Source organism: Methylobacterium organophilum (genome assembly GCF_022179465.1).
GTDB lineage: Bacteria > Pseudomonadota > Alphaproteobacteria > Rhizobiales > Beijerinckiaceae > Methylobacterium > Methylobacterium organophilum.
Window position 1 is genome coordinate 1 of the sequence record NZ_BPQV01000002.1, and the last position, 56210, is coordinate 56210.

At 69.9% G+C, this 56210-nt stretch carries 52 protein-coding genes (1 of these 52 running past the window's edge); 14 read left to right on the forward strand and 38 right to left on the reverse strand.

Annotation, left to right across the window (positions count from 1 at the left end; genetic code table 11):
• Positions 1-468 precede the first annotated feature (468 nt).
• From pgeF to MFF21_RS02675, 6 genes are all read right to left on the reverse strand, one after another.
• Entirely contained in the window at positions 469-1236 is a 768-nt protein-coding gene (pgeF, locus tag MFF21_RS02650; protein WP_238309660.1) for a peptidoglycan editing factor PgeF, read from the reverse strand.
• Positions 1237-1279: 43 nt separating this feature from the next.
• Positions 1280-2362, reverse strand: coding sequence for a class I SAM-dependent methyltransferase (locus tag MFF21_RS02655; RefSeq protein WP_238309661.1), 1083 nt, complete (start codon positions 2360-2362; stop codon positions 1280-1282).
• On the reverse strand, positions 2359-3249 hold the full coding sequence (gene lgt, locus MFF21_RS02660; RefSeq protein ID WP_238309662.1) for a prolipoprotein diacylglyceryl transferase: 891 nt from the start codon (positions 3247-3249) through the stop codon (positions 2359-2361). Before lgt ends, MFF21_RS02655 begins: the two co-directional genes overlap by 4 nt.
• Positions 3250-3348: 99 nt before the next feature.
• Positions 3349-4335 (reverse strand): catalase family peroxidase, encoded by a 987-nt coding sequence (locus MFF21_RS02665; RefSeq protein ID WP_238309663.1) that lies wholly within the window; start codon positions 4333-4335, stop codon positions 3349-3351.
• Positions 4336-4454: 119 nt separating this feature from the next.
• Positions 4455-5705: a DUF2336 domain-containing protein gene (locus tag MFF21_RS02670; protein ID WP_238309664.1), complete on the reverse strand. Its 1251-nt coding sequence runs from the start codon at positions 5703-5705 to the stop codon at positions 4455-4457.
• Complete coding sequence (locus tag MFF21_RS02675) at positions 5702-6541, reverse strand: response regulator (protein ID WP_238309665.1); 840 nt, start codon at positions 6539-6541, stop codon at positions 5702-5704. The genes MFF21_RS02670 and MFF21_RS02675 overlap by 4 nt, the downstream gene beginning before the upstream one ends.
• A gap of 346 nt (positions 6542-6887) precedes the next feature.
• On the opposite strand from MFF21_RS02675, the gene MFF21_RS02680 reads away from it, so the two are divergent.
• Positions 6888-7565, forward strand: a complete 678-nt coding sequence (locus MFF21_RS02680) for an MgtC/SapB family protein (protein WP_238309666.1) — start codon at positions 6888-6890, stop codon at positions 7563-7565.
• A gap of 4 nt (positions 7566-7569) precedes the next feature.
• Here the strand turns inward: MFF21_RS02680 and ilvA are convergent, their stop codons facing one another.
• The 5 genes from ilvA to MFF21_RS02705 all read right to left on the reverse strand — a co-directional run bounded on the left by ilvA (position 7570) and on the right by MFF21_RS02705 (position 12481).
• Positions 7570-9102, reverse strand: a complete 1533-nt coding sequence (gene ilvA / locus MFF21_RS02685; RefSeq protein ID WP_238309667.1) for a threonine ammonia-lyase, biosynthetic — start codon at positions 9100-9102, stop codon at positions 7570-7572.
• A gap of 112 nt (positions 9103-9214) precedes the next feature.
• Positions 9215-9742, reverse strand: coding sequence for a PilZ domain-containing protein (locus MFF21_RS02690; RefSeq protein ID WP_238309668.1), 528 nt, complete (start codon positions 9740-9742; stop codon positions 9215-9217).
• Between the two features lie 318 nt (positions 9743-10060).
• Positions 10061-10405, reverse strand: a complete 345-nt coding sequence (locus MFF21_RS02695) for a diacylglycerol kinase (protein WP_238309669.1) — start codon at positions 10403-10405, stop codon at positions 10061-10063.
• Positions 10402-11448, reverse strand: coding sequence for an AbrB family transcriptional regulator (locus MFF21_RS02700; protein ID WP_238309670.1), 1047 nt, complete (start codon positions 11446-11448; stop codon positions 10402-10404). The genes MFF21_RS02695 and MFF21_RS02700 overlap by 4 nt, the downstream gene beginning before the upstream one ends.
• Positions 11449-11527: 79 nt before the next feature.
• Positions 11528-12481, reverse strand: a complete 954-nt coding sequence (locus tag MFF21_RS02705) for a LysR substrate-binding domain-containing protein (protein WP_238309671.1) — start codon at positions 12479-12481, stop codon at positions 11528-11530.
• A 136-nt stretch (positions 12482-12617) separates the two neighbouring features.
• Between MFF21_RS02705 and MFF21_RS02710 the strand changes: the two genes are divergently transcribed.
• Positions 12618-14207 carry a catalase gene (locus MFF21_RS02710; protein WP_238309672.1) on the forward strand — a complete coding sequence of 530 codons (1590 nt, stop codon included), beginning with the start codon at positions 12618-12620 and terminating at the stop codon, positions 14205-14207.
• 162 nt (positions 14208-14369) lie between these two features.
• On the opposite strand, the gene MFF21_RS02715 is transcribed toward MFF21_RS02710, so the two are convergent.
• From MFF21_RS02715 to MFF21_RS02730, 4 genes are all read right to left on the reverse strand, one after another.
• The gene (locus MFF21_RS02715) at positions 14370-15113 is read right to left on the reverse strand and encodes a BA14K family protein (RefSeq protein ID WP_238309673.1); all 744 of its coding nucleotides are present in this window, start codon (positions 15111-15113) and stop codon (positions 14370-14372) included.
• A gap of 115 nt (positions 15114-15228) precedes the next feature.
• Positions 15229-16308: an HD-GYP domain-containing protein gene (locus MFF21_RS02720; protein ID WP_238309674.1), complete on the reverse strand. Its 1080-nt coding sequence runs from the start codon at positions 16306-16308 to the stop codon at positions 15229-15231.
• A gap of 187 nt (positions 16309-16495) precedes the next feature.
• Positions 16496-19633, reverse strand: a complete 3138-nt coding sequence (locus tag MFF21_RS02725) for an efflux RND transporter permease subunit (protein WP_238309675.1) — start codon at positions 19631-19633, stop codon at positions 16496-16498.
• Between the two features lie 11 nt (positions 19634-19644).
• Positions 19645-20856, reverse strand: a complete 1212-nt coding sequence (locus MFF21_RS02730) for an efflux RND transporter periplasmic adaptor subunit (RefSeq protein ID WP_373324900.1) — start codon at positions 20854-20856, stop codon at positions 19645-19647.
• A 227-nt stretch (positions 20857-21083) separates the two neighbouring features.
• On the opposite strand from MFF21_RS02730, the gene MFF21_RS02735 reads away from it, so the two are divergent.
• A complete protein-coding gene (locus MFF21_RS02735; protein WP_238309676.1) occupies positions 21084-21266 on the forward strand; it encodes a hypothetical protein in 183 nt (60 codons plus the stop codon).
• Between the two features lie 31 nt (positions 21267-21297).
• Here MFF21_RS02735 and speB read toward each other — a convergent pair whose 3' ends face one another.
• A complete protein-coding gene (gene speB / locus MFF21_RS02740) occupies positions 21298-22347 on the reverse strand; it encodes an agmatinase (protein WP_238309677.1) in 1050 nt (349 codons plus the stop codon).
• 115 nt (positions 22348-22462) lie between these two features.
• Here speB and MFF21_RS02745 point away from each other — a divergent pair, with 115 nt between their 5' ends.
• Complete coding sequence (locus tag MFF21_RS02745; RefSeq protein WP_238309678.1) at positions 22463-23824, forward strand: TIGR04222 domain-containing membrane protein; 1362 nt, start codon at positions 22463-22465, stop codon at positions 23822-23824.
• Between the two features lie 6 nt (positions 23825-23830).
• On the opposite strand, the gene MFF21_RS02750 is transcribed toward MFF21_RS02745, so the two are convergent.
• From MFF21_RS02750 to ubiE, 6 genes are all read right to left on the reverse strand, one after another.
• Positions 23831-24145: a hypothetical protein gene (locus tag MFF21_RS02750; RefSeq protein ID WP_238309679.1), complete on the reverse strand. Its 315-nt coding sequence runs from the start codon at positions 24143-24145 to the stop codon at positions 23831-23833.
• A gap of 81 nt (positions 24146-24226) precedes the next feature.
• Positions 24227-25465 carry a bifunctional phosphopantothenoylcysteine decarboxylase/phosphopantothenate--cysteine ligase CoaBC gene (gene coaBC / locus MFF21_RS02755; protein WP_238309680.1) on the reverse strand — a complete coding sequence of 413 codons (1239 nt, stop codon included), beginning with the start codon at positions 25463-25465 and terminating at the stop codon, positions 24227-24229.
• Positions 25466-25528: 63 nt separating this feature from the next.
• On the reverse strand, positions 25529-25807 hold the full coding sequence (locus tag MFF21_RS02760) for a type II toxin-antitoxin system RelE/ParE family toxin (RefSeq protein WP_238309681.1): 279 nt from the start codon (positions 25805-25807) through the stop codon (positions 25529-25531).
• On the reverse strand, positions 25804-26031 hold the full coding sequence (locus tag MFF21_RS02765; protein ID WP_238309682.1) for a hypothetical protein: 228 nt from the start codon (positions 26029-26031) through the stop codon (positions 25804-25806). The genes MFF21_RS02760 and MFF21_RS02765 overlap by 4 nt, the downstream gene beginning before the upstream one ends.
• 128 nt (positions 26032-26159) lie before the next feature.
• The gene (gene ubiB / locus MFF21_RS02770) at positions 26160-27722 is read right to left on the reverse strand and encodes a 2-polyprenylphenol 6-hydroxylase (protein ID WP_238309683.1); all 1563 of its coding nucleotides are present in this window, start codon (positions 27720-27722) and stop codon (positions 26160-26162) included.
• Positions 27723-27747: 25 nt separating this feature from the next.
• A complete protein-coding gene (gene ubiE, locus MFF21_RS02775) occupies positions 27748-28533 on the reverse strand; it encodes a bifunctional demethylmenaquinone methyltransferase/2-methoxy-6-polyprenyl-1,4-benzoquinol methylase UbiE (protein WP_238309684.1) in 786 nt (261 codons plus the stop codon).
• A gap of 98 nt (positions 28534-28631) precedes the next feature.
• On the opposite strand from ubiE, the gene mutM reads away from it, so the two are divergent.
• The gene (gene mutM, locus MFF21_RS02780) at positions 28632-29528 is read left to right on the forward strand and encodes a bifunctional DNA-formamidopyrimidine glycosylase/DNA-(apurinic or apyrimidinic site) lyase (RefSeq protein WP_238309685.1); all 897 of its coding nucleotides are present in this window, start codon (positions 28632-28634) and stop codon (positions 29526-29528) included.
• 25 nt (positions 29529-29553) lie between these two features.
• Here mutM and MFF21_RS02785 read toward each other — a convergent pair whose 3' ends face one another.
• From MFF21_RS02785 to MFF21_RS02795, 3 genes are read right to left on the reverse strand one after another with little or no spacing between them, the layout of a single operon-like run.
• Positions 29554-29901, reverse strand: coding sequence for a helix-turn-helix domain-containing protein (locus tag MFF21_RS02785; protein WP_238309686.1), 348 nt, complete (start codon positions 29899-29901; stop codon positions 29554-29556).
• The gene (locus MFF21_RS02790) at positions 29901-30194 is read right to left on the reverse strand and encodes a BrnT family toxin (protein ID WP_238309687.1); all 294 of its coding nucleotides are present in this window, start codon (positions 30192-30194) and stop codon (positions 29901-29903) included. The genes MFF21_RS02785 and MFF21_RS02790 overlap by 1 nt, the downstream gene beginning before the upstream one ends.
• Before the next feature lie 41 nt (positions 30195-30235).
• On the reverse strand, positions 30236-30961 hold the full coding sequence (locus MFF21_RS02795; RefSeq protein WP_238309688.1) for a glutathione S-transferase: 726 nt from the start codon (positions 30959-30961) through the stop codon (positions 30236-30238).
• A 185-nt stretch (positions 30962-31146) separates the two neighbouring features.
• Here MFF21_RS02795 and MFF21_RS02800 point away from each other — a divergent pair, with 185 nt between their 5' ends.
• Positions 31147-31584 (forward strand): DUF3429 domain-containing protein, encoded by a 438-nt coding sequence (locus tag MFF21_RS02800; RefSeq protein ID WP_238309689.1) that lies wholly within the window; start codon positions 31147-31149, stop codon positions 31582-31584.
• Positions 31585-31609: 25 nt separating this feature from the next.
• On the forward strand, positions 31610-32767 hold the full coding sequence (locus MFF21_RS02805) for an FAD-dependent oxidoreductase (RefSeq protein ID WP_238309690.1): 1158 nt from the start codon (positions 31610-31612) through the stop codon (positions 32765-32767).
• Between the two features lie 3 nt (positions 32768-32770).
• Here MFF21_RS02805 and pdeM read toward each other — a convergent pair whose 3' ends face one another.
• From pdeM to MFF21_RS02820, 3 genes are all read right to left on the reverse strand, one after another.
• Positions 32771-33484 carry a ligase-associated DNA damage response endonuclease PdeM gene (gene pdeM, locus MFF21_RS02810; RefSeq protein WP_238310170.1) on the reverse strand — a complete coding sequence of 238 codons (714 nt, stop codon included), beginning with the start codon at positions 33482-33484 and terminating at the stop codon, positions 32771-32773.
• A 41-nt stretch (positions 33485-33525) separates the two neighbouring features.
• Complete coding sequence (locus MFF21_RS02815; protein WP_238309691.1) at positions 33526-36030, reverse strand: ligase-associated DNA damage response DEXH box helicase; 2505 nt, start codon at positions 36028-36030, stop codon at positions 33526-33528.
• Positions 36031-36154: 124 nt separating this feature from the next.
• Positions 36155-37105, reverse strand: a complete 951-nt coding sequence (locus tag MFF21_RS02820) for an alpha/beta hydrolase (protein WP_238309692.1) — start codon at positions 37103-37105, stop codon at positions 36155-36157.
• Between the two features lie 266 nt (positions 37106-37371).
• On the opposite strand from MFF21_RS02820, the gene MFF21_RS02825 reads away from it, so the two are divergent.
• The gene (locus MFF21_RS02825; protein ID WP_238309693.1) at positions 37372-37722 is read left to right on the forward strand and encodes a DUF6460 domain-containing protein; all 351 of its coding nucleotides are present in this window, start codon (positions 37372-37374) and stop codon (positions 37720-37722) included.
• A 77-nt stretch (positions 37723-37799) separates the two neighbouring features.
• On the opposite strand, the gene MFF21_RS02830 is transcribed toward MFF21_RS02825, so the two are convergent.
• On the reverse strand, positions 37800-37967 hold the full coding sequence (locus tag MFF21_RS02830; protein WP_238309694.1) for a hypothetical protein: 168 nt from the start codon (positions 37965-37967) through the stop codon (positions 37800-37802).
• A 346-nt stretch (positions 37968-38313) separates the two neighbouring features.
• A complete protein-coding gene (otnI, locus tag MFF21_RS02835) occupies positions 38314-39096 on the reverse strand; it encodes a 2-oxo-tetronate isomerase (RefSeq protein ID WP_238309695.1) in 783 nt (260 codons plus the stop codon).
• 554 nt (positions 39097-39650) lie between these two features.
• Between otnI and MFF21_RS02840 the strand changes: the two genes are divergently transcribed.
• From MFF21_RS02840 to MFF21_RS02855, 4 genes are all read left to right on the forward strand, one after another.
• Positions 39651-40067: a PilZ domain-containing protein gene (locus MFF21_RS02840; RefSeq protein ID WP_238309696.1), complete on the forward strand. Its 417-nt coding sequence runs from the start codon at positions 39651-39653 to the stop codon at positions 40065-40067.
• A gap of 474 nt (positions 40068-40541) precedes the next feature.
• Positions 40542-41000 (forward strand): phage regulatory CII family protein, encoded by a 459-nt coding sequence (locus MFF21_RS02845; protein WP_238309697.1) that lies wholly within the window; start codon positions 40542-40544, stop codon positions 40998-41000.
• A gap of 353 nt (positions 41001-41353) precedes the next feature.
• Positions 41354-43084, forward strand: a complete 1731-nt coding sequence (ilvD, locus tag MFF21_RS02850) for a dihydroxy-acid dehydratase (protein ID WP_238309698.1) — start codon at positions 41354-41356, stop codon at positions 43082-43084.
• Positions 43071-43967 (forward strand): tetratricopeptide repeat protein, encoded by an 897-nt coding sequence (locus MFF21_RS02855; protein WP_238309699.1) that lies wholly within the window; start codon positions 43071-43073, stop codon positions 43965-43967. Before ilvD ends, MFF21_RS02855 begins: the two co-directional genes overlap by 14 nt.
• A 39-nt stretch (positions 43968-44006) precedes the next feature.
• Here the strand turns inward: MFF21_RS02855 and MFF21_RS02860 are convergent, their stop codons facing one another.
• Positions 44007-44192 carry a hypothetical protein gene (locus MFF21_RS02860; RefSeq protein ID WP_238309700.1) on the reverse strand — a complete coding sequence of 62 codons (186 nt, stop codon included), beginning with the start codon at positions 44190-44192 and terminating at the stop codon, positions 44007-44009.
• Between the two features lie 300 nt (positions 44193-44492).
• On the opposite strand from MFF21_RS02860, the gene MFF21_RS02865 reads away from it, so the two are divergent.
• On the forward strand, positions 44493-46175 hold the full coding sequence (locus MFF21_RS02865; RefSeq protein ID WP_238309701.1) for an omptin family outer membrane protease: 1683 nt from the start codon (positions 44493-44495) through the stop codon (positions 46173-46175).
• A gap of 61 nt (positions 46176-46236) precedes the next feature.
• Here the strand turns inward: MFF21_RS02865 and MFF21_RS02870 are convergent, their stop codons facing one another.
• Complete coding sequence (locus tag MFF21_RS02870; RefSeq protein WP_238309702.1) at positions 46237-46671, reverse strand: GlcG/HbpS family heme-binding protein; 435 nt, start codon at positions 46669-46671, stop codon at positions 46237-46239.
• Positions 46672-46899: 228 nt separating this feature from the next.
• Here MFF21_RS02870 and MFF21_RS02875 point away from each other — a divergent pair, with 228 nt between their 5' ends.
• Complete coding sequence (locus MFF21_RS02875; RefSeq protein ID WP_238309703.1) at positions 46900-48585, forward strand: methyl-accepting chemotaxis protein; 1686 nt, start codon at positions 46900-46902, stop codon at positions 48583-48585.
• Positions 48586-48743: 158 nt separating this feature from the next.
• On the opposite strand, the gene MFF21_RS02880 is transcribed toward MFF21_RS02875, so the two are convergent.
• The 6 genes from MFF21_RS02880 to MFF21_RS02905 all read right to left on the reverse strand — a co-directional run.
• Positions 48744-49718 (reverse strand): HpcH/HpaI aldolase/citrate lyase family protein, encoded by a 975-nt coding sequence (locus MFF21_RS02880; protein WP_238309704.1) that lies wholly within the window; start codon positions 49716-49718, stop codon positions 48744-48746.
• A gap of 150 nt (positions 49719-49868) precedes the next feature.
• A complete protein-coding gene (locus MFF21_RS02885) occupies positions 49869-52628 on the reverse strand; it encodes a phosphoenolpyruvate carboxylase (RefSeq protein ID WP_238309705.1) in 2760 nt (919 codons plus the stop codon).
• Between the two features lie 206 nt (positions 52629-52834).
• A complete protein-coding gene (gene sucD, locus MFF21_RS02890; RefSeq protein ID WP_238309706.1) occupies positions 52835-53725 on the reverse strand; it encodes a succinate--CoA ligase subunit alpha in 891 nt (296 codons plus the stop codon).
• 18 nt (positions 53726-53743) lie between these two features.
• On the reverse strand, positions 53744-54916 hold the full coding sequence (locus tag MFF21_RS02895) for a malate--CoA ligase subunit beta (protein ID WP_238309707.1): 1173 nt from the start codon (positions 54914-54916) through the stop codon (positions 53744-53746).
• 282 nt (positions 54917-55198) lie between these two features.
• On the reverse strand, positions 55199-55825 hold the full coding sequence (fchA, locus tag MFF21_RS02900; protein WP_238309708.1) for a methenyltetrahydrofolate cyclohydrolase: 627 nt from the start codon (positions 55823-55825) through the stop codon (positions 55199-55201).
• Positions 55826-55828: 3 nt separating this feature from the next.
• Positions 55829-56210 carry the 3' portion of an NADP-dependent methylenetetrahydromethanopterin/methylenetetrahydrofolate dehydrogenase gene (locus tag MFF21_RS02905; RefSeq protein ID WP_238309710.1) on the reverse strand. 485 nt of this gene lie beyond the right edge of the window, so the window shows 382 of its 867 coding nt (coding positions 486-867); its start codon lies beyond the right edge, outside the window; its stop codon occupies positions 55829-55831.

Genomic DNA, 56210 nt, shown 5'->3' on the forward strand with positions numbered 1-56210 from the left:
AGAAGCCCGTCCAGGTGAAGACCGGAACCGGGGTGAAGACCGGCGGGGGAGCCGCACGGCGCGGCAGGTCGGCAGCGAAGGCAGAGCCTGCGAAAGCAATGCCGGCAAGGGCGGTCGCACCGCGAAGAATAGCTTTCATCATCTGGTCCTCTGATCTGTGCGGTCGCGTCATTCCTGACGTCGTTCCCGCACGGTTCCCCGTATCTATTGCAGCAGCCTGAGAGATGCTGTTGCGAACCGATCACGCCGACCGTCGCGAAAACGGCCCCTTTGTGGCGCTGACCGGAAACCCCTCAGCAGCTTAACCGTAAAACGCCACCGAACGGTCAAGGTTCACTTGCTGTGGAGCTTTTTCTGCCTGGTTTCGTGGACAGATTGTCGCAGCTGATTGCCGCGAACGCCGAAGCGGCCCGGACACTGAACAGGCCCGGGCGGCATGGCACTGTGCGGCAGCGCACGCGGTCGAAGTCAGGGAGTCAGCGCAATCGCGGAAATCAGGCGGCCATAGTCGCTCTCGGCCCGGTGCGTGGCGCGGCGATAGCTGTAGAAGCGCTCCGCATCCGCGTAGGTGCACAGACCGAGGGAAACCGCTTCTGCCACGCCCGCCTGCTGAAGCCGCGCCAGGATGAAGCCCGGGAGGTCGAACTGGGCATGGCCGGGGCGGCCGTTGACGAAGAAGCGCTCCGATCCCGGCGCTTCCGCCCGGAAGCGCTCCACGAATTCCACACCCACTTCGTAGGAGGCCTGGGCGATCGTCGGCCCGAGCACCGCGACGATGCGCTCGCGCCGGGCGCCCAGCGCCACCATGGCGGCGACCGTCCCTTCGATGACCCCGCCGAGGGCGCCTTTCCAGCCGGCATGGGCGGCGCCGACGACCCGGCCCTCTGGATCGGCGAAGAGGATCGGGCCGCAATCGGCCGTGGCGATGCCGAGCACGATGCCGGGCACCCGGGACACTATGCCGTCGGCCTTCGGACGGCCGTCCAGGGGAAAGGGGGCCTCGACGGTCACCACGTCGGCGGAATGGACTTGGTAGAGACTGACGAGATTGGCTGCCGGAAGGCCAAGCTGCGTGCACATCCGGGCCCGGTTCTCGGCCACCCGCTCCGGCGCGTCCCGGGAGCCGATGCCGCCGTTCAGTGAGGCGTAGAGCCCCTCCGAGACGCCGCCCTGCCGGGTGAAGAAGGCGTGCCGGATGGCGGAATGGGAAGAGAGCTCGGGCGCTTCGATGAACATGGGTCGGTCTTTCTCGTCGGTGGCGCCGGGCTTGCGGGACGATTCAGGCGGCAGCGGGGAGGGCGGGCAGAGCGGCAAGCGCGGGACCACTCAGCGCGAGCACCTTGAACAGCGCCCCCATGCCCCGCCGGGACGGATCGGTCAGCCGGGCGACGGCGGCGTCGATCGCCTCCGCCTGCGCAGGCGTCGCCTTCGCCTTGAGCCGGTCCGCCCGCAGGGGCAGGCCGAGGGCGAGGAGGAAGTCGCGTTGGTCGACGGGGCCGTGCACGAGAGCGCCTTCGGCCGTCGCCGCCTGGGTGAGGGCTGTGAAGTCGACGTGGGTGGTGAGGTCCGCCTCGCCTGGGGCCGCGAGAGGATCGGCAAAGCGATGGCCCGCGAGCGCCTGGAAGCTGTCTCCGAAGCCTGGACGCGTGTGGCCGTAGTCGATGACGAGGCCGGCTCCGCCCTGCCGCGCGAGGCGGCGGCCGAGGCGGCGGGCGAGGTCGAGCCCCGCCGCCGGCACCGTCATCAGGACGCCGGTCGGGCCCGCCCGGTCGAGCCCCGGTGTCGGCTCCGGGGCGAGGCCGAAGCGCAGGGCCGTGCCGTCCTCGGACAGCCCGATCCGGCGTTCGCACCAGCCGCGCGTCGTCCGCTCGAACTGGCGCACCGGCAGGGCATCGAAGAACTCGTTGGCGAGCACGATCGCCGGGCCGTCCGGAACCGTCTCGACGGTGTCGTGCCAGGCGACGGGAAAGCCCGCGCCGTCCAGGCGCTGCCGCTGGGCCGCGCGCAGCACTGGGCTCGTCTCGACGAGATGGATCGAGAAGGCCGCCCCCGGCGCGGCGGCCCGCAGGGCCCGCAGGGCATCCGCCATCAGCGTGCCGCGCCCGGGGCCGAGCTCGACGAGGTGCAGCGGGCCGTCATGGCCCATGGCGGCCCGGGTGGCCGCGACCCAGACGCCGATCAGTTCGCCGAACATCTGGCTGATCTCGGGGGCGGTGACGAAGTCGCCGGCCCGGCCGAGGGGATCGCGGGTCCTGTAATAGCCGTGCTCCGGGTGCCCGAGGCACAGGGTCATGTAGCGGTCGAGCCCGATCGGGCCGCCGTCGCGGATCTCCTGCGCGATCAGCCGGAACAGCGGCGTCAAATCTGCCCCGCCTCGGCCTGGACCTCGCCGCGGCTCGCCCGCGGCCGGGTCACGCCCCGGGCGGCGAGCACGATGTAGGTCAGCCCGACGATCGCCATCGGCACGCAGAGCAGCATGCCCATGGTGACGCCGCCCCCGAGGGGGCCGACATCGTGGCCGAACAGGAAGCCGAGCTGCTTGTCCGGCTCGCGGAAGAACTCGCAGAACGTGCGGGCGACGGCGTAGCCGAGCACGAAGATGCCGCCGAGCAGGCCGGGCTTGCGGAAGCCGAAGCGGTTCACGGCGACCGCCATCACGATGAAGAGCAGGAAGCCCTCCGCCGCCGCCTCGAAGAGCTGGCTCGGATAGCGGGGGATGTCGCCACCGGTGGGGAAGACGATGGCGTAGGGGAAGTCCGGCGCCGCGCGGCCCCAGAGTTCCCCGTTCACGAAATTGGCGATGCGGCCGAAGAACAGGCCGATCGGTACGACCACGGCGGCGATGTCGAGCATCGTGTAGCCGTTGAGCCCGCGGGAGCGCGCGAAGAGCAGGAGCGCCAGGATCGCCCCGAGGAAGCCGCCGTGGAAGGACATGCCGCCGTTGCGGATCGCCAGGATCTCGAGCGGGTCGTGGAGATAGAGCGGCAGGTTGTAGAACAGCACGTAGCCGATGCGGCCGCCCAGCACGACGCCGAGCGCCACCCAGACCACGAGATCGTCGATATCGGCGAGCGTCGGGCGCTTGACCACGCCCCAGAGCCGGTCCGCGGAGACGAGGCGGCGGGCATAGAACCAGCCGCCGATCAGCCCCGCGATGTAGGACAGGGCGTACCACTTGATCTCGATCGGGCCGAGGGAGACCGCGACCGGGTCGATGGCCGGGAAGGGAATGGCGAGCAGCGGCGGCATCGGTCGTCGGCCTTGCGTGACGGGCGCCGGGGATTGCACCCGGCGCCGGGGGAGCGTCAACCCGGGCCGCCCCTCCCGCGCGGCCCGCGCTTCGGCGGCTTACTGGGCGCGCTTGCCGAAGGAGACAGCATAGGACTGCACCCGCGTGTCGATCAGCGGATCGTCCGAGACCTCGATCCCGTCGGCGAGCGCGTTCGGCATGAACAGCAGCGCCTTCTCCGCCTGGGCGCTGTCCGCCACGGGCTTCGTCAGCGTCAGGGTGCCGAGCTCGACGGTCTTGCGGTCCTCGGGCCAGGGCTTGGTCGCGTCGTTCGTGGCATCGCCGGCCTGCGCGAGCTGGGCGAGGACGCGGTAGCTCACGGGCTCCTTGCCGATCCGCTCGACGATCTCGCGCATCAGGAAGTCCGGCGCCTGCTTGGCGGCCTCGTCCTTGGACAGCGATTCCTCGCCGGCTACGGGCACGAAGCGGTAGCGGAAGGCCTGGCGCTTGCCGGTGGCGTCGACGAAGACGAAGGCGTTGACGCCGTTGAAGGTCTGGCGGGCCAGGCTCGACGGCGTGCCGGCTGTGCCGCCCGCGGTGCCCGCCGCGGGATGCGCCTTCACGAAGGTTTCGATCGGGGTCGGATGCGGCACGTCGGGGCCGCTCTCGGAGACGGCCTTCAGGAGATCGCGGAACTCCTCGCCGGTGCGCACGGGGAAGTATTTCAGGGCGTTGACCACCACGTCCATCTCGCCGCCCTCGGCGAGCTTGAACTTGATCGCCATGCCGTGGGGATTGGCGTTGGCCGCGCCGTCCGGGATCGCCGGCAGGCCGGTGGCGTCCGAGAAGCGGACGGTGACGGGCACGGCCGGCCCCTTGAACACGGAGGCCTTGCTCAGGCCCGCGGCCTCGGGGGCGGGGGTGAACGTCCCCTCGACCACGACGCCCTTGGCATGATTGGCCCGCAGGCCGGCATGCTGGCCCCAGAGCTTGTTCATGATCCCGACGATCTGCTCCGCCGTCGAGGCGTCCTGCGCCATCGCCGGGCCGGCGAGGGCGACGGTCGCGGCCAGGGTGAGGGCACGGGCGAAACGAATCGACGTCATGGGCGCAGGATCCACGTTGGCGCCTTCGGACCGGGCGCATCGGGCGGCCCCGCTTCTCGCAGATTTCGGTCTCATTCCAAAGAAGGGACCGCATCCTTCGCCGCCGCGGCGGCGCGACGTCACGCCGCTTGCCCGGCCTTGGCCAGACGCCGGGGCGAGAGCGCGGCTTCCACCGGTCGCGGCAGCGCCGGGGGAGAGGCCTCGCGCCCCCTGCCGTCCAGCATCTCGCCCCAGGCCGTTCCCGGGCGCAGGGCGAAGGCCGCCACGCCCATCGGGGTGAGGCGAAGCCGCAGCAGGCGACGCGCCGAGAGCGGCGACAAGGTCCGCGTCAGCTCGTAGGCCTCCGCGATCGCGGAGCGTGCCGCCTCGGGCCCGTGCCCGAAGAGCAGCAGCGATTTCACCGTCGCCCAGGGATAGCCGCAGCCGTGCAGGATCAGGGCGATCGAACGGCCGTCCACCTCGTCGTAGGCCGCCACGACGACGTCGACCGGGAGGGTGGCCTGGCAGGCGACTGCCGCAAGGGCGTCCTCGATCCGCTTCACGCTGAGCCAGCGGTTGATCATTCCGGGGCTCACCGGCGCTTTGTCGAACCGCTCGGCGATGAAGGCTTGGGAGGCCCGGAAGCGGTCGAGGCGTCCGGAGGCGGCCGTGGCCGGCTTGGCCTTCGCCCAGGTCAGCAGGGCCGTGATCTGCCGGGCGGGCAGACGATTGGTGGCGAGCGCCGCCTGCGCGCGCCGTTCCGCCAGGGCCGCGAGGGCGCCGTGATAGCCTTCGGGCAGGTCTCGTCGTCGGGTCAGGGCGAGGGCGACGGCCTCGCTCTCGCCCGCGTGGCGGAGAAACGCGCCGAAGCCGGCCGGAGAGATGGCGGCATCACGATTGCCCGCGAGGACCGTCGCGACGCCGGCACTGCCATGCTCGAGCAGCAGGTCGCTCAAGGCCGTATCGACGGGAATGCGCTCTGCGAGGGCGCGGCGATGGTCGTCGCTGCAGGAGACGGCAACCTGGCAGAGGACGTCCTCGGTCAGGCTTCTGCAGCGCCTGAGGAGGGGCTCGGATACCGCCCCGTCCACGTCCTGGGCGAGTCTGGCCGAGGTGCGCGGTGGGCCGCGCCGGAGGGGAGCGAGGCCCTCGGCGAAGGCCGTGCGTGCGGCGGTGTCGACCTCGGAGAGCAGATTGTTGAGCAGGTTGTCGTAGGCGGCCTTGCTTTCTGGCGGCAGACAGGACCAGCGCTTCACCAGGAGATCGACGGACCGCAGCACGAGCGCCGACTGAACCGATGGATCGCGGCAGGCGAGGGCCGCTTCGATTTCGCTGATGAGGGCCTCGAACCGACGGCTCGTGTAGGGATGTCCCCCGCCCGGTGGCATCATCGAGGATGCCTTTTGAGCCCGGCGGTGTTCGCGCTCCCGCTCTCGAGGACGCGCCGCTCCTCCGCGTGGAGCGCGTTGATCAGGTAGGGGCGCCAGAGACCGAAGGCTTCGTGGAGCATCTTATCGATTTCCGCGAAGCCGAAGGGCTTCTGCAGGAAGCCGGAGATGCCGAAGGTCGAGAATTGTCGGGTGAGGCCGGGGTCGATCGTGCGTCCCGACAGGATGATCTTGGCCTCTGGATGTCGGTCGTTGAGGCGGCAGGCGACTTCCAGAGCGGGAAAGTCGGGCAGATTCGTTTCCACGAAGGCGAGGTCGATCGTCGTGCTTTCGATCATGCGCAGGGCTTCGCGTCCGCCAGTCACCTCGCAGATCTCGAAGCGGAAGCGGCTGTCCGTCAGCAGCCGGCCGATGAGCGCCCGGGTCTCGCGGCCCGGATCGGCGACCAGCAGCGACAGCTTGCGGCGAAGCACCCGGCTCGCCTCCACGACGCGGCCGACATGGGACGCCCGGAGAGGCTTCAGCACGACGTCGTAGGCACCGATGCGTTTGGCGACGAAGGGCCATTGCGGCGACAGCAGATCGGTGACGAGAACGATCAGACAGTTCCCGCCCTGCGCCTCGCTCCAGGTGACGAGGTTCAGCCCGTCCATCCGGGGCAGGATCGAGTCGATGAACAGGATGTCGATCCCGCCGCCGGCCAGAACCGTCTCCAGGGCGCGCCCGTCGGCGATCTCGGTGACCTGGGCGTCGGGCGCCGCGGCGATGGCGGCTTCGCTGACGGCCAGCCGGACTTCCTCGTCGGCGTCGGCGATCACGATCTTCAGACTGGACGGCAAAACGGTGCGGCTCCTGGCGGCGGCGATCGACGACCCGCGCCCCGGGTAGGGTCTCTGGCTTCGCAAGGGTGGACGTGAAGACTTGAACATTTGGTTTGCGCCGCCCGACAGCAAAACGAGGCGCACAGCGTTTTCTGGCCTATCTCAATATTCGTTCGGTTTTCCCGACCTGATTGCATGTGCTGTGGTCGATCCATTTGTGGGTGTCGCCTCCGGCGGCAGGCTGCGAAATCCTGCCGCCGGGACCGGAGCTCGGAGGACCGCGTGCCGCGCATCGCGGCGGGGTCGGCTTTTCGACCGGGAGCGCTAGAGTTCGGGGACGACGTCAGGGTCGGAGGGAGCTGGCTTGCTCGGCAATACGGAGATGGTCGCGCGCCTGATGCTCGCGGCGGCGATGGGCAGCGTCATCGGGTTCGAGCGTGAGCGCCTGCTCTGGGCGGCAGGCCTGCGCACGCACATGCTGGTCTGCGTCGGCGCCTGCCTGATCATGCTCGTCTCCGCCTTCGGCTTCGACAGCGTGCTCGGGCAGAAGAACGTCGTGCTCGATCCCTCCCGCGTGGCGGCGCAGGTCGTCTCGGGCATCGGCTTCCTCGGGGCGGGCACGATCCTGCTGCGCGGGGAGGTGGTGAAGGGGCTCACCACCGCCGCGAGCCTCTGGGCGGTGGCGGCGATCGGGCTCGCCGTGGGGGGCGGGCTCTACGTGCCGGCCGTCGCCACGACGGTGCTGGTCGTGGCGATCCTGGCGGGCGTCAAGCCGATCGAGGAGCGCTGGCGCGACCGGATGCAGACGCGGGAGCTGCAGGTCGCCGCCAAGCGCGGGGCGCTCACCCTCGACACGCTGCACGCGATCACCGGCGAGCGGGCGGCCCGCATCCGCCAGTTCGTGGTGCGCCCCGGGGAGGATCCGGAGATCGAGGAGGTCACGATCGCCTTCAGTCGTCTCTCGCGGGCCGGCATCGCCCTGATCGCCCGGCGCCTGCGCGAGCATCCGGCGGTGGTCCGGGTGGAGGAGGCGGGCGGCTGAGCCCTCAGGCGTCGCCCTCGTCGAGGCCGCCGTCGAGGAAGAGGCGATAGGCCGGGTTCTCGGTCTCGTCGTAATACGGGTAGCCCAGGGCCTCGAGGGCGTCCTCGAAGGCGGTGCGGACCTCGGGCGGGACGTCCATCCCGGCGAGCACGCGGCCGTAATCGGCGCCGTGGTTGCGGTAGTGGAACAGGGTGATGTTCACGCGCTCGCCCAGCGCGTCGAGGAACTTCATCAGCGCCCCGGGCCGTTCCGGGAACTCGAAGCGGTAGAGCCGCTCGTTCGCGATCCCGACCGAGCGGCCGCCGACCATGTAGCGCACATGCACCTTGGCCATCTCGTTGTCGCTGAGATCGACCACGCGGTAGCCGCCCTGCTTCAGGGAGGCGACGAGGGAGTGCCGCTCCGCCTTGCCGCCGGGCAGGTTGATGCCGACGAAGATCTGCGCCTCGGCGCCCTCCGCGTAGCGGTAGTTGAACTCGGTGATGGCGCGGGGGCCGAGGGCCGCGATGAAGGCGCGGTAGGCGCCCGGCCGCTCCGGGATGGTGACGCCGAGCAGCACCTCGCGCTCCTCGCCGATCTCCGCGCGCTCGGCGATGTGGCGGAGGCGGTCGAAGTTGAGGTTGGCGCCCGAGGAGATGGCGATCAGCGTGCCGGCCCCGGGATTCGCCTCGGCATAGGCCTTGGCGCCGGCCAGGCTCAGGGCGCCCGAGGGCTCGGAGACGGCGCGGGTGTCGTCGAAGATGTCCTTCACGGCGGCGCACATGGCGTCGGTGTCGACGGTGATGACGCCGTCGAGATGCTCCCGGCAGAGCCGGAAGGTCTCCTCGCCGACCTGGCGCACCGCCACGCCGTCGGCGAACAGGCCGACGCTCGGCAGGATCACCCGCTCGTCCGCCGCGAGGGCGGCCTTGAGGCAGGCGGCGTCGTCCGGCTCGACGCCGATCACCTTGGTCTCGGGCCGCAGGAACTTGACGAAGGTGGCGATGCCGGCGGCGAGCCCGCCGCCGCCCACGGGCACGAAGATCGCCTCGATCGGGGCGGAATGGTGCTCCAGGATCTCCTTGCCGATGGTCCCCTGGCCGGCGATCACCTCCGGGTCGTCGAAGGGATGCAGGAAGGTCAGGCCCTGCGCCGCCTCGAGGCGGCGCGCCTCGGCCAGGGCCTCGTCGAAGGCGTCGCCGTGCAGGATTACCTCGGCGCCCCGCGCCCGGCAGGCATCGACCTTGATGGAGGGGGTGGTGCGCGGCATCACGATCACCGCCCGCAGGCCCAGCTCCTGCGCGCCCAGCGCCACGCCCTGCGCATGGTTGCCGGCGGAGGCGCAGATGACGCCCCGCGCCCGCTGCGCCTCGGTGAGCCCGGCCATCTTGTTGTAGGCGCCGCGCAGCTTGAACGAGAAGACCGGCTGCAGGTCCTCGCGCTTGAGCAGCACCGGGCGGCCGAGGCGCTTCGACAGCCGCGGCATCGGGTCGATGGGGGTCTCCTTCGCGACGTCGTAGACGCGGGCGGAGAGGATCTTGCGGATGTAATCGGTCACGGGGGCGTCTATCGGCTTCGCGGGCCGCCGGGGCGGCCGCGGCGAGGCGGCCGGACCGGCGCGAGCCCCGCATTTACCCCCTCCGCGGATCAGATGCGAGGGCCGCGCCGCCTCAGAGCGTGATGGCCTCCGTCACCCGGGCCGGGTCGAGGGGCGTCAGGAAGGCCGCGCCGACGCCCTCGGCGAAGCAGCGCACCACCGTGGCCTCGGTCGTGCCGATCCGGATTCGGCTCCCCACCTCCACGGCCTCGTCGAGATGCAGGGCTGCACCCGTGGCCGAGACGTTGAGCAGGCGGCCGCTGACGACGAGGCCGGATTCGAGCCGGATCTGCGTTTCCGTCTGACGGGGAACGACGCGCCAGGCTGCGCGGGTGCGCTCTTCCGGCGGGTGCTGCTGCCGGGACAGCTCCAGGAGATCCTGGGCGATCACCGCGCTGCGGTTGCGTCCTGCCGCGATGCGGACGGTGAAGGAATGCGGCCCGGTGGCTACGATCCGGCTCTCGAGCACGCCGATATGGCGGATGCTGCAGGTCAGGGTCTCGTCGACGGTCGGCACGGTCGCCGAGCGGAACCGGATGCCGTCGCGGGACACGTCGTCGGTGACCGCGTAGAAATCCGCGCGCTGACGATTCCAGCACATGGCTGGCAAAATAATTCTATATCGGACCGAGGGCGGGTTGGCGGACATCGGACCCATGGTTCTGAAGCCACGGGTTATGGCGAGGTGGCTCTTTCGATGATCTCGCTGCGATGAATAAAATTGCTGAATTCACCGCTCGCGAGAATATGATGTCGATGGTTCGCGCGATGATTGTCTTTCGATGCGAGGGCTATGTGCCGGGAGCATCGGGGATTTTCGAAACGAACGCGCCGCGGAGCCCGATCGCGCGATCCGCCCGCATGACTGCCCTGCGGAAGGCGGGGGGATCCGTCGCCTTCGTCGAGACGTGCGGCCGCTTCAGAACCGATCGATCACGGCCGCGAGCCAGATCAGGGCGGCGAGGGCCTGGCTCGCGAAGGCCCCGGCCGAGGCGAGATCCTTGACGATGCCGATCCGGTCGTGGCGCCCCGGATGCAGGTGGTCGCAGAGCTTCTCGATCGCCGTGTTGAGGAACTCCGCGCAGAGCATCAGGAGCAGGCCCGCGAGCAGCGCGACCCGCACCCACAGCGTCTGGCCGAGCAGCAGCGCCGCGGGCAGGCCGAGGACGAGCAGCAGCAATTCCAGGCGGATCGCTCGCTCGGTGCGGGCTCCGTGGACGAGGCCGCGCCAGGAATTGAGGAAGGCGAGATAGAGCGCCTTCACCGGGCGGCTTCCATGCGAGAGATCCAGCGGGCGAGGAGCGGCCCGGTGACGAGCACCACGAACAGCCGCAGGGTCTGCACGGCGAGCACGAAGGGCACGTCGGCCCGGGCGCCCACGGCGATGACCGCGACGGAATCGAGGCCGCCGGGGCTGGTGGCCAGGAAGGCGGTCAGGAAGTCGATGGGCAGCAGGAAGGTGAGCCCGTAGGCCCAGCCGCCGCAGAGCAGGATCACGGCCGCTGTCGCGACCAGGATGCCCGGCAGGGCATGGAGCGTCTGGCGGAGGGTCTCGCGGGTGAAGCGCAGGCCGACATACCAGCCGATCCCGGCATAGGCCGTCTCCAGGAGAAAGGAGGGCAAGGCCAGGGTGAGCGTGCCGGTGGCGTGCAGCAGGGCGCCGAGCAGCATTGGCCCGATCAGGGGCGCCGCGGGCAGGCGCAGGGCGCCGGCCACGCCCGCGCCGAGGGCGGCCACCGCGAGGGTCGCCGCTACGGAGACCGCATCGAGCCGCTCGCCGATCGTGGGCGTGCCGCCCTCGGCGTCGCCGGAAACGAGGCGGGTCACCAGGGCTGCGCTGAAGACGACGGCGGCGACGCGGACATATTGCATGAAGGCGACAAGGCGCGGATCGGAGCCGTAGGCCTCCGACATCGCCACCATCGCGGCGGCCCCGCCGGGGGAAGAGCCCCAGGCGGCGGTGGTGCCGGGCAGGACGCGCAGCCGCGTCAGCGCCCAGCCGACCACGCCGCCCGCGGCGACCGTGACCAGCACCACCGCCAGCATGAGGAGGCCGTCGTCGAGGATCGTGCCGACGATCTCCGCGGTGACCGCATGGGCGACGAGGCAGCCGATCAGGGCCTGGGCCGCCTGGAAGCCGAGCCGGGGGACGCGCAGCGCCGCGCCGGAGACGCCGAAGGCGATGGCCGCGATCATCGGCCCGAGCAGCGTCGCGGCCGGAAAGCGCGCCTGGTTCAGTCCGTAGGCGAGGAGGGCGGAGACGGCCAGAAGCGCCGCCCAGCGGCCGGCCTTGCGCGGATCGTACACGGGAGACGCGACTGTCGGAGGAATGCGCCCGGCTACACCGCCGTGAGGGCGCTGTCACCCTGCCTGTTCCCGCCGGGGCTCAGGCGAGGGCGGCCGATGCCTCGTCCTTGGCATCGTCGCGGCAGGGGGCGGTGGCGGGTGGGGCATGGGCGCGGAAGAAGGCGGCGAGATGCTCGAGCCCGTCCGCCCGCGGGTCGCTGGAGCGCCAGGCGAGGGCGACGGTGCGGCCGGGGCCGTCGAGGTCGAAGGCGCGGGTCACGGTCAGGCCGCTCGGGTCCGGCCCCGGCGGCACGGCGAGCGCCGGGAGCAGGGTGTAGCCGGCCCCGGCGGCCACCATCGAGCGCAGGGTCTCCAGGCTGGTGGCGTGGCGGCCCGCGGCGCTGCCGGCGCCGCAGGCGGCGATGGTCTGGTCGCGCAGGCAATTGCCCTCGTCGAGAAGCAGCAGGTCCGGCCCGGCGATGTCGGTCGCCCGCAGGGCGCCGCCATGGGCGAGGGCGTGATCGGCGGGGCAGGTCAGCAGGAAGGGCTCCACGAAGAGCGGCGACAGGGTGAGCCCGGAGGCGGCCACCGGCAGGGAGATGAGCGCGGCGTCGATGCGCCCGTCGCGCAGGCCGTCGAGGATCTCCGCGGTGCGGGCCTCGCTGAGGGCGAGGGACAGCAGCGGGAAATCCTGGCGCAGGCGCCGCAGCACCAGGGGGAAGTAGTAGGGCCCGAGCGTCTGGATCGCGGCGAGAACCAGCCGGCCGGTCAGGGGCGAGCCGCGGCCCTCCGTGGCCAGGGCGAGCAGCCTCTGGGCCTCGCCCAGCACGATGCGGGCCTGCCGCACGATCGCCTGGCCGGCGGTGGTGAGGAGCACGCGGCGGTTCGAGCGCTCGAACAAAGTCAGGCCGAGGGCCGTTTCCAGTTTGCGGACCTGGACGCTCAGGGTCGGCTGGCTGACGTTGCAGCGCTCGGCCGCCCGCCCGAAATGCCCCTCGTCGGCGACGGCGACCACGTATTCGAGATCGCGCAGGGACAGGCCGGAAAGATTCATAGGCTGCGCCTATCACAATCTTTGCGACGATGCATTTGCCAACGTGTCGGACGCCCGTCATACCTGTGAACCAGAAAGGTTCCAGGGTGCCGCGCGGTGCCCCGGCGCCCGACGCCTTCCAAGGAGAGAGTATCGCATGAGCGAGAACCGCCCGATTCTGACGACCCGCCAGGGTCATCCCGTCCGTGACAACCAGAGCCTGCGCACGGTCGGCGAGCGGGGGCCTGCGACCCTCGAGAACTACCAGTTCATCGAGAAGATCACCCATTTCGACCGTGAGCGGATCCCCGAGCGCGTGGTCCATGCCCGCGGTGCCGGCGCCCACGGCTATTTCGAGGCCTACGGCAAGATCGGCGATGAGCCGGCCTCCAAGTACACCCGCGCCCGCGTCCTCAACGAGACCGGCGTGAAGACCCCCGTCTTCGTGCGCTTCTCCACCGTGGCCGGCGCCAAGGAGAGCCCGGAGACCGAGCGCGATCCGCGCGGCTTCGCGGTGAAGCTGAAGACCGTCGACGGCAACTGGGACCTCGTGGGCAACAACCTCAAGGTCTTCTTCATCCGCGACGCGATCAAGTTCCCCGACATGATCCACGCGTTCAAGCCGGATCCGGTGACGAACCGCCAGGAGGCGTGGCGCTTCTTCGACTTCGTGGCCCAGCACCCCGAGTCGATCCACATGGTGACTTGGCTGAAGTCGCCCTGGGGCATCCCGGCCAATTACCGCGAGATGGAAGGCTCGGGCGTCAACACCTACAAGCTGGTCAACGACCAGGGCGAGGCGGTGCTCTGCAAGTTCCACTGGATCCCGAAGCAGGGCGTGCGCAACCTGACCTCGGCCCAGGCCGCCGAGATCCAGGCCAAGGACGTCGGTCACGCCACCCGCGACCTCTACGACAACATCTCCGCCGGCAACTTTCCCGAATGGGAGTTCGCGGTGCAGATCATGCCGGACGGCCCGAACGACCATCTCTCGTTCGACCCGCTGGACGACACGAAGCGCTGGCCCGAGGACCAGTTCCCGCTGCTGAAGTGCGGCCGCATGGTGCTCGACCGGGTGCCGGACAACTTCTTCGCGGAAGTCGAGCAGTCGGCCTTCGGCACGGGTGTGCTCGTCGACGGCGTCGACTTCTCGGACGACAAGATGCTGCAGGGCCGGACCCTGTCCTACTCGGACACGCAGCGCTACCGGGTCGGCCCCAACTACCTCCAGCTGCCGATCAACGCGCCGCAGCCGGGCGTGAAGGTCTATTCGAACCAGCGCGACGGCCAGATGACCTACGCCGTCGACGGCACGGGCCCGAACAAGCACATCAATTACGAGCCCTCCACCCTGGCCGAGGGTCTGCGCGAGGCGCCCAAGCGCAAGGAGTACCACCAGGCGGTTGAGGGCAATCTCGGCCGCTACCAGACCTCCCGCACCGAGGACGACTACGCCCAGGCCGGCCACCGCTACCGGACCTTCGAGGACTGGGAGCGCGAGGACCTGATCGCCAACCTCGTGGCCGACATGAAGCAGTGCCCGGAGCCGATCCAGCTGCGGATGGTCTGGCACTTCTGGCACGCCGACGAGGATTACGGCCGTCGCGTCGCCGAGGGCGCCGGGATCGATCTGGAGAAGGCCAAGGCCCTGCCGCCACTGCCGGGCCGCGCCGCCCCGCACAAGCGCCTGACGCCCGAGACCTATACCGAGGGCGGCAACGCCCCGCACAAGGTCGCCGCCGAGTAAGACGACGGGCCGTCCATGAAAAAGCCCCGCCCGACCGTCAGGTCGGGCGGGGTTTCTTTTTGGGGTCGGGGAAGGGAAGTGCCGGGCCGGCGCCTCCCCGTTCCTGCGGATCGCCGTTTCCGGCAAGGCCGGCGCGCAGCGTCCGGGCGCGAGGCCGCGACTTTACGGGCAGGAACGGCGCACGCCGCGCCGGACGATGTAGGTCTGGCTCTGCGGGTCGTAGGTCTTGAAGCGGCGGGCGCATTCCGCCACCGCGTCGTCGAAGCCGCCGGGCGCCACGCCCGTCTCGACCGTCTCCGTGCCGTAATAGCCGGCGGGCGCGTAATAGCCGTTGTCGTAGCCGTATCCGTAGCCATAGCCCGGATCGCCGTAGAGGCCGGCACCGTAGAGACCGCCCGCCGCGAGGCCGAGCCCGGCTCCTACGCCTAAGCCGAGGCCGAGACCGCCATAGCCGTAGCCCCGGCGGTGCCACCCGGCGTTCCGCCAGCGGTTGCCGCCGTACCAGCCGCGATTGCCGAGGCCGGGGCGGACCCCCGCGACGCCGTTGCCGAGGCCGGGGCGGACCCCCGCGACGCCGTTGCCGAAGCCGGGGCGGCCCGCCCCGAAGCCGGGACGACCTGCGAAGCCGCCGCCGGCCAGTCCCGCTCCGCCGCCGCGGAAGCCACCGCCCCCGACCTCGGCGCCGCCACGGAAGCCACCGCCGGCCAGTCCGGCCCCGCCGCCACGGAATCCGCCGCCCGCCAGCCCGGCGCCACCACCGCGGAGACCGCCGCCGCCGCCACTGGCTCCGATGCCGCCGATGCCGCCGGTGGGCGCGGTGATCCCGCGGCCCTGGGCCTCGGCGAGCGCCGGAACGAGCAACAGCGCGCCGGCGGCGATTGCGGAAATTGTCGCGATACGTCTCATGAACACCACCTGGATTTGAAAAGTCAGCCCTTGCTCCTCCAACGCGCAGGCGAGGACTTCCTTCCATCCAGGCATGAAATGATCGCGCGCCGCCGCGTCGCCCGTCGCGGCGCCGTCAGGTCACGGGGTTCGGGCGCTCGGCCGCCGTTCGCGCGAAGATCGGCCGGTAGGCGCGCAGCAGATCGGGATCGAGCTGCCCGGCCATGCCATCCATGAGCCGGGCGGCCTCCGCTGCCTTCATCGGCGGCCGGTAGACGCGCCGCTCGGTCAGGGCGGAATGCACGTCGCAGATCGCCACGAGGCGGACGAGGTCGCTGATTCCCGCGCCGGTGAGCGCGTCGGGATAGCCGCTGCCGTCGAGGCGCTCGTGATGCCAGCGGGCGACGTCCACGATCTCCCGCTCGAAGGTGCCGGCCGCCGCGAGCATCTCCGCCCCGAGGGCGGCGTGGCTGCGCATCACCCGCATCTCCCCTTCGTCGAGGGGGCCCGGCTTGTTCAGGATCGCCAGCGGGATCCGGGCCTTGCCCACGTCGTGCAGCAGCGCCGCCTTGGCGAGACGATGGCGATCCCGGAACGAGAAGCCGAGAAGGCCCGCGAACTCCGCCGAGAGCCCGGCCACGCTCAGGGAATGCTGGTAGACCGTGATGTCGTGGCGCCAGACGACGTCGAGCCACGCGCGGATGCCGACCTCGGAGATGGCGTCGAGCACGATCTGCGTGCCCTCGTCCGCGTCTTCGACGCTGGGCGACCGGCCCTGCGCCGCCGCCTCGAACAGCGAGGAGACGATCCCCGTCGCCGCGGCGATCCGGGCTTCGATCCGGCTCGTGCTCCGCTCGCGCCTTTGCGCGATCGCGCCCATCAGCAGCGGCACGATGCCGGAGGATGGGCTCTTGGGCGAGAGTACGTGCGTGGCGCGGAAGAACCGGGCCGTGCCGGTGTCCGAGCCGCCGTTGCCCCGGGCGAGATAGAGGCAGGGCGCGTCCTCGGAGCGGATGCGGGCCGCCAGCTGCTCGGCCCAGGCCGGGCGCTCCTCTGGATGCAGGGCGGCGTCGATGACGTAGGCGAGGGGTGCGGCGGCGGGCAGCCGCGTGCCGATCTCGATCACGTGGCAGGGCAGGACGACGGCGATGCCGCGCGCCATGCGTTCCGCCCGTTCACGGCGGTCCGAAACGACGAGGACGAAGCGATCCTTCATGGGCCTACGGCGGCGCGAAGGCACCGGGCACGCCGTTCGAGCACCGGATTTTCGGACCGTTCGAGGACGCTAACACGAAGTCGTTGAGAAAACCTCTCGTGTTTGATCGATCAGTTCAAGCGCGCTTTCACCCTGGGGCCGCCGATGAACTCCGGTCTTCATGCCGGGCCCCATCTAAGCAGTTTGCCTATTCAGCTGCGACTTGACGTTCGAAGGCTCCGGGGGCGTTCGCCGCGGCGGCCGGGGGTACGTATCCGGTCTCGTCCTCGGGATCGTCGCGCTCGCCGACGAAGCGGCTGAACAACCGTACGAAGAGTCGTGACAGATCATCAACCAGAATGAAGATCGCCGGCACGAAGACCAGGGATAGACCAGTCGAGACGATCAGGCCACCGATCACCGCCACCGCCATCGGCGCGCGGAACTCGCCGCCGATGCCGAAGGCCATCGCCGAGGGCACCATGCCGGCGGCCATGGCGATGGTAGTCATCACGATGGGGCGCGCCCGCTTGCGGCCGGCATCGACGATGGCGCTCACCCGATCGACGCCGCGGGCCATCTCCTCGATGGCGAAGTCGACCAGCATGATCGCGTTCTTCGTCACCACGCCCATCAGCATCAGGATGCCGATCACCACCGGCATCGAGATCGGCATGTGGCAGACGAGCAGGCCCAGGATGGCGCCGCCGATGGAGAGCGGCAGCGAGAACAGGATGGTCAGCGGCTGCAGGAAGTTGCCGAAGAGCAGAACGAGCACGCCGAAGACCATCATCAGGCCCGCCCCCATGGCGAGGGCGAAGCCTTCGAAGACCTCGCCCATCACCTCGGCGTCGCCGGTCTGCTTGATGGTGACGCCCTCGGGCAGGTTCTTTGCCGTCGGCAGCGCCATCAGGCTCTCGATCAGCGAGCCCAGCGCGTCGGAACCCTGCATGTCCGCCTCCAGCGCCACCCGCACGGTGCGGTCGTAGCGCTCGATCGAGGTCGGGCCGCGGCCCAGCGTGATGTCGGCCACCGTCGAGAGCGGCACCGCCGTCCCGCCCTTCACCGGTACCTTGAGCGCGGCGAGATCGGCGAGCGAGCCGCGCAGGCTTTCGGGCAATTGCACGCGGATCGGCACCTGCCGGTCCTTGGCGTTGAACTTGGCGAGGTTGGCGCCGATGTCGCCGATCGTGCCCACGCGCACGGTCTCCGCGATCAGGTCCGTCGAGACGCCGAGATCGGCCGCCACGCCCGGCTTCGGGGTGATGCGGATCTCCGTGCGGTCGAGGGGGGCCGTCGAGACGACGTTGACGAGGTGGGGCACGCTCGCCGCCTCGCGCTGCAGCCGGTCGGCGATGTCGGCGACCTGCTCCTTGTCCTGGCCGGAGACGATCAGGGCGAGGTCGCGCTGGCCGCCCTCGCGCAGGGCCCAGAAGCGGATATCGGGCTCGTCCCGCAGGATGTCGCCGATCGCGACGTCGAGCGCCTTCTGCGTGCGCTCGCGGGTGTTCTTGGGCGTGAGGTTGATGGTGAAGGTGGCGAGCCGCACCTCCTTCTTGCCCGGCAACTGGCGACCGCCATCGACGAAGACGCTGCGCACCTCGGGCAGCGCCCGGATCTTCTCGACCAGCCCGTCCGTCACCTGCTGCGTGTCGGCGAGCTTGGCGCCCGGCGGCAGCTCCACCACGAACATGGTGCGCGCCGCATCCTCCGCCGGGATGAAGCCCGCCGGCAGGAGCGCGGTCGAGGCGATGGAGCCGGCGAAGCAGGCGAGCCCCAGGACCAGCGTGACGTATTTGTGGCGCACGGACCAGGCGACGAGGCGGCCATAGGCCCGCATCACCGGCCCCTCTTTCTCCTCGTGGCCGTGGTCGCGCAGAAAATAGGCCGAGAGCAGCGGCGTGATGAGGCGCGCCACCAGCAGCGACATGAACACCGCCGCCGCGATGGTGAGGCCGAACTGCTTGAAATACTGCCCAGCGATGCCGCCCATGAAGGAGACCGGCGCGAAGATCGCGATGATCGTCGCGGTGATGGCGATCACCGCGAGCCCGATCTCGTCGGCGGCCTCCAGGGCGGCGCGGTAGGGCGACTTGCCCATCCGCATGTGCCGGACGATGTTCTCAATCTCGACGATGGCGTCGTCCACCAGGATGCCGGTCACGAGCGTGATCGCGAGCAGGCTCACCGCGTTGAGCGAGAAGCCCAGGGCGCTCATCGCCCAGAAGGTCGGCAGCACCGAGAGCGGCAGGGCGATGGCCGCGATCAGGGTCGCGCGCCAGTCCCGCAGGAACAGGAAGACCACGATCACCGCGAGCGCCGCGCCTTCGAGCAGGCCCATCATCGCGGAATGGTAATTGCCGATCGTGCCGGTGACGCTGGTGTCGATCAGGTCGAAATGCACGTTCGGATCGGCGGCCGACAATTCCTCGATCTTCCGGGCGACGGCGACCGAGACCTCGGCGTCGCTGGCGCCCGAGGCGCGGGAGATGGCGAAGGCGACCACCGGCTCGCCGTTGAAGCGGGCGAAGGTCCGCGGCTCCTCGGCGCTGTCAACGAGGGCCGCGAGCTCGTCGAGCCGCACCTTGCGGCCGCCGGGCACGACGATCGAGGTGTTGGCCAGCGTCTCCAGGCTCGCCGAGCCGCCGAGCAGGCGGATCGACTGCTCGCCCTCCGCGAGCTCCCCGCGCCCGCCCGCCATGTCGGCGGAGGTGAGCCGCAATTGCCGGTTCACGTCCGCGGCGGTGATGCCCAGGGCCAGCAGCCGGTCGGGCTTGAGCATCACCCGGATCTCCCGGGCGACGCCGCCCAGGCGCTCCACGCCGCCGACGCCCTTCACCCCCTGGATCGAGCGGGCGACCACGTCGTCCACGTACCAGGACAGGTCCTCCGGCGTCATGGCCGGCGCGGAGGCGCCGTAGATCATGATCGGCAGGCCGGCGATGTCGACGCGGCTGATGATCGGCTCGTCGATGGTGCGCGGCAGGTTCATGCGCACCTTGGCGATCGCGTCCTTCACGTCGTTGACGGCGCGGTCGACGTTCACCTCCAGGCGGAACTCGATCGTGGTCACGGAAGAGCCTTCCGTGATGGTCGAGAGGATGTGCTTCACCCCCTTCACGCCGGCCACGGAATCCTCGACCCATTTCGTCACCTGGGTCTGCAGCTCGGAGGGCGCGGCGCCTCCCTGCGTGATCGTCACGGCGACGATCGGGATGTCGATATTCGGGAAGCGGGTGATCGGCAGGCTGCGGAAGCTCACCAGCCCCAGCACCATCAGCACCAGGAACAGGACGAGGGGGGTGATCGGCTTTCGGATCGCCCAGGCCGAGATGTTGAGGCGCATCGGAGGCCTCCTCAGCGCGGCTCGGCGGAGGCTTGGGCGGCCCCTTGCGCGGCTCCCGCCGGGAGCACGGCCCGCACCCGGTCGCCGTCGCGCAGGAAGGAGCCCGCCCGCGCCACCACCGTCTCGCCCGCGGCGATGCCGGAGCGGATCTCGGTATAGCCGCCCGCGGAGAGGCCGGTGGCGACCTTGCGCGCCTCGACCTTGCCCTCGCGCACGGCGAGCACGCTGGCCGAGCCGTCGGCGCCGTAGAGCACCGCGGCGAGCGGCACCGAGACGCCGTTGCGCCGGGCGACCTCGACCTTGCCGCGGGCGAAGGCGCCGATATGCAGGGACGGATCGGGATCGAGGCTGATGCGGACCTTGCCGAGCCGGGTCGTACGGTCGACCTCCGGATAGACCCGGCGCACCCGTCCCTTCAGGCTCCCGCCTTCGCTGAGGTCGAGCTCGGCCGGATCGCCGGCCTTGAGACGGGGCAGAGCCGTCTCCGGCACCTCACCCTCGAGCTCGATCTCGCCCCGGGCGATCAGGCGGAACAGCGGCTCGCCGACCGCCGTGGCGGTGGCGCCGACGCGGGCGGTGCGGCGGTTGACGATGCCGCCTTCGGGCGCGCGGATCTCGGTGCGGGCACGGCGCAGGGCGATCTCCCCCGCCTGGGCCTTGGCCGTGGCGAGGTCGGCCTGCGCCGCCTCCAGCCCGCCCCGGGCGGCGTCGAGCCGGCCGCGGGCGCCTTGGGCCGCGGAGACGCGCTGCTCCAGGGTGGCGGGGGTGGCGTTGCCGGTCCTCACCAGGGCCTGGGCACGCTCCAGGGACTGGCTCGCCTCGAGCTGCGTCGCCTCCGCCTGGACGATCTGGCTGCGGGCCTGGACGATCGCCGCCTGGGCCCGGGCGATGGCGGCGGCGTTGGCCGCCTCCTGCGTCTCGATCATCTCCAGGGAGAGCCGGGCGAGCACCTGGCCGGTGGCGACGCGATCGCCCTCTTCCACCAGAAGCTCGGTGATGCGCAGGCCCTCGATCTCCGGGGCGACCAGGATCTCGTCGCGGGGCACCAGCGTGCCCGTGACCACGGCGCGCTCCACGATCTCGCGGGGCTCGGCGGCGACCACGCTCACGGCAGGGGGCGGGGCCACCGTCTGGGTCGCGGCCGGCGTCTCGGCGGCACGGGCCGGCATCGCGCCCCCTGCGAGCGCGGCGAGGAGGAGGAGGGCAAGGCGAGCGAAGGTCATGGGAAGCGCGGATACTCGGCAGGAGTCGGCGCTCCCCTGTCGGGTCCTGTCGAGGCGGATCGGCGATTTCATGGCGATCGACCCCGCATCGCGACGAGGCGCGAAGCCTCGCTACCTGTGTAGCATGAAAGCCACGCCTTGACTTGCCGCCCTCGGGGCAGCGCCCGCGAAACCTATGAGTCAGCCGCACGTTGACCGGCGGACAGACATCCATCGGACGACCAGCGATGAGCATCTTCCAGATTCGTCAAAAGGCGAGCGGGACCATCCTCTGGACCGGCAGCGCGGCCGACGAGCGCAATGCGCTCGACGCCATGGCTCGCAAGGCCGGCTACACCGACTTCGCCTCCCTGCCCGAAACCATCCGGGCCGGCGGCATCGAGACCGCCAAGCTCGACCTCATCTCGTAAGCGGCCCATCCGCGCGCCGGAGGGGCACCGCCTATTGAGGCGGATCGCTCTGTCCGCTTCGGCTTCCCTCCGCTCCGGCCTTCGCGCCTTGCCGTCGATCCATCGCCTCGGCGAGCAGGCAGAGGATCTCGAAGAGCAGCGTCGCCCCCGCCATCGCGGTGATGCCGGAGGGATCGAGCGGCGGGGCCACCTCCACCAGATCGGCGCCGACGAGATCGAGGCCGCGGAGCGCGCGCACGAGATGCAGCGCCTCCCGGGCGGTGAAGCCGCCCATTTCCGGCGTGCCGGTGCCCGGGGCATAGGCCGGGTCGAGGGCGTCGATGTCGAAGCTGAGATAGGCCGGGGCGCTCCCGATCACGGCGCGGGCTTCGGCCGCGACTTCCGGCAGGCCGCGGGCGCAGACCTCGTCCATCGGCACGATGCGCACGCCTTGCGACCGGGCCCAGTCCAGTTCGTCCGCGCTGTCGATGGTGCCGCGCAGGCCGATCTGGATCATGCGGCGCGGATCGAGCACGCCGTCCTCGATCGCACGCCGGAACGGAGTGCCGTGGGTGAGCCGCGAGCCCCCGTATTGCGAATCGTCCGTGTCGCTGTGGGCGTCGATATGGACCAGACCGAGGGGGCGGCCGGCTCCGAGCGCCCGCAACACGGGATAGGTCACGAAATGGTCGCCGCCGACGGAGAGCGGCACGAGGCCGGCCTGCGCCAGGGGCGCGAGGAAGGCCTCGATCCGCCGCGCCGTCTCCGCCGCGTCCACCGGATTGACCGCCACGTCGCCGAGATCCGCGCAGGCGGCGAGGGCGAAGGGGGCGATGCCGGTCGCCGCGTTGATCGGCCGGAGGCCGGTCGAGGCCTCGCGCACGCCCCGCGGCCCGAGCCGTGCCCCGGGCCTGTTGGTGGTGGTGCCGTCGAAGGGGATGCCGATCAGGCCGATCTCGACCGTGCCCGGCGCCCGTGCCGGATCGATCACCGGCAGGCGCAGGAAGCTCGCAAGGCCGGAGAAGCGCGGGCTGTCCATGCCCGAGAGGGGCCGCAGCCGGTTCGGTCGGCCCGGATCGTCCGGTTTCGTCTCCTCACCCATCCTGGGCCTCCCCGGCTTGCACGGTCCTGACATCGGCCGGTGCGGGCAGCCCGCAAGGGGGCGCCCGGCAATTATGGTATCATCGCTCCGGTATCCACGACCTGGGGAAGGCGGGATGCGAAACGACGCGACGGATGTCTGGACGCCGGAACGGCGGGCGCTCTGGCAACGGATCGAGGCCCATCCCTTCGAGCGGGCGGACCAAGCCCTCGACTTCACGGAACGCCTCGCCCGGGATCGGGGCTGGACCCGCGAGGCCGCCCGGGGCGCGGTGGCGGAGTATCGCCGCTTCTGTTTCCTCGCGATGGTCTCGGACACGCCCGTCACCCCGAGCGAGGAGGTGGACGAGGTCTGGCACCAGCACCTCACCTATTCCCGCGATTACTGGGACGTCTGGTGCGGCAGCGTGCTGGGCCGCCGCCTGCATCACGACCCGACCGCGGGCGGGGCGGCCGAGCAGGCCCGCTTCTGCGCGCAATATGCCGAGACGCTGGCCTTCTACGAGGGCTTCTTCGGACCGCCGGACCCCGTCTTCTGGCCCGGGACCGCATCCCGCTTCCGGGGTCGGCCCCGCTATCGCATGGTCGATACCGACCGCGTGCTGATCCTGCCGCGGCCGCGCCTGCGCGGCGCGCTCGCCCTCCTCGGTCTGGCCGGTCTCTGGCCCCAGCCGGCCCAGGCGCTGCCGCTCAACCCGCTCGACTGGACGGCGGAGCCCTTCCTCACGCTCTATGCCGGCCTGATCGGGGCCTGCGTCGTCCTTTCCGTCGTCCTGCGCTTCCGGATGCGGGGGGAGGGGACCTTTCTGCGCAACCAGATCCTCGATCCCATCAGCCTCGCCTATCTCGCCGGCGGCTACAGGCGGGCGGCGGACACGGTGATCATCGGCCTCGTCCAGGCGGGAGCGGCGACCTATGGCGTGGGAACCGGCGTCGTCATCGTCGAGGATCGCGACGTGCCGCTGCCGCCGGAACTGCAGCCCTTCCGCGGCGCGATCCTCGGCCGGAACGAGCGCGACCCCCTGCTCAAGGCACTGGTGCCCCGCCTCGAACCGATGCGGGACAAGCTGATCCGGGCCGGCCTCTCGCCGAGCGACGAGCGGCTCTTCGCGATGGCGGTCGCGACGGCGGCTTTGTATCTGTCCGTCATCGCCTTCGGCATTGCGAAGATGATCGTCGGCCATGGTCGCGGCAAGCCGATCGGCTTCCTGGTCTTCCTGACCGGCATCGCCCTCGCCCTCGGCGTGGTCACCCTGCTCTGGCGCCCGACCCGGACCTGGGCGGGGGATGCGGTGATCGCGCAATCGCGCATCCGGCACGCCCGATCCGCCCGCGCCCCTCGCGCGGACCGGGACGACTTGCTCTTCGCCTTCGCCCTGGTCGGCGCCATCGCCCTGATCGGCACGCCCTTCGCCAGCTACGGCCACGCCCTGCGCAGTTCGGGCAATAGCAGCGGCTGCGGCGGCTGCGGAAGCTGAGCCGACCTAACCGCGCTGGCGGCTGCGCAGGCTGCTTTCCTCGCCGGAGGTGTCCGTACTCGGGCCGGAGGAGCCGGTGCGGTTGGTCTCCTCCCGGCCGTCCCGGCCACCGCCCTGGCGGGCACCGACATGGTCCTGGAACTGCTCGGTCTGGATGTGGCGGCTGTCGAGGCCGCGGGCGTCGCTGTGCTGGGCCTTATCGCGGTTGCTGAGCACCTGGTTCTCTTCGAGCAGGCCCTCGGGCAGGTCCGTCATCGCCCCGGTGCCGCTGCCCTTGCCCTTGGCGCCGATTCCCATGTCGTGCTTGTCGGCCTTGGCCATCGCCTCGCTCCTTCGTGCGGCGAAAGGGGAGGGCGGGATCTGGCCCCGGCATGCCCGGAAGCAAGCGCGGCGGGGGCAAATTTAAGAGGCCGTGCCGCCGGAACCCCGGGCCGCGAGCAGGGTTGCGAAGCGCTCCACGAGCTTGCGGCCGACCTCCTCCTTGCCGAGCTTCGGCCAGGTCTCGAGCGCGCCGTCGCGGGTGAGCAGGTGGACCGTGTTCTCCGTGCCGCCCATCACCCCGCCCTCCGGCGAGACGTCGTTGGCCACGAGCAGGTCGCAGCCCTTCTTGGCGAGCTTCCGGCGGGCATTGTCGAGCACGTCGTCGGTCTCGGCGGCGAAACCCACCACCAGAGCCGGGCGGTTCTCCTGGCGCGCGCTGATCGTGGCGAGGATGTCCGGATTCTCGACGAGGGTCAGGGGCGGGACCTGCTGGCCGTCCTTCTTGATCTTGCCGGAGCGGATCTCGGCGGGGCGCCAGTCGCCGACCGCGGCGGCGAAGATCGCGAGATCGGCGGGCAGCGCCGCCTCCACCGCCGCGAGCATCTCCCGGGCGCTCTCCACCCGCACGACGGCGACGCCCCGCGGGTCGGGAATCGTCACGGGGCCGGAGACGAGGGTCACCTGCGCACCGGCGGCGGCCGCAGCGGCGGCGATGGCGTGGCCCTGGCGGCCGGAGGAGCGGTTGGCGAGGTAGCGCACGGGGTCGATCGGCTCGTGCGTCGGCCCGGAGGTGACGAGGACGCGCCGGCCCGCGAGGGGCCCGGTGGCTCCGCCGAGCATGGCTTCGAGGGCATCGGCGATCTCGTTGGGCTCGGCCATCCGGCCGGGGCCGAACTCGGCCTCCGCCATGGCGCCCGCGTCGGGGCCGACCACGTGCACCCCGTCCCGCCGCAGGGTTTCGAGGTTCCGCTGCGTGGCCGCATGCTGCCACATCCGCACGTTCATGGCCGGCGCGATCAGGATCGGCAGGGTGGTGGCGAGCAGCACGGTGGAGGCGAGGTCCGGCGCGAGGCCGTGAGCCATGCGGCCCATCAGGTTGGCGGTGGCCGGCGCGACCACGACCGCATCCGCGTCCCGAGCGAGCTTGATATGGCCGATATCCGCCTCGTCCGCCCGGTCGAACAGGTCGGTATGCGCCCGCTCCCCGGCGAGCGCCGCCGCTGCCAGCGGCGTGACGAACTCCTCCGCTGCCTTGGTGAGCACCGGCCGCACCCGCGCCCCGCGCTCGCGCAGGCGCCGGATCAGGTCGAGCGCCTTGTAGGCGGCGATGCCGCCCCCGACGATCAGGAGGACACGGCGGCCGGAGAGGGGCTGGTTCATGCGCGCAGAACGGGGCTTTGCGGGCGCGGCGTCAAGGGGAGCGCGGTGCGGAGCGGGCCGTTCTCAGGGGCTGGGACGCCGGGCGGTGTGGCGGACCCCGAGAATGATGACCTCATCGGCCCCGAGGCTGTAGGTGATCGCGTAGGGATAGGGCGTGACGATCATGCGTCGGATGCCCCGCCGCGCCGTGGCATGTCCGGCGAAGGGATGATCCACCAACATCTGCATCGTGGCCTGGACGCGATCCTGCACCTTCCGCGCACCCGAGGGGTTATGCTGCGCGATGTAGATCAGCACCTTGTCGAGCTGCTGCGCGGCGGGACGGGTCAGCCTCAGTTTCACAGGCCATGCTTCGCCCAGATGGCCCGCACCTCTTCGTCGGTTGCGAAATCACCGCGCGCTGCAGCCGCCTCGGACTCGTCGAGTTCCGCCTCTTCCTCCGGCGTGAACCGGTAGGCCGCCCGGGCCTCGCCGGCCAGAGCGAGCATCACGCGTGCGATCTCGTCCTGCATGTCCGGGGAGAGTTCCCGCGCGGTCGCGACCGCCTTTTCGAGCAGGTCCGTCATGGCTCCCTCCACAGGGTGAGTCCGCACTCGGAGATCTTCCATTGTGCAACGGCCCACGCGCCTTGCAAGCGCCGCTGCGCGGAGCCGCTGACATCCCGGTCGGATCGGCGCGCCGCCCGACCCTCACCTCACCGGAACGCCATCACCAGCGCGCCCACCGCGATGGCCCAGAGGGCCACGGTCGACCAGATCGCCCGGCGGCGCTCCAGCTTGGCGATGCGCTCCATGGCCTTCACGTCGCGCGAGCCCTCCTCGTCGAGGCGGATCATGATGCGGCGCAGGCGCTGGGCGATGTCGGGGATGTCGGTGAGCACGTCCGAGAGGGTGAGGGCGGCCCGTCCCGCGCTTTCCAGCCGGCCGATCGGGCCCATGTTGCGGGCGATCCAGCTGCGCACCACCGGCTCGGCGCCGGTCCACATGTCGAGCTGCGGATCGAGGGAGCGGGCGACGCCCTCCACCACCACCATGGTCTTCTGCAGCATCACCAGCTCGGTGCGCGTGCTCATGTCGAAGAGCGCGGTCACGTCGAAGAGCAGGGTGAGCACCTTGGCCATCGAGATCTCGTCGGCCCGGCGCTGGTGGATCGGCTCGCCGATGGCGCGGATGGCCTGGGCGAAATCCTCCACGGAATGGTGGCGGGGCACGTAGCCCGCCTCGAAATGCACCTGGGCCACCCGCTTGTAGTCGCGCAGGATGAAGCCGAGCAGGATCTCGGCCAGGAAGCGCCGCTCGTTCAGCCCGAGCCGGCCCATGATGCCGAAATCCACCGCGACGAGGCGGCCTTCCTTGTCCGCGAACAGGTTCCCGGGATGCATGTCGGCGTGGAAGAAGCCGTCCCGGATCGCCTGGCGCAGGAAGGACTGGATCACCGTGCGCCCCAGCGCCCGCACGTCGAGGCCGGAGGCGAGCAGGGTCTCCCGGTCGTTGAGGCGGATGCCGTCGATCCACTCGCTGGTGAGCACGTCCCGCGCCGTGCGCTCCCATTCGGGCCGCGGCACGCGGAAATCGGTGTCCTCCTTGGTGTTCTCGGCGAGCTCGGACATGGCCGCGGCTTCGAGCCGGAAATCCATCTCCATCATCACCGAGCGGGCGAGGATCTCGACCACCTCCCGCGGGCGCAGGCGCTCGGCATCCGGCAGCAGGGCGTGGACGATGCGCGCCATGAAGCGCATCGCCTGCAATTCCCGCTGGAACTGCACGCGGATGCCCGGACGCATCACCTTCACGGCGACGTTGCGCAGGGTCCCGTCTGCGTCGAGGATCTGCGCCTTGTGCACCTGGGCGATGGAGGCCGCCGCCACCGGCAGGCTGAACTCCACGAAGCTCTCGCGGAGCGGGCGGCCGAGATCGCGTTCGACCACCCGCACCGCCTCCTCCTGCGGGAAGGGCGGCACCCGGTCCTGCAGGCGCTCCAGGTCGCGCGCCGCGGCCATGCCGACGATGTCGGGTCGTGTTGCCAGGAACTGGCCGAACTTGACGTAGGACGGGCCGAGCCGGGTCATGGCCCGCTCCAGGGGGCTCGCCCCCGGCTGGTCGCCGACGCCCTTGCGCTCCAGCGAGCGGCCGACCTTCAGCGCCAGGCGCAGATGCGGCGGCAGCGAGCCGGGATCGATCAGCGCGAGCCCGCCCTCGCGCGCGAGCACGAAGCCGACATGCACCCCCCGGGCGAGGTGAAACAGCCCGCCTAGCAAAACCGCCCCCGCATGCACGCCACGATCAGGCGACCTTCCAGCCGGAATGGATGGCGACGATGCCGCCGGAGAGCACCCGGTGCGTCACGCGGGAAAAACCCGCCTCCTCGATCATGCCCGCGAAGGTGAGCGGCGAGGGGAACTTGCGGATCGATTCCACGAGGTACTGGTAGGATTCGCGGTCGCCCGCGACCTTCGCGCCGATGCGCGGGATCACGTGGAAGGAATAGGCGTCGTAGATCTTCTCCAGAACGGGCACGTCGACGCGGGAGAATTCGAGGCAGAGGAAGCGGCCGCCGGGCTTGAGCACGCGATAGGCCTCGGCCAGGGCCACCGGGATGCGCGGCACGTTCCGGATGCCGAAGGCGATGGTGTAGCCGTCATAGGTGTCGGCCGGCAGCGGCAGGGCCTCCGCATTGCCGGTAACGAATGCGATCCGCTCGCCGTAGCGGTCCGCCGCCCGTTCGGCGCCGACGCGGAGCATGGCCTCGTTGATGTCGAGCACCGTCACCCGTGTCTGCGGGCCGCCGGCTTCGAGGGTGCGGAAGGCGATGTCGCCCGTGCCCCCGGCCACGTCGAGATGGCGGAAGGGCGCGCTCCTGGACGGGCGCAGCATGGAGATGAGGTGCGACTTCCAGGCCCGGTGCAGGCCGCCGGACATCAGGTCGTTCATAAGGTCGTAGCGCTTGGCGACCGAGCGGAACACGTCGTCCACGCGCCCCTGCTTCTCGGAGAGGCGCACCGTCTCGAAGCCGAAATCGGCGGTGTCCTCGGAGATGTTACCGGCGGCGGTCCCGTCTCTGCGCGTCATCGACCCATCCTGATTGTCCGGGCCTCATAGCGAATGCGGCGCCCCGCCGCCATCGGTGCCGCGTGCACGCGGCGACGCGGGCGGCTATATCCACCACCATGCCCGAATTGCCTGAAGTCGAGACCGTGCGCCGGGGCCTGAGCCCGGCCCTGGTCGGCGCCCGTTTCGCCCGCGTCACCCTCAACCGGCCGGACCTGCGCTTCCCCTTTCCGAAGAACTTTTCCCGGCGCCTCGAAGGCCGCACGGTGCTGGAGCTCGGCAGGCGGGCGAAATACCTCACCGCCGCCCTCGATTCCGGCGAGACGCTGATCATGCATCTCGGCATGAGCGGCCGCTTCGACGTGCGGCTGCCGGACGGGGTCACCCTCTCGCCGGGCGACTTCTACCTCGAGGGCGCCCTCGGCAACGCCAAGCACGACCACGTGGTGATGGCGATGGGGAGCGGGGCCACCATCACCTACAACGATGTGCGCCGCTTCGGCTTCATGGACCTCGTGCCGAGCGCGACGCTCCAGGCCAGCAAGCATTTCGCGGCCATGGGCATCGAGCCCCTGAGCGAGGCGCTCGACGGCGCGGCCATCGCCCGGCTGTTCCGCCACCGCATCACGCCGCTGAAGGCCGCCCTGCTCGACCAACGGCTGATCGCGGGCCTCGGCAACATCTATGTCTGCGAGGCCCTGCACCGCGCCGGCCTGCATCCGAGCCTGCCCGCGGGGGCCCTCGCCAAGCCCGACGGCACCCCGACGCCCAAGGCGAAGCGGCTCGCCAAGGAGATCAAGGCGGTCCTGACCGAGGCGGTGGCGGCGGGCGGCTCGACGCTGCGCGACTACGCCCAGCCGGACGGCGCCCGCGGCGCCTTCCAGCACGGCTTCCGCGTCTACGACAGCGTCGGCCACGCCTGCACGGCGAAGGGCTGCACCGGGCGGATCGCCCGGATGGTCCAGAGCGGGCGCTCGACGTTCTATTGCGAGGTGTGCCAGGTGCTGCCGGGTTGAGCCCCAGCATGGCTGGTCTGTCCTCTCAGACGGTCGCTTCGGGCACGCGCCGCTGCGGCTCCTCTTGAGAGAGCAGCCGGAAGGCGTGGCTCGGATCGGCGGCGATCAACCCGAGCAGCGTGCGTGCGGCCGGATCCGGCAGCTTCCGGTTCTGCTCCCAGTTGCGGATCGTACCGACCGGGATACGAAGCAGGGCGGCGAAGGCCTCCTGGGTGAGCCCAAGCATGCGGCGCACTTCCTGTGACGGCGGAACGATGAGTCGACCGTCCTCCGCCTCATCCGGATCGTCCCCGTCCTCAATGGCGTGCCGGCGGATTTCCTCTTCCGTCGTGGCGGCAATCCGCGCCCGATCAATGTCGGGCTGCTGCCGCATCAGTTCCGCGAGAGAGCGTTTCGCCATTGTCGGCACTCCTTCTCATAGGCTCTGCGAGCGGAGATGATCCAATAGACAATCTCACCACTTGCATTCCGGCGCTCGGTGAACACGACGACGTAAGGAAATCCGTCGATCTCGCCGAGAGCCTGCAGGCGCACCTCTCCGTAATCTCGGCGGCCGTCGATCCTGATCCAGATGTCACCGCCGAAGATCCGTGCGGCGTAATCGAAGCCGAAGCCGCGCCTTCGACGACACGCCTCACTTTTCTCGTCGTGCCAGTCGAAGATCACCCTGGCATTCTACGCCTAAGGCGTAGAATGCGCAAAGCGGTTCAGCCATCCAACTCCGGATACCGCCGGAAAATCCCCTGTTCGTTGAAGGGGATCCGCCGGTCGCTGGCGAGATAGGCTTCGATCCGCGGCAGGTGGGCGACGGAGGCGGCGAGCGCGGTTACGAGGGGAGTGTCGTCGAGGGCGCCGGCGCTCGCCTTGGGGAAGGCGTAGCGCAGGCCCTCGACGAGCTGGAACAGGGAGAGGTCGGCGTAGCTCACCCGGTCGCCGACGAGATGGTCGGGGCCGGCGGGATTGCGCATCAGGACGCGCTCGAACCAGTGCAGGTATTTCGGGATGCGGTTCCGGCGGAATTCCTCGGCCTTGCGCAGGGCCTCGGTCTTCTGGTCCTTGTAATAGAGGCTGTTGCCCACCGGATGATGGGTGTCGTGGGTCTCGGCGACGATGTCGGCGAGGGTGAGCTGGATCTGGTGGGTCCAGATCCTGTCTTGCTCACCATCCCCGACGAGGCCGAGGCGGGGGCCGAGATAGAGCAGGATCGCCGCCGTCTGGCCGACGACGACATCGCCGTCCTTGAGATAGGGCGGGGCGAAGGGCGGCCGCAGGGGCTCGTCCTGGAGGCCGTTCATCAGGGCGTCGGGGCCGCCGCCCTCGTCCTCGGGCAGGCGGGCGACGTCGACATACTCGGCTCCGGCCTGCTCCAGGGCCAGCCGCACGAACTTGCCCCGCCCCTGGATCGTCGGCCAGTAGTGAAGCTCGTAGGCCATGGCGGCGCTCCTCTCGGTTCCCGGTCTCAACGCGGCCACCGCGTCCCCGTGTTCCAGCCCCCGGGCCGGACGGCATGCTGCGACGCAGCGGACACCGGTAGACCCTGGAATCGCGGCGGGATCGCCGTATAGGATCGTCCCTGCGGTTGCCCGATCCTCGTGCGGCCTGGACACCGGGAGAGGGCATGCGCCGCCTGAGCACGCCGCCCATGAGCGCGATGGTCCTCGGGGTGGCCGGTCTCATCCCCTTTCTCGGCTTCGCGGCGCTCGCGGTCAGCGGTTACGACGGCGGCTTCGGCACGCTCGGCCTGTCGCCGCGGACCATCCTCTCGGCCTATGGCGCGGTGATCGCCTCCTTCCTCGGCGGCATCCGCTGGGGCGCGGCGGCGGCCGGTGGCGCCGCGGGCGCGGACTACCTCATCGCGATCGTGCCCTCGGTCTTCGCCTGGGCGGCCCTGGCCGCGCCGGCGCCGTGGGACCTGCGCATCCTTGGCGCGTTGGTCCTGCTGTGGGGCTTCGTCGACCAGGACCTGTCCCGGCGCGGCCTTGCCCCGCACTGGCTAAGCCGGATGCGGCTGATCCTGTCGGGGGTCGCGGGGCTGGCGCTCCTGGTCGCCGCCTGAGGGCACGGATAAGGAGGAGGTGAGGATGGCCGTTCCCGAGAGAACCGACATCCTCATCTGCGGCGCCGGCCCCTCGGGCCTGGCGCTCGCCGTCGCCCTCGCCCATCGCGGCATCCCGTTCCTGCTCTGCGACCGCCTCGCGGAGGGGCAGAACACCTCCCGCGCCGCCGTCGTCCATGCCCGCACCCTGGAGCGGCTGGAGATGCTCGGCGTCGCCGAGACCCTGGTGGCACAGGGCAATCCGGTGCCCGTCTTCACCATGCGGGAGCGGGACGAGGTGCTCCTGCGCCTCGATTTCTCCGGCCTGCCGACCGCCTATCCCTATGCCCTGATCCTGCCGCAGAACCGGACCGAGGCCGCCCTGCGCCAGCGGCTCCGGGAGCTCGGCGGGGCGATCCACTGGCGGCACGCCGTCGAGAGCGTGGCGGTGAAATGGGAGGGGGCGGAGGTCGTCCTGCGGGACGAGGCGGAGACCCTCGCCACCGTCTCGGCCCGCTTCGTCGTGGCCGCGGACGGTTTCCACAGCACCGTGCGGGAGGCGGCGGGCATCCCGTTCCGCACGGGGACCTATGCCCAGTCCTTCGTCCTGGCGGATGTCCGGGGGCCGTGGCCCCTCGGCGCCCAGGAGGTGCAGCTCTTCCTCGGCGAACGGGGCCTGATGGTCGCGGCGCCCTTCGCGGCGGACCATCTGCGCCTCGTCGCCACCTGCGACGAGGCCGAGCCGCATCCGCCGCTCGACCTGTTCCGCGCGATCCTGGCGGAGCGGGGGCCGGCCGGGGCGCGGCTCGACGCGCTGGTCTGGTCCTCGCGCTTCCGCGTCCATCACGGGGTGGCCGCGCGCTACCGGGCGGGGCCGCTCTTCCTCGTGGGGGACGCCGCCCATGTCCACAGCCCGGCGGGCGGTCAGGGCATGAACACCGGCATCCAGGATGCCATCCGCCTCGGCGCTCTTCTCGCCGACGTGCTGCGGGACGGGGCCGACCCGGCCAGCCTCGACCGCTACGAGGCGGAGCGCCGGCCGGTGGCGGAGGGCGTCGTCGCGATGACCGACCGGATGACCCGCCTCGCCGCCCTGCGCGGGGGCCTGCCCCGCGCCGCCCGCAACCTCCTTTTGCGCGGCGTGGGCCGACTCCCGGCCCTGCGCCGGGTCATCGCAACGCGTATCGCCGAACTCGACGTGTGAGGCTCAATCCCGGCCGAGCATGGCCCGGCCGATCGCGAAGACGCGGCCATCGCCAAGGAGATGGGCGGTGAAGCCCTTCGGGAAGAGCGACTCGAAGGCGGCCCCGCGGACATTCAGGCCGCCGGCATAGGCGCCGAAGGCCGGCATCACGAGGCGATGGCCGTCCTCGACGAAGCAGCGGCGGCGCACGCTGCGCCCGCGCATCGAGACCTTGCCGCAGGGATGCAGATGGCCGGCGACCTCGCCCGCCTCCGCCCCGACGAGCGGCTCGTGGCGCAGGGTCAGGCCGCCGAGGGCGAGCGTATCGGCGAAGCGCCCGCCGATGCCGTCGCTCACCCCCGCATCGTGGTTGCCGGCGATCCAGAGCCAGTCGCGCCCCTCCTGGAGGGCCGCGATCAGGGCGCGGTCGCCCGTCTCCAGGCGCTCCGGGCCGCCGGCATCGTGGAAGGAATCCCCGAGCGCCACGACGAGGGCCGGATCGAAGCGCTGGATCACCTCGTGCAGGCAGGCCAGCGTCTCGCGGGTGTCGTAGGGCGGCAGGAACTGGCCGGAGCGGGCGGCGAAGGCCGAGCCCTTTTCCAGGTGCAGATCCGACACCACGAGCGCCCGGTGCGCCTCTAGCCAGAGGGCGCCGGTGCGGTCGAGGGTCAGGGTCTCCCCGGCGAGCGGCAGGCCCGGGGTCTTCGTCAGTCGTTCAAGTCTCTGGCCGAGCGCCAAGATCGCATCCTCTTCGTTCGTGTCCGGATGCGAATCCCCGCTCACGCCAGAGCCTCTTCGAGAAGCTCGGCTTCGGCCTCGGCCAGGATCGCGTCGGCGCCCTCGCCATAGACCTTCTCCCGCCCGATCTCGAGCATGACGGAGACGGAGAGCGGCGAGACGCGATCCAGCGCCCGGTAGGTGATTCGCCCCTGGATGCGCCTCAGCATCATGCCGAGGCGCCTCACGTCGAGGAGTCCGGTTGCCGCATCCTGCCGCGCGGCCCGCAGGAGCAGGTGGTCGGGCTGGTGCTTGCGCAGCACGTCGTAGATCAGGTCGGTGGAGATCGTGACCTGGCGGCCGGTCTTCTTCTGGCCGGGGAAGCGCCGCTCGATCAGCCCGGCGATGACGGCGCATTGGCGGAAGGTCCGCTTCATCATCGCGGATTCGTCGAGCCAGGCTTCCAGATCGTCGCCGAGCATGTCCTCGGCGAAGAGCGCGTCGAGGAAGCCGGGATCGATGGCGATGCGCTCGGCCACGTCCCGGTTGAGCCAGATCGCGATCCCGTAATCGTTGGCGGCGAAGCCCAGGGGCTGCAGGCGGGCGCGCTCCAGGCGGCGCGTCAGGAGCATGCCGAGCGTCTGGTGGGCGAGGCGGCCCTCGAAGGGGAAGGCGGTGAGGTAGCGCAGCTTGCCCCGGGGAAAGCTCTCGACCAGCAGGTCCTGGGCGCCGGGCAGCACCGAGCGCTTGCGCTGCTGTACGAGGTAATCGGTGATCTGCCTGGGCAGCTTGTCCCACTCGAACGGGTCGGCGATCAGCGCCCGCACCCGCGCGGCGAGGAAGGTCGAGAGCGGGAACTTGGCGCCGGCATAGGACGGGATTGCCGGGTCGGTGCCGGGGCCGGCCCGCGTGACGAGGCATTCGTCCTCGGACAATCCCTCGAAGCGCAGCACCTCGCCGGCGAACAGGAAGGTGTCGCCCGCCGTCAGGGTCTCGGCGAAACCCTCCTCGATCTCGCCGAGGATGCGGCCGCCCCGGGGGATCAACGTGCCCGGCTTGCCGCGGAGTGCCCGGGTGAGGCGCACCTTCACCGAGGTCGCCTCGATGATCGTGCCGATATTCATCCGGTATTGCTGGGCGGTGCGGGCGTCGCGCACCCGGTAGCGGCCATCGGCGCCCTTCAGGATCTTGGCGAAGCGCTCATAGGCCCGGAGCGCGTAGCCGCCGGTGGCGACGTAATCGACCACCGCCTCGAAATGCTCCCAGGGCAGCCCCGCATAGGGCGCGGCGGAGACGATCTCGTCGTAGAGCGCGACCGGGTCGAAGGCGTCGGCGCAGGCCATGCCGAGGACATGCTGGGCGAGAACATCCAAGGCGCCGATGCGGGCATCGGGCGTGTCCTGTGCCGCGGCCTCGACCAGGTCGAGGGCGGCCTGGCATTCCAGCATCTCGAAGCGGTTGCCGGGCACGAGATAGGCCTTGGAGGGCTCGTCCATGCGGTGATTGGCCCGGCCGATCCGCTGCATGATCCGGCTCGCGCCCTTGGGCGCGCCCACGTTGATCACGAGATCGACGTCGCCCCAGTCGATGCCGAGATCGAGGGTCGCGGTGCAGACGATGGCGCGCAGCTGGCCCGCGGCCATGGCCGTCTCGACCCGCCTGCGCTGGCCCACGTCGAGGGAGCCGTGATGCAGGGCGATGGGCAGGGTGTCGTCGTTGAGCCGCCACAGCTCCTGGAAGGTGTACTCCGCCTGGAGCCGCGTGTTGACGAAGACGAGCACGGTGCGGTGCTGGCGGATCAGGTCGTAGATCGCCGGCATGGATTGCCAGGCGGTGTGCCCGGACAGGGGCAGGGTCAGGCCGGTCTCGAGCAGGCGCAGGTCCGGCGCGGCGCCGCCCTGGACGACCACGAGCTCGGCCTTGCGCTCCTCGCCGAGCACTTGCCCGACGAGGTATTTCCGCAACTCGTCCGGCTCGCGCACGGTGGCCGAGAGGCCGATCGCGCACGCTTCGGGGGCGAGGCGCCGCAGGCGGGCGAGGTCGAGGGAGAGCAGGTCGCCGCGCTTCGAGGTGACGAGGGCGTGCAACTCGTCGAGCACGATATGCTTCAGGTCTGCGAACAGCTCCGAAGCCTCGCGATGGGCGACGAGCAGGGCGAGCTGTTCCGGCGTGGTCAGCAGGATGTCCGGCGGCCGGCTGACCTGGCGGGTGCGCTTGTGGGCCGGGGTGTCGCCGGTACGCGTCTCGACCCGGATCGGCAGGCCCATCTCGGCGATGGGCATTTCGAGGTTGCGGGCGATGTCGACCGCCAGCGCCTTCAGGGGCGAGACGTAGAGGGTATGGAGCCGCGCCCGGTCGCGCTCCGGCCCGGTCGCGGGCCGGCCGGCGAGGTCGACGAGGCTCGGCAGGAAGCCGGCCAGCGTCTTGCCGGCGCCGGTCGGGGCGACCAGCAGGGCGGAGCGGCCCCCTTCGACCGTGGCGAGCAGGTCGAGCTGGTGCGGCCACGGGCGCCAGCCGCGGCCGGCGAACCAGCGCTCGAACACGGGCGGAAGCGGGGAGGGGGCCAAGCGGATCCGGGCGGAGGGCGGGGCGGAAGCCGGCGGGAAGTCCGGCTCCGAAGACGCCTTTATCGCCATCGGCCGCGGGGAGGGAAAGCGGCCGGGCGCTCGTGTCGCAGGCCGCTGCCCGTGCTCAGGAGAGGGCGAGCAGGAAGCGGTCGATCAGCTCCAGGGCCTGTTCGGAGAGCTTGCTCGGATAGCGGATGAAGACGTGGCAGCCGCCGGGATAGATCGCGGTGTGGCCGCCATTGCCCGCCGCCGCCCAGCGGGCGGACATGTAGAGCGTGTCGTCGAGGAGCGGATCGGCGGTGCCGACGGTGAACAGGGCCGGGGGCAGGCCCTTCAGGTCGGCATAGATCGGCGACACGTCCGGCAGGCGCCGGTCGACGTCCCCGGCGCAGAAGCCCTCGGCGAAGGTCTGCAGGTCGCGGGTGTTGATGACGAGGCGCTCCTCGCCCCAGTTGCGCACGCTCGGCGTCAGACCGAGGTCGTAGAAGCCGGCATTCAGGTTGGCGCCCCGGAAGGCATGGGGCAGCCCGTGATGGTCGCGCAGGCGCAGGAGCGTCATCACCGCGAGATGCGCCCCCACGGATTCGCCGCCGATGGTGAGCGCCCGCACGCCGAGCTCGGCCTTGCCCGGCCCAGCGAGCCAGAGGGCGGCGGCCTCGCAATCCTCCAAAGCGGCCGGATAGGGATGCTCGGGGGCGAGACGGTATTCCACCGAGAGGCAGACGAAGCCGCAGGAATCGGCGATGCGCTCCAGCCAGGGATCCTGCTCGTCGGCCGAGCCCCAGACCCAGCCGCCGCGATGGATGTGCAGATAGGCGCCGCGGACCTTGCCCTTGGGCCGGATGACCCGCAGCGGCAGCGGCCCGGCGGGGCCGTCGATGGTCAGGATCTCGGCCCGGGCGCTGCGGGGCATGGCGGGCGAGGCCTTGGTGCCGCGGCGGCGGCGCTCGCGCACCTCCGCGATCGGCAGCGACCAGGGATCGCCCTGCGCGGCATGGGCGGCCACGATCTCGGCATTGAGCGCCTTGGTCTCGGGATCGATCGTCGCCGGGTCGAAGAGGGCGTGGTCGATCATGGCCTTTCCCGATTTCCCAGAAGATCCGCGCGGGGCGAGGAGATATGATGGGCAATGTGAGCCCGTTCCCGGGCGATGCCATCGCTCGGGCCCGCGGGACACCGCCCAACGCATGAAAGAGGGTGGGGTTTCCCCGATCTGTGTCCCATCGGCAACGGATCGACCGGGCCGGACACGCCGCTTGCGCGCGCCTCAAGGACGCCTCACCTCTCGCTCAGGGTCGTCGGCACGACCTTGGACGGCGTCAGGAGCGAGGCGGTGACGGCATGATCGGCGACCACGATTCGCGGCAGCGCGGCGCGCCCCTTCCTGGCGGCCCCTATGTCGGGGACCCGCGCTCTCACCGCGCCCCGTCCTCGGCGCTGCGCCGGTTCCTCGGCGGCTCGCCCGCTTCGGTGCTGGTGAAGCTCGTCTTCCTGTCGGTGCTGGTCGGCGCGGTGATGGCGATGCTCGGCCTCACCCCGGGCCTGCTGTTCTGGCACGCCTACGACGCCACCCGCGCCCTGATCGAGCTCGGGCTCGACACCTTCCACGATTTCGGCCGCTGGATCCTGGCCGGCGCGGCGGTGGTGGTGCCGCTCTGGCTGATCTCGCGCTTCTTCGCCATGGGGCGGTAAGGAAGGCTCCGATGCGAGAACGGCGCGAATCCCGCCGGATCCGCGCCGTTCTCGAAATCAGGCGAGGCCGTGCCCGTTCAGGCGCGGGCCGGCAGCGCCGTCTCGGCGAGGCGCTTGCCGCGGGCGATGCTGGCCTCGTAGCGCTCCGCCTGCAGCCGGGTGAGGCCGCTGACCAGCGCGAGGGGGCCGCGATAGACCGTGTAGGTACCGTCCTGCGTCGGTTTCACGCGAATGAGCTCTGACATGGATCCGCTCCCTGCCCCAGAGTTGTCGTTGACGCGTCACGAATGAGGCGATGTTAATCGGACGTTCATACCTCGCAAGAGGGGGGTGCGCGTCAAACGTCGCTGCAATGCGGCGAGAATGGGGGAGGCTTGGCCGGTCATCCGCCTCCCGGCAAAGGCGCCGGATCCGCCTGCGACGGAAAATCCGCAGATTGTTCAAGCATGGTCCTTGCTGCGGGAAACTACGCAGCCCACCGGAGCTAGCTCGAAGGGGCTGCCTCAAGGGTGTGTGCGATGCAGTGGATGGAGCCGTGAAAAACTTCGGCCGCCCGCAAACGGCGCTTCCCGCGGGAGGAGCGGCCTCGAATCAGGGGGTGCGCCGGCGATAGGGTGCGAACCAGCCGAGGCCTTCCTCGGTTCGCCCGGCGGGAACGTATTCGCAGCCGATGAAGCCGGAATAGCCGAGGCGGTCGATTTCCGCGAACAGGAAGCCTTCGGCGAGTTCGCCGGAGCCGGGCTCGTGCCGCTCCGGAGCCGAGGCGACCTGGATGTGACCGATCAGCGGCATGTACCGGCGCAGACGCTCCGTCACGTCCCCGTGCAGGATCTGGCAGTGGAACAGGTCGAACTGCAGCCGCAGGTTCGGGAGGGCGAGCTCCTCGATCAGGGCGGCCGCGGCATCCACGTCGCTCAGGAAATAGCCCGGCATGCTGCGCCGGTTGATCGGCTCGATCATCAGGTCGAGGCCCTCGGGCGCGAGGAAGCGGGCGGCTTCGCGCAAGGCGTCCCGGTAGGCCCCCAGGGCCTCCGGATCCGCCGGATCGGCCAGACCCGCCATCAGGTGGAGACGCCGGGCCCCGGTGGCGCGGGCATAGGCGAGCCCGGTGCGCAGGCTCTCGCGGAAGGCGGCGCGGCGGCCGGGCAGAGCGGCGAGGCCGCGCTCCCCGGCTTCCCAATCCCCCGGCGGCAGGTTGAACAGGGCGAGCGTCAGACTGTTCTCGGCGAGCCGCGCGGCGATGGCCTCCGGCGGGTGCGCGTAGGGAAACAGGAACTCCACCGCCTCGAAGCCGGCGCGCGCGGCTGCGGCGAAACGGTCGAGGAACGGCACCTCCTGAAACATCAGCGTCAGGTTGGCGGCGAAGCGTGGCACGGGGGCTCCTCACGGTCGCGGGAACGGGCCCGCTTGCCTCGCAGGGCTCATACGCGTTCCGCGGAAGCGCGTCCCCTGCCGCGCGGCTGTTCCGGATCGAGACGAGGCGCGGTCATGGGACCGACGATGGGCCGGAGATGCACCGAAGGTCGTGCGTCCGTGTTCCGGCTCATGGCGATTGACGGATGTGATATGATGCGGCGGGTGCTTGCCTTCCGATCGGTGAATTGCACAATAGTGCCAAGTTTTGCGGCCAGAATGATGAAAAATTTTATCGGAAAAATCTGAAAATTTCTTTGGTGATTGGCAGAAAAATGCTCAATGCATGCTTCCTGCCGGAAGATGTCCCCATCATTTCAAATGTAAGATTGAAATTGCACGTTCAAATTGTGTTGCCTGACGAGGTTTTTTGGCCGGATCTGGAATGAAAATTCTCTTCCGCCCTCCGTGGAGGATTGTGTTGTGTTTCGAAAAAATGTTTTCGCAATTCAACCGAATCGAAAGGCTTCCAGGGCAGAGTGCGCGACGTCGCGATGGAACCGAGCGCCTTGGGTGTGAAGGACGATAACAGCCAGCTGCTGCTCGACGGCGCCCCGCAAGCCGGGGCCGCCGCCAATGGGCATGTTCAGCGCCGCGAATCGCGTTCTCCGACGAACTGGATCGGCATGATCCGTCTCCTCGACGGCAGCGAGATCCCCTGCACCGTCAAGGATGTCTCCCCCTCCGGGGCCTGCCTCGGCGTGCCCGCTTCCGTGAGCCTGCCCGAGACCTTCATGCTGAAGGTGGTCGGCCGGGATTTCGTCTGCCTCGTCCGCCTCGCCTGGAGGCGGTCCAACCTGGCCGGTGTGCGGATCGAACGGATCGGCAAGCTCGCGTCGAAGACCGCGGCCTCCTCCGCGCAGGTCGAGGTCGCTGCGGACGACTACAAGTCCGTCGGTACGCGGCACCGAAGCTTCTCCTCTTCCTACTGAGATCCCGCGGGAGCGCGCCGGCTCTTCCGGCGGCGATCGACGGACACGGCCTTCGCCGCGCGGCGGGAGGCTCCGCAGCCGCATGCCCGGGTTTCGGGCCGAGCCGCCGCGTTCCGATGCGTCGCGGGCCGCCCGTCGCGGCCTGTGCAAATGCGTGCGTAGAACGCCGAAAGCAATCGCGGATCTGTTTGCGAACCCGTACTGTCGATCCCGGGGCGGGTTTGCGTTTCCGCCAGCGGGCGGAAGGACGAAGGGTGCGGGGATGCTCACACGTTCATGGACATGATCGAGCGCGGAAAATCTCCGCGCTTCGTCTCAATTGAAGCAATCAATTCTCGTCATAAACGATAAGGCCATGGCGCGAATGACAATCGAGACCGTGTCCTATTCCTGGCATTTTTCAATTATGCCGCGATCTTGCACAAATCTTCCCCCGGGGATCATTCGCCGGGGTGCCGGTGGATCATTCGCCCGATGAGCAGCCGCGGCGAAGAATTCGCGCAGCTCGCGCACCGCATCCTGGTCACGGAGGGGATCTACTCGCTTCACGACACCGCCCGCCGCCTGGGCTGGGACTACCACGTGCTTCATGCCCGGGTGAGCAACCGCGTGGTGTTCAGCGCCGACGAGATCTGCCGCCTGATCAGCGTGGTGCCCGATCCGCGGCTCGTCAGCTGTCTCCTGCGCGGCACCCGCTTCGTCGCCGCCGAGCGGGTCGAGCCGGATCCGGTCACCCAGGCGAGCCGGGAGGCGATCTACCGGGCCTCCCACCGGATGATCATCGAGGCGGCCGACGTGATCGAGGCCATCGACGACGCCCTGCAGGACGGCCATATCGACCATCGCGAGGCGATCACCGTCCGCCGGGAGATCGAGTCGGCGGAACGGGCGCTCGCCTCCCTCGGCGAGCACATCCGGCAGATCACGCCCTGACGGGCGCAGGCGCCGACCTCCTCGGAGGCCGGATGAATCCTTGTCAGATCAACGACCGCACCGCACCATGCGAGATCGGCGCGAGACCTTTTCCCATGCCCCTGCGGCAGAGTCGTCGCGGGCCGTAAGCTAAGCTGTGGCGGGGTCGCAACACCGCGAAACCTTCCCGACTTTGCCTTGAGCTGTGCCCGTCCACGCCGCGATCCCGCCATAAACCGGGACCACCTCGATACACGCGGCAAAGAGCAGTCTTCCCAACGCTTTACGACTTGGATCCGAAGCGTTCCAGCCTGCCGGGTCGGAACAGCGAGGACCCTCGTGCGCCTCAAGCGGACGGGTCGGGTGAGAGTCAGATGGACGCGCGTTTGAACGACAAGTCGAAACTGCCGAGCCGTCACGTCACGGAGGGGCCCGACCGGGCGCCGCACCGCTCCTACCTCTATGCCATGGGGCTGACCCGCGAGCAGATCCACCAGCCGCTGGTCGGCGTGGCCTCCTGCTGGAACGAGGCCGCCCCCTGCAACATCTCGCTGATGCGTCAGGCGCAGGCGGTGAAGAAGGGCGTCGCCGCCGCCCACGGCACGCCCCGGGAATTCTGCACCATCACCGTCACCGACGGCATCGCCATGGGCCATGCCGGCATGCGCGCGTCGCTGCCCTCCCGCGAGGTCATCGCCGATTCCGTCGAGCTGACCATGCGCGGCCATGCCTACGATGCCCTGGTGGGGCTCGCCGGCTGCGATAAGTCGCTGCCCGGCATGATGATGGCGATGGTGCGGCTCAACGTGCCCTCGATCTTCATCTATGGCGGCTCGATCCTGCCCGGCTCCTTCCGCGGCAAGCCCGTGACCGTACAGGACCTGTTCGAGGCCGTCGGCAAGGTCGCGGTCGGCGACATGAGCCTCGAGGATCTCGACGAGCTGGAGCAGGTCGCCTGCCCCTCGGCCGGCGCCTGCGGCGCGCAGTTCACCGCCAACACCATGGCGACCGTCTCCGAGGCGATCGGCCTGGCTCTGCCCTATTCGGCCGGCGCCCCGGCGCCCTACGAGATCCGCGACAAGTTCTGCGCCGCGGCCGGCGAGAAGGTGATGGAGCTGATCGCCAAGAACATCCGCCCCCGCGACATCGTCACCCGCAAGGCCCTGGAGAACGCGGCGGCGACGGTGGCGGCCTCGGGCGGCTCGACCAACGCCGCCCTGCACCTGCCGGCCATCGCCCATGAATGCGGCATCGAGTTCACGCTGTTCGACGTCGCCGAGATTTTTCGGCGCACGCCTTACATCGCCGACCTGAAGCCGGGCGGGCGCTACGTCGCCAAGGACATGTTCGAGGTCGGCGGCATCCCGCTGCTGATGAAGACGCTGCTCGACAACGGCTTCCTGCACGGCGACTGCCTCACCGTGACCGGCCGCACCATCGCCGAGAACCTCGAGAAGGTGGCCTGGAACCCGGACCAGGACGTGGTGCGCCCCGCCAACGCGCCGATCACCCAGACCGGGGGCGTCGTCGGCCTCAAGGGCAATCTCGCCCCGGAAGGCGCCATCGTGAAGGTCGCCGGGATGCCGGCCGAGAAACAGGTCTTCACCGGTCCGGCCCGCGTCTTCGACGGGGAGGAGGCCTGCTTCGAGGCGGTGCAGAAGCGCACCTACAAGGAAGGCGAGGTTCTGGTCATCCGCTACGAGGGTCCGAAGGGTGGCCCCGGCATGCGCGAGATGCTTTCGACCACCGCCGCCCTGTACGGGCAGGGCATGGGCGACAAGGTGGCGCTCATCACCGATGGGCGCTTCTCCGGCGCGACCCGCGGCTTCTGCGTCGGCCATGTCGGGCCGGAGGCGGCGGTCGGCGGTCCGATCGGCCTGCTCCGCGACGGCGACGTGATCACCCTCGACGCGATCAAGGGCAGCCTCGACGTGGCCCTTTCCGATGCGGAACTCGCCAAGCGCCGCGCCGAATGGACGCCGCGGAGCAACACCGCGACTTCCGGCTATCTCTGGAAATACGCGCAGACCGTGGGACCCGCGGTCAACGGTGCGGTCACTCATCCGGGCGGCGCCCAGGAGACGCAGACCTATGCGGACATCTAGGACTGACTCTTGCCGGCTTCGGCCGGCCGGGGCCGATCCCGGTCGTCCCCGCCTCGCCGCGGCCCTGCTCGCCGCGCTGCTGGTATTCCCCGCCGGCCTGACCCTACTGACGCCCGAACCGGCGCCCGCTCTCGACGCTTCCGCGCGCACTCCGGTGCCGGAGAAGGGCTACCGCTCGGCCAAGGACGCCCTGCGCACGGGCGTGCGGGAATACAATGCCGGCGACAAGGAAGGCGCCGTGCGCGCCCTCGAATACGCCGCCGGCCAGGGCCACACCCTGGCCCTGTGGAAGCTCGGCCGGATGTATGCGGACGGCGACGGCGTTCCCCACGACGACCTGAAGGCCTTCGAGTACTTCTCGCGCATCGCCGACGACAACACCGACGACCCGCCGGAGGCGGCGAACTCGGCGGTGGTGGCGAGCGCCTTCACGGCGCTGGGCTCTTACTTCCTCGACGGGATCAAGGGCACCTATGTGCGTTCGAACCCCGAGCGGGCCTACGACATGTTCAACTACGCGGCCTCGTATTTCGGGGATCCCAACGCGCAGTACAGCCTCGGCCGGCTCTATCTCGACGGCACCGGCGTCGAGCAGGATGCCCGGCAGGCGGCGCGCTGGTTCAACCTCGCGGCGGAGAAGGGCAACCGCCCGGCCCAGGCGCTCCTCGGCGACCTTCTCGTCAACGGGGTCGGGGTGGCGCGCCAGCCAGTGAAGGGCCTCACTTGGCTCACCGTGGCGCGGGCCGGCGTGCAGGGCGCCAAGGACAGCTGGATCGTCGACCTCTACGACAAGGCCTGGTCCAGCGCGAGCGAGGCGGACAGGGCCGAAGCGCTGGCCCAGGCCCAGACGCTGCCCACGGGCTCGACCCGGCGCCGGCGCTGAGAACAAGCCCCTCCCCGGATCGGGGAGGGGTTTCGTCTTTCAGGAGGCCCGCGCGACGGCGGGCTTCGCCTTAAGCGCGGCGGCCAGCGCCTTGAGCTGGCGGTCGAGATCCGCGAGCTCGTTGAGGGCGATGGTCTTGTGGCCAGCCTTCACCGCGCGCTCGATATCGCTGACCTGCGAGGAGGCCATGCGCTTCAGCTCCGCGGCGAGTTGATCCCTGGTCATCGGCGCTCCTTTCTGAACCGGGATGGCGTGAGGCCCGTGATAGGCCCTCATGCTTAACCGGGGGTTTTCCCGGCCCTGCCGCGCCGGTGCGGGATCGTTCGCTCTCCGCCGAGCGCCCTTCCACCGGCACCGCTTTCGACGTGGAGCCGCGCGGTGCCATGAGGTGCGTCCGCGCCTGCAAAAGGGCGCGTGTTGCATCCGGGACATAGGCCGGAGGCACCACTCAGAAGTAACATATGTAAATCTTTCTGGGGGGCTTCCGTGCGCGTTTCTCTTGCCGCAGTCACGCTTGTCGGTCTCATGGGGAGTGCGTTTGCGGCCGATCTGCCGCCGCCGAGCTCCGCGGCGCCCTACAGCTTCGCCGGGGTCTATAGCGGTCTTTTCGCCGGCTACGGCTCCCTGGACAATGCGGCGCGTCCGATGTGTTCGAAGCCTGCCGATCCCGAGGCCCTGAACTGCTTGATCCTCCCGGCCCATAAGCTCCGTGTCGAGGATTTCACCGCCGGCAGCGAGATCGGCTACAATCTCCCGCTCACGCCAGGGAGCGGCGTCGTGATCGGCGCGGCGGCGGATTACCAGTTCACGCGGCTGCGCGGGTACGGCACGCTGCAGGGCTATTTTACGATACCCGACACGGGTGAGACGAGGACCGTCATCCACCATGCCGGGCAGCGTCTCGACTTCCTGGGAACCCTGCGCGGCAAGATCGGCTACGCCTTCGACCGGTTCTTCGTCTACGGCACCGGCGGCCTCGCCTATGGCAATGTCCGGATCGACACGAACACGGCGTTCCCGCTGACGCCGTCCTTCTCGGTGGATTTCGAAGGCCGCAAGGGTGAGCTCCGGACCGGCTACGTCGCCGGTGGCGGCATCGAATACGCCTTCAGCCAGCGTCTGTCGGCCAAGGTCGAGGGCCTCTACTACGATCTCGGCGCACGCAGCCTGCCCGCTGACCAGATCTTCGGCCAAAGTCCGTATCGCTACGGCGCGAGGGTCGAAACCAGTGGCTATCTCGCCCGTGCCGGCCTGAACTACCGCTTCGGCGACGGCCTGCCGCTCCTCGACCTCGTCCGCGCGGTCTCGGATCCCGCGCCCTCTGTCCCGATGTCCCCGGCGACATGGACGTTCGAGGCCGGCCTGCGCTATTTCTACAGTTCAGGCCTGTTTCGCGACACGCTCGGCGCTCCCGGCAACGGCGCGCAGACCAATTCCCGGCTGACTTACCAGCGTCTCGGGGCGCATTCGAGCGAGAGTTTCGCCCGTCTCGACCACACGCCGACCGGGCTGTTTCTGAAGGGCTTCCTCGGGGCGGGATTCATCGATTCCGGTCGGCTCTTCGACGAGGATTTCCCGCCGGCGACAAAACCCTATTCGAAGACGGCGCACAAGATCCGCAACGGCGATATCGGTTACGCGGCGGTCGATGCCGGCCTCAACTTGCTCCGCGGAGAGAGTTACAAGCTCGGCGGCTATCTCGGCTACCAGTACTTCGCGCAGCTAGCGAACGGCTTCGGTTGCAACCAGGTCGCCAGCGGCGAATTCTGCGCCGAGGACAGGGGCATTCCCGATTCCGTCAGCGGGCTGAGCGTGGACGCGCATTGGAACGCGTTCCGGGTCGGCCTGATCGGGGAGATGCGCCTCGACCGTGTCAAGTTCGTCCTCGAAGGCGCCTATCTCCCGGTCGTCGCGATAGAGGCCTACGATCGGCATTGGCAGCGATCCGACATCAACCCCATGGCGATGGTCGGCTCGGGGGACGGTTACTTCCTGCAGGGCGTGATCAGCTATGATCTGACCCCCTCGGTCGCGGTCGGTATCGGCGCCCGCTACTGGAAGATGCAGGCCGACCGTGGCCACTCGCAGTTCCCGTTCCCCAACACGCCACCGAGCCCGGTGCGCTTCGAGACGGATCGCTACGGCGGCTTCGCCCAGATCTCCTACACGCTCTCCGATCTCGGCTTCGGCGATCTCGCTGCGCGCTAGGTTCAGGGAGGGGGGCTGCCCCGGTCGAGCCGGGGCAGCCTTGAAGGAACGACGAGGGCGCTCAGGTGCGCCAGGGATGCTCTGGCAGCTCCGTGCGGCCGATGGCGCTGGCGCCAGCCTCGGCGACGGCGTGGTCGTTCTCCACCGTGGAGCCGCTGACGCCGATGGCGCCGGACATCTCGCCGTCCTCGTCGACGATCGGAATGCCGCCCGGGAAGGTGATGAGTCCGTCATTCGAGTGCTCGATCCCGTAGAGGGAGCCGCCCGGCTGCGAAAGCTGGCCGATCTGACCCGTCTTCATGCCGAAGAACACCGCGGTCTTGGCCTTCTTCTGGGCGATGTCGATGGAGCCGACCCAGGCCCCGTCCATCCGGTAGAACGCCTTCAGATTGCCGCCCGAATCCACGATGGCGATGCACATCTGCGTGCCGAGTTCGGCCGCCTTCTCCCGGGCCGCGCGGATGGCGGTCTCGGCGTGCTCGATGGTCACATGCATGATGCTGGCTCCTTGGACCTGGCCCGGTTGAGGCCGGACCCCTGAAATGGTTCTCGGCTGGGTTTCAGCAACGCTTGGCTGTCACGCGCTTGTGCCTGATCACACGAAGGTTCTCCTGGGCGGTGCAAGGCAACAGGCAAGGGCAAGTCGCGGAATTTTTGGAAAGTTAACGTCCATATCGGAGGTCTGATCGTCCAACGCCTCGCGCAAGCCTTTCGGAAGATCTGGATGCCCCGCACCTTCTCCGTCGGATTCAAACTCGGCCTCTGCTTCGCCCTGCTGTTCCTGCTCGTCGCCGTCCAGGGCGGCACGTCGCTCCATGGCCTCGACACTCTCAACGCGGCCGCGCGCGACCTGCGCGACACGCGCCTCCCGGCGACCCAGACCCTCGGCAAGATCCAGGTCCTGGTGCTACGCCAGCGTGTCAACGGGGGCCGGCTCATCACCGCGGATACCCCGGCCCTGCGCCATGAGGTGGCGGGTGTGATCGAGAAGCGTGCCCGCGAGATGGCCGCGCTGCAGGAGGCCTTCCTCGCGCAGCCGCACACGGAGGAGGCCGCGCGCCTCTACGAGGCCTTCGAGGGCCAGTGGCGGCGCTACACCGCCCTCCAGGCGGAAGCGATCGCCCGGGCCGAGGCGGGGGACCTCGCCGGCGCCCAGCACCTCTACAACACCACCATGTCGACCGGGATCAGCGCCGTGCTCGCCGAGCTTCAGAAGCTGATCGACCTCAACGATCAGATGGCCAAGGCGAGCGGCGAGCATGCGGCGAGCGCGTACGACACCGCGCATCTCGCGACGCTGGCCATGGTCGGCCTCGCCATGCTGGTGGCGGCCGGTGCGGCTCTCTTCGTCAACCGCAGCGTCACCCGCCCGGTCAAGCAGATCACCGCGACCATGGACCGCCTCGCCTCCGGCGACGCGGACGTCGTCGTCCCCGCCACCGGACGTGGCGACGAGATCGGCGCCATGGCCGGGGCGGTCGGCGTGTTCAAGGACAACCTGATCCGCTCGCGGGCCCTGGAGCGGGAGACCGAGCTCGCCCGCCAGAGCGCCGAGGAGCAGCGCAAGCGCACTATGCACGAGATGGCCGACGGCTTCGAGCGGGCGGTGGGCAGCATCGTGGCCAGCGTGACCGCCGCAGCTACGCAGATGCAGGCGACCGCCCAGAGCATGGCCGGCACCGCGACGGAGACGGCCTCGCAATCGACGGTGGTCGCTGCGGCCGCGCAGACCGCTTCGAGCAACGTCACCACGGTGGCCGCCGCGGCCGAGCAGCTCGGCGCCTCGGTGCAGGAGATCGGGCGGCAGGTCGACGGCTCCACGGGCCTCGCCCAGGCCGCGGTCGGCGAGGCGGAGAGCACCGGCACCTTGGTGCGGGACCTCAGCCAGGCCGCCGGCCGGATCGGCGACGTGGTAGAGATGATCTCGCAGATTGCCGGCCAGACCAACCTTCTGGCGCTGAACGCCACCATCGAGGCCGCCCGCGCGGGCGAGGCCGGCCGCGGCTTCTCGGTGGTCGCGGCGGAGGTGAAGGAGCTCGCCAGCCAGACCGCGGCGGCGACCAAGGAGATCGCCAGCCAGATCGCGCAGATCCAGGGTTCGACCGATCAGGCGGTCTCGGCGATCGCGGCGATCTCGGGACGCATCCGCGAGCTCAGCCACGCGGCGGGCTCGATCGCCGCCGCCGTGGAGGAGCAGGGCGTGGCGACGCAGGAGATCGTGCGCAACGTCGCCGAGGCCGCGGCCGGCACGGCGGAGGTGACGGGCAATGTCGGCGGGCTGGCCAGCGCCGCCGAGGAGACCGGCGCCGCCGCCGCCCAGGTGCTCAGCGCCGCCTCCGAACTGTCGCAGCAATCGGAGCATCTCAGCGCCGAGGTGGACCGCTTCCTGGCGACGGTGCGGGCGGCGTAGGGCGGTCCCGCAGGGACGGAACGCGCGGGTCCGAAACGAAACGGCCGCCCCGGATCGCTCCGGAGCGGCCGCTTGTCGTCTACGATCGAGTCAGCCGAGCGCGGACCTTTCGATCGCTTGGCCTGCGATCGCTTGGTCCTCGATTACTTGGCCTGCGATCACTTGGCGCTCATCGCGTCGGCCTTCTGGATCAGGGCCTCGGCCATGCGGATCGAGGCGATGTCGATCAGGCGGCCGTCCAGCGAGACGGCGCCGCGGCCGGCCTTGGCGGCCTCTTCCATGGCCTCGAGGATGCGGCGGGCCTTCTTCACCTCGGCTTCGGAGGGGGTGAAGACCTCGTTGGCGAGTTCGATCTGCGAGGGGTGGATCGCCCACTTGCCCTCGAAGCCGAGGGCGGCGCAGCGCTTGGCCGCCGAGCGGTAGCCGTCCGGATCCGAGAAGTCGCCGAAGGGGCCGTCGATCGGCCGCAGGCCGTAGGCGCGGCAGGCGACCAGCATGCGGTTCTGGGCGAACAGCCACGGGTCCTGCCAGTGGGTCTGGCGGTTGCCGGCCTCGTCCTTGTCGGTGAGCACCGAGAAGTCGGGATTCACGCCGCCGATCACGGTGGAGCGGGCGCGGGTGGAGGCGGCGTAGTCGGCCACGCCGAAGGACATCGCCTCGAGGCGCTTGGAGGACTGGGCGATCGCCTCGACATTGGCCATGCCCAGGGCGGTCTCGATCAGCACCTCGAAGCCGATCTTCTTCTCGCGCTTCTTGGCCTGCTCGATCTGGGTGACGAGCACGTCGATCGCGTAGACGTCCTGCGGCACGCCGACCTTGGGGATGAGGATCATGTCGAGGCGCGGGCAGGCCTCAACGATGTCGACCACGTCGCGGTACATGTAGTGGGTGTCGAGACCGTTGATGCGGATCATCATGGTCTTGTTGCCCCAATCCAGGTCGTTGAGCGCCTGGATGATGTTCGTGCGGGCCTTCTCCTTGTCGTCGGGGGCGACGGCGTCCTCGAGGTCGAGGAAGATCACGTCGGCCGCGGACGAGGCCGACTTCTCCATGAAGGTCGGGTTGGAGCCCGGGACCGCCAGCTCGGACCGGTGCAGGCGCGGCTCGGCCTGCTGGATCAGGGTGAAGCTCATGTGTTCTTTCCTCCTCTAAACCGTGAAGGCGGCTGCCGGGCCGCTCGGCCCGAATGGCGCCCACTGTCTCCGTTTGGCGCGCCGCGTCTACCGCCCCGGGCGACAGAACGGCACGATCCTTTCGCGGGCGGGCCGGGGCCGGCCCTTCCCTCAGCCGGTCGCGCCGAAGCCGACCGCGATGCAGTTGATCGACAGGAGCAGGGCCGACTTCACGGCCTCGCGCTTGTCGTCGTCCTCCTCCGAGCGGAAGCGGCGCAGCAGCTCCACCTGCTCGCGGCTGACCTGGTTGATGGTCGGCAGGCGGCCGGTCAGCCGCTCGCGGAATTGCGGGAAGCGGGCGGCGAGCTCGTCGTCGCCGCTGATGCGCAGCACCATCTCCTTCGTGAGGGCGTATTCCGCCTCGATCATCCCGAAGATGCGGGTGCGGATCTCGGGGTCGGCGACGAGCTTGGCGTAGTCGCGGGCGATGTCGAGATCGACCATCAGCAGGGTCTTCTCGACCTCGTCCAGGACGAGGCGGAAGACCTTGCAGTCGCGGAACAGGCGGCGCAGCAATTCCTCGCCCTGTTCCCCGCGCACGTCGAGGAAGCTCTTCAGCCCCGAGCCGACGCCGTACCAGCCGGTGATGACGTGCCGGTTCTGGGACCAGGCGAACACCCAGGGAATCGCGCGCAGATCCGAGAGCGAACGGGCGCCGAAGCGGCGGGCCGGGCGCGAGCCGATATTGAGCAGCGCGATCTCGTCCAGCGGGCTCGCCGACTGGAAGTAGTCGACGAGGCCGTCCGCCTGCAGCAGGTTGACATAGGCCGCCCGCGAGGCGCCCGAGAGCGCTTCCATGGCATCGTCGTACTCGCTGCGCGACTGCGTGCTCGCCTCCCGCTCCGACTGGAGGGCGTGCTCGAACACCGAGGAGGCCAGCAGCTCCATCTGGTAGGCCGCGGTGCCGCGGTTGGCGTATTTGAACGAGACGACCTCGCCCTGCTCGGTGATGCGGAAGCGCCCGTTGATCGAGCCGGGGGGCTGGGCTGCGATGCCGCGCTGGGTCGGCACGCCGCCGCGGCTCACCGAGCCGCCGCGGCCGTGGAAGAAGGCGATCGGCACGCCGGCATGCTTGCCGAGCGCGGTCAGCCGCGCCTGGGCCTTGTAGAGCTCCCAGTTGGAGGCGACGAAGCCGCCGTCCTTGTTGGAGTCCGAATAGCCGATCATCACCTCCTGCACGCCGCCCTGCCAGCGGGTGGAGCGGCGCACCACCGGAACCGCGAGCAGCTCCTTCATGATGGCGGGCGCGGCGCGCAGGTCGTCGATGGTCTCGAAGAGCGGCACGATCGGCAGCGGGCAGATCTCGGTGCCGGTGCTGTCGAGGAAGATGCCCGCCTCCTTGGCGAGCAGATAGGCGCCGAGCACGTCGTCGACCGAGCGGGTCATCGACAGGATGAAGGCGCCGAAGGCCTCCCGGTCGAGCTGTTCGCGCATCTCGCCGACGAGGGCGAAGGTGTCGAGGGTCTCGCGGGCATCGTCCGGCAGGCCCTCGAAGGAGCGTTCCGGGTCCCGCGGGCGGGCGAGCTCCGTCAGCAGCCATTCGCGCCAGGCCGGCGTGTTCAGCTCGGGCGGGGTCCGGTCGCCGTTGCGCTGCTTCCAGAGAGCCTGCAGCGTGTTGGTGGTGCGGGTCGAGTTCTCGCGCAGGTCGAGGCGGACCGTGGAGAAGCGGAAGATCTCCACCATGCGCCGCACCGGCCGCACGAGGTCGACGGCGAGGGAGGGGCACTTGGAGTCGGTGAGCCCCTGCTCCAGCACCCGCAGGTCGTTGATGAGCCCGTCGGCGCTCGGATAGTCCGGCCCCGCCGAGCGCTGGCCCTTGTTGCGCTGGATCGTGGCTTCGAGCTTGCGCAGCACGCAGGTGAGATACTGGCGGAAGGCCTCGCCCGGATTGCGGTGGGCGATGGCCTTGCCGTCCCCGCTCTCGTCGAGGAGCAGGGCGAGCTCCTTGCGGAAGCTTTCCGGCACGGGCAGCGAGCGCTCGGTCAGGGAGAGCACCCGGCCGAGATGGGTGATGCCGTCGCGGTAGCGGCGCAGGGAAGCCAGCGCGTTGCGCTTCAGGGTCTCGCGGGTGACGCTCGCGGTGACGTAGGGATTGCCGTCGCGGTCGCCGCCGATCCAGCTTCCGAACTGGAAGAAGGGCGGCACCTCGAAGGTCTCGTCGGGATAGTATTGCGCGAGGCTCTCCTCGAGGGAGTACATCACCTCGGGCAGCATCTCGAACAGGGTCTCGTCGAAGAAGTGCAGTCCCCAGGCGACCTCGCGCTCGACGGTGGCCTTCTCCAGATGCAGCTCGCCCGTCATCCAGACCAGCTCGATCTGGTCGCGCAGGTCGTTCATCAGGCCGTTGCGCTCGCGCTCGGTCCAGCGCGGCAGCTCCAGTTCGCGCAGGACGAGGTAGATCCGGCGCAGCTTCTCCAGCACCGTGACGCGCTTGCCCTCGGTGGGATGGGCGGTGATCGTCGGGCGGATGCGCAGGTCCTTGAGCAGGGCATGGATCTGCGGGGCCTTGATGCCGCTCTGCGCGGCCTCGGCCAGCACCTTGGCGAAGGAGCCGCGCAGGGCCTCGCGGCCGGAATCGCGCTCCACATGCCGGCGCCGGCGCATGGCCGCGTTCTGCTCGGCGATGGAGAGCAGCTGGAACCAGATCCCCTGCACCTGCAGCGCCCGGGCGAGCATCTGCGGGGTGAAGTTCGAGATGTCGGCGGTGCCGTGCAGCACGGCCTCCAGCTCCGGCTCGTGCCGCCGCGCGACGTCGAGCAGGGCATGGAACAGGATGTCGAGGGCTTCCTTCGACGACGTTCCCGTGATGACGGGCGGTGCGAAGGTGCTGTCGGCGACGGCCGCAGGCACCGCATGCAGCGTGGCGGGCATCGTGGGCGACCTCCCTTGGATTTCGAATGGGCGCGCGGCTCGCGGCGAGCGCAGCGCATGACCTCCCCCTTCGGCGGGGGAGGGGACCCGCGGAGCGGGGGGAAGAGGGGCGGGGCCCGTGCTCTCCGGGCGCGACGCTCCCGCTCCGGACCCTCGCCGCGGCGAGGGCAGCCCTCCCCCGTGGCGGGGGAGGGGATCGGCGGCGGTCAGGCCGCCCGCCTGAGCACGTGGGCCACGGTCTCGCCGAAGGAGCCCGGATCGGGCGCCACGGTGAGGCCGTAGGAGCGCATGATCTCCGCCTTCTCCGCGGCGCTGTCGCCGGAGGCCGAGATGATGGCGCCGGCATGGCCCATGCGGCGGCCCTTCGGCGCCGTGAGGCCGGCCACGAAGCCGATCACCGGCTTGGAGAAGTTCTCCTTGATCCAGGCCGAGGCTTCGGCCTCCTGCGGGCCGCCGATCTCGCCAATCATCAGCACGGCCTCGGTCTCCGGATCCTTCTCGAACAGGGCGAGATGGTCGAGGAAGGAGGAGCCGTTGATCGGGTCGCCGCCGATGCCGACGGAGGTCGAGATGCCGATGCCGAGGGCCTTCATCTGCGCGGCGGCCTCGTAGCCCAGCGTGCCCGAGCGGGAGATCACGCCGACCCGGCCCGGCAGGTAGATGTGGCCAGGCATGATGCCGAGCATCGACTTGCCGGGGGAGATGATGCCGGCGCAGTTCGGGCCGACCACCATCGTGCGCCGTTCCTTGGGATAGCGCATCAGGTAGCGCTTCACGCGCATCATGTCCTGGGCGGGGATGCCGTCCGTGATCGAGCAGACCAGCTTCAGGCCCGCATCCGCCGCCTCCATGATCGCGTCCGCGGCGAAGGGCGGGGCGACGAAGGTGATGGAGGTGGTGGCGCCGGTCTCGCGTACCGCGTCCTTGACTGTGTTGAACACCGGCACGCCGACATGGGTCTTGCCGCCCTTGCCGGGCGTGACGCCGCCGACGACGTTGGCGCCGTACGCGATCATTTCCTTGGCGTGGAAGGTGCCCTTGTCGCCCGTGATGCCCTGGACGATGATCGGGGTCTTCTCGTCGATGAGAATGCTCATGGCGTGTCCTCCCCGGGCTTAGCGCTTGGCGCCGTTGCAGGCCTCGACGGCCTTCTTCGCGGCTTCCGACAGGGTGTCGGCGGTGATCAGGTCGAGGCCGCTCTCGGCGAGGATCTGCTTGCCGGCCTCCACGTTCGTGCCGGCGAGGCGCACCACCAGCGGCACGTCGATCTTCACCTCCCGCGCCGCCTTCACGACGCCCTCCGCGACCCAGTCGCAGCGGTTGATGCCGGCGAAGATGTTGACGAGGATCGCCTTCACGTTGCGGTCCGACAGGACCAGGCGGAAGGCGGTGGCGACGCGCTCGGGGGATGCGCCGCCGCCCACGTCCAGGAAGTTCGCCGGCTCGCCGCCCGCGTGCTTGATCATGTCCATGGTGGCCATGGCCAGGCCGGCGCCGTTGACGATGCAGCCGATCTCGCCGTCGAGGCCAATGTAGCTGAGGTTGTGCTCGGCGGCCTGGGCCTCGCGCGGATCGCCCTGGGACGGGTCGTGCATGTCCGCGATGTTGCGGCGGCGGAACATGGCGTTGTCGTCGAAGGACATCTTGGCGTCGAGCGCCAGCACCCGGTCGTCCTTGGTGACGACCAGCGGGTTGATCTCCAGCATGGTGCCGTCGCAGTCGCGGAACGCCCGGTAGGCGTTCATGATCGTCTTCACCGCGGCCGAGACCTGCTTGATGTTGAGGCCGAGCTGGAAGGCGATCTCGCGGGCCTGGAACTGCTGAAGGCCCACCGCCGGCTCGACCACGACCTGGATCAGGGCCTCCGGCTCCTTGGCCGCGATCTCCTCGATGTCCATGCCGCCGCGCTGGGAGGCGATGACGCGCACGCGCTCGGCCTTCCGGTCCAGCACGTAGCCGAGATACAGCTCGCGCTCGAACGGGTCGGCGGTCTCGACATAGACGCGCTGCACCGGCTTGCCCTCGGGGCCGGTCTGGATCGTCACGAGACGCTTGCCCAGCAGGTCGCGGGCGGCGTCACGGACCTCGTTGTAGGTGCGGCACAGCTTGATGCCGCCCGCCTTGCCGCGGGCGCCGGCATGGATCTGCGCCTTCACCGCCCAGAACGAGCCGCCGAGTTCGGTCGCGGCATAGACCGCCTGGTCCGGGCTGAAAGCCACGGCGCCCTTCGGGACGGCGACGCCGAAGCTCGCAAGCAATTCTTTTGCTTGGTATTCGTGAACGTCCATCGAAGTTCTCCTTCGCGTTTCCTCGGGCGCACCTTCGCGTAAAATCGAATTTACGGGAAGTCGGCCGCGCTTAAATTTTTTCTTTTGTTGTGCTTCAATTTGCTTGCAGGCCAGATACTTAGCGGCCTTTCGAATGCCCCTTGCCGGACCTTCTCGGTCTTCGACGGCATGTCCTCCCTCTCTTGGGAGAGACCCAAGGGGGCGGTTCGACCGCTCCTCGACCGGGCCTTGCTGCGGATCCCGGGCGCGCCCGGGAGATCCAGGGGTGAAGAGCGCCCCCGCTCAGTTCACCTTGTTCTTCACCACCTCGTAGACGCGCTCGTTGAGCGCGGCCGCCTCGCCCAGCAGGGATTCGAGCTCCTTCAGCCGTTCCTCGGCGAAGGCGCGATCCTCGAGGCCCTTGGCGTTGACGTAGACGTTCAGCGCCGCCGAGCGCAGCCCGGCGAAGGCGGAGAGGACGGCGACGCCCGCATCCGAGATCACGTTGAGGTTGCCCTTCTCGGCGACGATCTCGGCGAGGTCGATCACCTGGCGGCAGACGCGGCAGCAGGCGAGCGGCACGTCGGTCGCGGTCTTGAGGGCTTCCTGGATCTTGGCCGAACGTGTCGCCTTCTCCTCGTCGGTGGTCTTGGGCAGGCCGTAGGCCCCCATCACCGCGTCGAAGGCCTCGACGTCGTCGGCGATCATGCCGGTGAGCGTCTTGCGCAGGGCCTCGGACTTCTCGAGGACCTGCTTCAGCTCGGCCTCGACCTCGACATACTTCTTCTTGCCGATGGTGAGGTTGCACACCATCGACACGAGGGCGGCCCCCATGGCGCCGGAGATGGCGGCGGCACCGCCGCCGCCGGGGGTCGGGGCCGAGCTCGCCAGCCCGTCGAGAAACGTTTCGATCGTCGCGTTGGCGGCCATGGCTCAGGCCATTTCCTTGGCGAGGGCGTAGATGTTCTCCGCGTCGAACACGCCCTCGGTGGATTCGAACAGCTTGGCCACGCAGGCGCGGTGCAGCTTGAGCTTGAGGCCGCCGATGCCGAGCGCCCCGAAGGTGAGCTTGCCGTGGCGCTCCTTGCCCTTGTCCATGGCGTCGATGCCGCCGAAGCCGAGGGGGGGCTGGGCGTTGTAGTCGGCCACGATCTCGATGGAGGCCTCGTCCTTCCAGCCGGACTCGGGCAGAAGCTCGATGCCGATGGCGCCGGCGGAGAAGATCAGGTTCTGGCCCTTCACCAGGGCGACGCGGGAGGCCTCGTCCGGGGTGGCGGCGGCCGTCACGTTCACGCCGAAGCGCTTGTTGACGTTG

Bases quoted from the DNA above. Each gene is read 5' to 3' on its own strand.
- MFF21_RS02880 (WP_238309704.1), bottom strand. From the start codon at position 49,718: ATGAGCTTCACCCTGATCCAGCAGGCCGAGCCGCGCCTGCACCGGTCC.
- MFF21_RS02730 (WP_373324900.1), bottom strand. From the start codon at position 20,856: ATGACCTTCGCTCGCCTTGCCCTCCTCCTCCTCGCCGCGCTCGCAGGG.
- MFF21_RS02820 (WP_238309692.1), bottom strand. From the start codon at position 37,105: ATGATCGACCACGCCCTCTTCGACCCGGCGACGATCGATCCCGAGACC.
- MFF21_RS02670 (WP_238309664.1), bottom strand. From the start codon at position 5,705: ATGATGCCACCGGGCGGGGGACATCCCTACACGAGCCGTCGGTTCGAG.
- MFF21_RS02725 (WP_238309675.1), bottom strand. From the start codon at position 19,633: ATGCGCCTCAACATCTCGGCCTGGGCGATCCGAAAGCCGATCACCCCC.
- MFF21_RS02825 (WP_238309693.1), top strand. From the start codon at position 37,372: ATGATCGGCGACCACGATTCGCGGCAGCGCGGCGCGCCCCTTCCTGGC.
- mutM (WP_238309685.1), top strand. From the start codon at position 28,632: ATGCCCGAATTGCCTGAAGTCGAGACCGTGCGCCGGGGCCTGAGCCCG.
- ilvD (WP_238309698.1), top strand. From the start codon at position 41,354: ATGGACGCGCGTTTGAACGACAAGTCGAAACTGCCGAGCCGTCACGTC.
- coaBC (WP_238309680.1), bottom strand. From the start codon at position 25,465: ATGAACCAGCCCCTCTCCGGCCGCCGTGTCCTCCTGATCGTCGGGGGC.
- MFF21_RS02875 (WP_238309703.1), top strand. From the start codon at position 46,900: ATGCCCCGCACCTTCTCCGTCGGATTCAAACTCGGCCTCTGCTTCGCC.
- MFF21_RS02885 (WP_238309705.1), bottom strand. From the start codon at position 52,628: ATGCCCGCCACGCTGCATGCGGTGCCTGCGGCCGTCGCCGACAGCACC.
- pgeF (WP_238309660.1), bottom strand. From the start codon at position 1,236: ATGTTCATCGAAGCGCCCGAGCTCTCTTCCCATTCCGCCATCCGGCAC.
- MFF21_RS02765 (WP_238309682.1), bottom strand. From the start codon at position 26,031: ATGACGGACCTGCTCGAAAAGGCGGTCGCGACCGCGCGGGAACTCTCC.
- MFF21_RS02720 (WP_238309674.1), bottom strand. From the start codon at position 16,308: ATGAAGGATCGCTTCGTCCTCGTCGTTTCGGACCGCCGTGAACGGGCG.
- MFF21_RS02705 (WP_238309671.1), bottom strand. From the start codon at position 12,481: ATGAATCTTTCCGGCCTGTCCCTGCGCGATCTCGAATACGTGGTCGCC.
- MFF21_RS02895 (WP_238309707.1), bottom strand. From the start codon at position 54,916: ATGGACGTTCACGAATACCAAGCAAAAGAATTGCTTGCGAGCTTCGGC.
- MFF21_RS02715 (WP_238309673.1), bottom strand. From the start codon at position 15,113: ATGAGACGTATCGCGACAATTTCCGCAATCGCCGCCGGCGCGCTGTTG.
- MFF21_RS02690 (WP_238309668.1), bottom strand. From the start codon at position 9,742: ATGTGCTGGAATCGTCAGCGCGCGGATTTCTACGCGGTCACCGACGAC.
- lgt (WP_238309662.1), bottom strand. From the start codon at position 3,249: ATGCCGCCGCTGCTCGCCATTCCCTTCCCGGCCATCGACCCGGTCGCG.
- MFF21_RS02855 (WP_238309699.1), top strand. From the start codon at position 43,071: ATGCGGACATCTAGGACTGACTCTTGCCGGCTTCGGCCGGCCGGGGCC.
- MFF21_RS02785 (WP_238309686.1), bottom strand. From the start codon at position 29,901: ATGCGGCAGCAGCCCGACATTGATCGGGCGCGGATTGCCGCCACGACG.
- MFF21_RS02735 (WP_238309676.1), top strand. From the start codon at position 21,084: ATGAGCATCTTCCAGATTCGTCAAAAGGCGAGCGGGACCATCCTCTGG.
- MFF21_RS02860 (WP_238309700.1), bottom strand. From the start codon at position 44,192: ATGACCAGGGATCAACTCGCCGCGGAGCTGAAGCGCATGGCCTCCTCG.
- MFF21_RS02710 (WP_238309672.1), top strand. From the start codon at position 12,618: ATGAGCGAGAACCGCCCGATTCTGACGACCCGCCAGGGTCATCCCGTC.
- MFF21_RS02745 (WP_238309678.1), top strand. From the start codon at position 22,463: ATGCGAAACGACGCGACGGATGTCTGGACGCCGGAACGGCGGGCGCTC.
- MFF21_RS02795 (WP_238309688.1), bottom strand. From the start codon at position 30,961: ATGGCCTACGAGCTTCACTACTGGCCGACGATCCAGGGGCGGGGCAAG.
- speB (WP_238309677.1), bottom strand. From the start codon at position 22,347: ATGGGTGAGGAGACGAAACCGGACGATCCGGGCCGACCGAACCGGCTG.
- MFF21_RS02665 (WP_238309663.1), bottom strand. From the start codon at position 4,335: ATGACGTCGATTCGTTTCGCCCGTGCCCTCACCCTGGCCGCGACCGTC.
- MFF21_RS02870 (WP_238309702.1), bottom strand. From the start codon at position 46,671: ATGCATGTGACCATCGAGCACGCCGAGACCGCCATCCGCGCGGCCCGG.
- MFF21_RS02750 (WP_238309679.1), bottom strand. From the start codon at position 24,145: ATGGCCAAGGCCGACAAGCACGACATGGGAATCGGCGCCAAGGGCAAG.
- MFF21_RS02830 (WP_238309694.1), bottom strand. From the start codon at position 37,967: ATGTCAGAGCTCATTCGCGTGAAACCGACGCAGGACGGTACCTACACG.
- MFF21_RS02805 (WP_238309690.1), top strand. From the start codon at position 31,610: ATGGCCGTTCCCGAGAGAACCGACATCCTCATCTGCGGCGCCGGCCCC.
- sucD (WP_238309706.1), bottom strand. From the start codon at position 53,725: ATGAGCATTCTCATCGACGAGAAGACCCCGATCATCGTCCAGGGCATC.
- MFF21_RS02865 (WP_238309701.1), top strand. From the start codon at position 44,493: ATGGGGAGTGCGTTTGCGGCCGATCTGCCGCCGCCGAGCTCCGCGGCG.
- ubiE (WP_238309684.1), bottom strand. From the start codon at position 28,533: ATGACGCGCAGAGACGGGACCGCCGCCGGTAACATCTCCGAGGACACC.
- fchA (WP_238309708.1), bottom strand. From the start codon at position 55,825: ATGGCCGCCAACGCGACGATCGAAACGTTTCTCGACGGGCTGGCGAGC.
- MFF21_RS02800 (WP_238309689.1), top strand. From the start codon at position 31,147: ATGCGCCGCCTGAGCACGCCGCCCATGAGCGCGATGGTCCTCGGGGTG.
- MFF21_RS02845 (WP_238309697.1), top strand. From the start codon at position 40,542: ATGAGCAGCCGCGGCGAAGAATTCGCGCAGCTCGCGCACCGCATCCTG.